The sequence below is a fragment of the Scandinavium tedordense genome, assembly GCF_024764965.1.
Lineage (GTDB): Bacteria > Pseudomonadota > Gammaproteobacteria > Enterobacterales > Enterobacteriaceae > Scandinavium > Scandinavium tedordense.
Map to the genome: position 1 here is coordinate 1 of NZ_JALIGG010000055.1, position 57,671 is coordinate 57,671.

The window sequence follows — 57,671 nt, forward strand, 5'->3', positions numbered from 1 at the left end:
TCCGACTTGACAGACCGCCTGCGTGCGCTTTACGCCCAGTAATTCCGATTAACGCTTGCACCCTCCGTATTACCGCGGCTGCTGGCACGGAGTTAGCCGGTGCTTCTTCTGCGAGTAACGTCAATCGTTGCGGTTATTAACCACAACGCCTTCCTCCTCGCTGAAAGTACTTTACAACCCGAAGGCCTTCTTCATACACGCGGCATGGCTGCATCAGGCTTGCGCCCATTGTGCAATATTCCCCACTGCTGCCTCCCGTAGGAGTCTGGACCGTGTCTCAGTTCCAGTGTGGCTGGTCATCCTCTCAGACCAGCTAGGGATCGTCGCCTAGGTGAGCCATTACCCCACCTACTAGCTAATCCCATCTGGGCACATCCGATGGCAAGAGGCCCGAAGGTCCCCCTCTTTGGTCCGAAGACGTTATGCGGTATTAGCTACCGTTTCCAGTAGTTATCCCCCTCCATCGGGCAGTTTCCCAGACATTACTCACCCGTCCGCCGCTCGTCACCCAGAGAGCAAGCTCTCCTGTGTTACCGCTCGACTTGCATGTGTTAGGCCTGCCGCCAGCGTTCAATCTGAGCCATGATCAAACTCTTCAATTTAAGTTTGATGCTCATGAATTAAACTTCGTAATGAATTACGTATGTTCACTCATAAGACTTGGTATTCTATTTAGCGTCTTTCGACGTTTAAGAATCCATGTCACTTTGAGTGCCCACACAGATTGTCTGATAAATTGTTAAAGAGCAGTGAGTTACGCGCTTTCGCTTGCTAACTCGAGGTCCCGTATAATACGTTTTCCTCATTCAGAGTCAAGCGTTTATTTTCGCTTTTCTCTGTCAGGATTTCCTGAGAAACCCTTCTGACCCGGCGGCTAGCGTGCCGTTGTTCCGTGTCAGTGGAGGCGCATTATAGGGAGTTCTGACGAGACGGCAAGAGGAAATTTGAATTAATTTATCGTTCGCGCTTTTTTTCATCAAACCACTCATAAAAGCATCATTAATTGCACTATCTGCTGTTTTTACCGCCGAATGTTATCTCTGAATGGCATACTAGAAAGGTAATTCGATATGAAGGAAAGGCATCTATGTCCTTGAGCGCGCAACAGCTAGCGGCACAAAAGAACATTTCTTGGGTTCTTGCCGAGAAACTGGCGCAGAAGATTTTAACCGGCGAATACCCGCCGGAGTGCATCCTCCCCGGAGAGATGGAGTTGGGCGAGCAGTTTGGCGTAAGCCGTACCGCCGTTCGTGAAGCGGTTAAGACGCTGACGGCAAAAGGAATGGTTTTGCCGCGTCCACGCATTGGCACCCGAGTGATGCCCCGTTGCGACTGGAACTTTCTTGATAAAGAGCTGATATCCTGGTGGCTCACGGAAAGTAACTTTGAAGAAGTCGTTGAACACTTCCTTGTTATGCGCAGCAGTCTTGAACCGCAGGCCTGCATGCTGGCGGCTACGCTCGGCAGTGCGGAACAAAAAGCCCGACTGAATACATTAATGGAAGATATGGTCCATCTGAAGCGGCACTTTGACCGCCAGCGCTGGATTGAAGTGGATATGGCCTGGCACGAACAAATCTATGCGATGAGCTCCAACCCATTTCTGACCTCCTTTGCTTCACTGTTTCATTCTGTCTATCAGACCTACTTTGCCGCCATCACGCAAAACGAAGTGGTGAAGCTCGATCTGCACCAGGCCATTGTGGATGCCATTCAGGAAAGCGATGGCCCTCGTGCCTGGCAGGCTTGCCAGGCACTGTTAACGGCCCCAAACACCCAGGCTACTAAATAGATGACCGAGAAGAAATCACGCAGTATGGCCGGTTTGCCGTGGATTGCGGCGATGGCCTTCTTTATGCAAGCGCTGGATGCCACCATCCTGAACACTGCGCTCCCCGCGATTGCCCACAGCCTGAACCGCTCTCCACTGGCGATGCAGTCGGCCATTATCAGTTACACCCTGACGGTGGCGATGCTTATCCCGGTCAGCGGCTGGCTGGCCGATCGCTTCGGTACGCGTCGCATCTTTATGATTGCCGTGAGTCTGTTTACCTTGGGCTCGCTGGCGTGCGCCCTGTCAGGTTCGTTAACGCAGCTGGTCATCTTCCGCGTTATTCAGGGGGTTGGCGGCGCAATGATGATGCCCGTCGCCCGCCTGGCGCTGCTACGAGCCTATCCGCGCAGTGAGCTTTTACCGGTTCTGAACTTCGTGACCATGCCTGGGCTGGTTGGCCCAATTCTGGGACCGGTGCTGGGTGGCGTACTGGTGACCTGGGCCAGCTGGCACTGGATTTTCCTGATTAACATCCCGATCGGCATCGCCGGCCTGCTGTATGCCCGCAAATATATGCCGAACTTCACCACTCCGCGCCGCCGATTTGATATGACCGGCTTCTTGCTGTTCGGCCTGAGTTTGGTTCTGTTTTCCAGCGGGATGGAGCTGTTCGGTGAGAAAATTGTCGCGACGTGGATAGCGCTGGCCATCATTGCGGTCAGTGTTCTTCTATTACTGGCTTATATTCGCCACGCTCGTCGTCATCCCACCCCACTCATCGCGCTGCCGATGTTTAAAACGCGCACCTTCTCCGTGGGAATTGTCGGCAACCTCGCCACCCGTCTCGGTACCGGCTGCGTTCCGTTCCTGATGCCGTTGATGTTGCAGGTTGGGTTTGGTTATCCGGCGCTGATCGCCGGCTGCATGATGGCGCCTACGGCGTTAGGGTCAATTCTGGCGAAATCTACGGTGACGCAGGTGCTACGTTGGCTGGGATATCGTAAAACGCTGGTAGGGATAACAGTGTTTATCGGCCTGATGATTGCGCAGTTCTCGCTGCAGTCACCGTCCATGCCGGTGTGGATGCTGGTCCTGCCTTTATTCGTACTGGGAATGGCGATGTCGACGCAGTTTACGTCGATGAACACTATAACGCTGGCTGACCTGACAGACGAAAACGCCAGCAGCGGCAATAGCGTGCTGGCCGTGACGCAGCAGCTGTCTATTAGTCTTGGGGTGGCGATCAGCGCCGCAGTGCTGCGCTTTTATGAAGGGTTCGACAGCAGCAACACCGTGGAACAGTTCCACTATACCTTTATTACGATGGGCGCTCTGACCGTAGTATCAGCGGTAACATTTATGCTGTTAAAACCGAAAGATGGTCGCAATCTGATTAAAGAGCGGCACAAGAAAGCTTAGGCCGAACCTCGCACCACCAGTTCGGGCGTCAGCTGCACACGCTGCTGTTTCTGCCCGGGCTGTGCCATTCGGTGAATCAATACGTCGATAGCCAGCTCGCCCAGCTCATCTTTGGGCTGATGGATTGTCGTTAGCGGCGGCGTCATATAGGCCGCCAGTTCGATATCGTCATAACCCACTACCGCCACATCACGTGGAATATTAAGCCCCACCTGATACAACGCCTGATAAACCCCGACCGCCATTGCATCATTGCCCACGAACACCGCCTGCGGTGGCTCAGGCAGCGCCAGCAATGCCTGCATCGCCGTTAATCCGCCGCCAAATTCAAAATTGCTGGTAATAATGTAGCCATCGACAATTGGCAATCCACTGCGCGCCATCGCCGCCTGATACCCTTCGAGACGCAGACGCGCGGGCGTTTTGTCCAGCGGACCGGCAATACAGGCTATACGGCGATAACCTTTGTCGATCAGATACTGTGTCGCCATGTCCCCGCCGAGCAAAGAGTTATCCTGAATAATATCGCTGTCACCGTCGAACGGCGCCCAGTCCATCATCACCGTCGGTATAGAAGGATAACGCTGGACGATTTCCGGCGACGGCTGGTGAGTTTCGGTACACAACAGCAATAAACCGTCTACGCGCTTTTGCATCAGCGTTTCGAGATTACTGTTCATCCGCTGCTCGTCGCCTTCGGTGTTGCAAAGCACCAGGCTGTAGCCGCGTTCAAAGCAGCTGCGTTCGACGCCGCGAACCAGTTCCGAGTAAAATGGATTGGTACTGGCAGTGATCAGCATGCCGATCGTATGGGTCTGGTTGAGTTTGAGGCTACGCGCCAGAGCCGAAGGCGCGTAGTTAAGGCTTTTAATGGCGGCATTCACCTTTTCGGTGATGCTTTCGCTGACAAACCGGTCTTTATTAATGACGTGAGAGACCGTCGAAGTAGAAACGCCCGCCAGGCGAGCAACATCCTTCATGGTAGTCACGTGTTACCCCTGCTGACGTAAGAAGTCATCGATCTCTTTGCGCCATGGAACAGAGGGCTGCGCGCCTTTGCGGGTCACGGCAATCGCCGCTGCCGCATGGGCAAAACGCAATGCTTCCGATAATTCAGTGCCTTCCAGCAGCGCCGTCATCAGCGCGCCGTTAAAGGTGTCGCCTGCAGCAATTGTGTCGATGGCATGCACTTTAAAGCCCGGTACGCGCTGACCGTTCCCTTTCTGACTGGCCCACACGCCGCGACTGCCGAGCGTAATAATGACCGTTTCGATGCCTTTATCATGCAGCACCTGCGCCGCGTTTGCGGCATCCTCATCATTTTCGACCCGCACGCCCGTCAGCTTTTCCGCTTCGGTTTCGTTAGGGGTGATGATATCCACCAGCGAAAGCAGTTCGTCCGGCAGTTCACGAGCCGGAGCCGGATTAAGCGCCACGGTCGTCTGGTTGTTGTGCGCTATTTTCGCCGCCGCCAGAACGCTTTCCAGTGGCGATTCCAGCTGCATTAGCAGCGCATCGGCGCTGGCAATACGGTCTTTTTGCTCCGCCACTCGCTCAGTTGTCAGCGCGGCATTTGCCCCCGCGTGAATACCGATGACATTCTCACCTTCACCATTAACAAAAATCAGCGCCACGCCGGTGGAAACGCCCGCCACAACGCTCACCGGCGCAATGTCGATATTGTCGCTCGCCAGTTGCTTACGCACTTGTTCGCCAGTGTCGTCATCGCCGGTACAAGCAATAAAAGCGATGTTCGCGCCGCTGCGTCCGGCGGCAACGGCCTGATTTGCGCCTTTTCCGCCAAACGCCACCTGATACTGGCTGCCAGTCACGGTTTCGCCCGGTCGCGGGAAAGATTCAAGGTTAAGAATGTGATCGGCATTGATACTGCCAAGGACGACGAGGTTACCTGCGGTTTTCATAATCATGAGTGTCCGATAAAGAGCGCCACCGGGATTTCCGGTGGCGCATGCCACACTTTTCTTTTTAGATTGTCCCCTCAGGCTCTTATTGGCCTGAATCGGTGATGACTTATTGCTTGATGACCAGTTTCAGGTCAACAGGATATTTGGCCTGAACCTTCTCACCTTTCAGCACCTTAGCAGCAACGTCAACGCCCTGGGCGCCGATTTGCTCTGGCAGCTGTGCAATCGTCGCAGACAGTTTGCCATCATTTACGGCTTTTTCGCCATCCGGAGTGCCATCAAAACCGACAACCATCACATCTGATTTACCGGCAGTCTGCAGCGCACGCAGTGCACCCAGCGCCATTTCATCGTTCTGCGCGAAAACAGCTTTCACATCAGGATGCGCGGTCAGCAGGTTCTGCATGACGTTCAGACCTTTTGTACGGTCGAAATCTGCTGGCTGGCTCGCCAGGACATCAAATTTGTGCGCCGCAACGGCCTGCTGGAAACCTTCGCCACGCTCACGAGCGGCAGACGTCCCTGCAATACCCTGCAGTTCAATAACCTTCGCGCCTTCACCGGCTTTCTTCGCGATGTAGTCGCCTGCAATTTTACCGCCTAGCACGTTATCAGACGCAATGTGGCTCACCACTTCGCCTTTAGACGCCTGGCGGTCTAGCGTAATCACAGGGATCTTCGCTTGGTTTGCCATTTTCACGGCGTTACCCACGGCATCGGAATCCGTTGGATTGATCAGAAGAATTTTGGTGCCACGTACGGTCAGGTCTTGAACGTTCGCCAGCTCTTTTGCCGGGTTGTTCTGAGAATCCAGTACCACCAGGTTGTAGCCCAGTTTATCCGCCTCTTTCTGCGCTCCGTCTTTCAGGGAAACGAAGAAAGGGTTGTTCAGCGTCGAGATAACCAACGCAATAGTGTCTTTCGCCATTGCGTTAGCACTTACGGTGGCGCTCAGTGCCACAGCAGAAACCAGGGTAGCCAGTTTTTTCATGTTCATATCTGAGATGTCCTGTTATGTCAGTTATTACTGCTTTTTGTTGTCTACCAGCACCGCCAGCAATATCACCACCGCTTTGACGATCATCTGGTAATAGGAGGAAACACCTAACAAATTCAAACCATTATTAAGGAAACCGAGAATCAATGCGCCGATCAGCGTCCCAACAATACGACCTTTGCCGCCTGCCAAACTGGTTCCGCCCAGCACCACCGCCGCAATCGCGTCGAGCTCATAGCCCGTACCGGCCGTCGGTTGCGCAGACGACAGACGCGCCACTTCTATAATGCCTGCCAGTGAGGCCAACATGCCGCACAGCGAATACACGATAATTTTGACTTTATTGACGCTGATCCCGGACAGACGCGTTGCCGCTTCGTTGCCGCCCAGCGCGTAGATATAACGACCCAAACGGGTGTGATGCAGCATGTACCACGCAGCAAGGAACACAATCGCCATGATCCACACCGGCGTCGGAATGCCCAGCGGACGGCCGATACCAAACCAGCCAAACACATCGGCATTATCGGTAAAGCCTGTATTCACCGGACTGCCGTTGGTGTACACCATCGTCACACCGCGCAGCAGCAGCATCATCACCAGAGTGGCGATAAATGCCTGCACGCGGCCTTTCGCCACAATCACGCCCGTCACTGCGCCAATCGCCGCGCCTAATGCCAGCGCAGCCGCGACGGCCACCAGCGCATTCACTTCGATACCGACAATCGACGCCGCAACCGCTCCGGTCAGGGCCAGCAACGAACCGACAGACAAATCGATGCCAGAGGTCAGAATAACCAGCGTCATCCCCACCGCCATAATGGCGTTGACCGACGTCTGTTGCAGGATGTTGAACAGGTTATTAACGGTAAAAAAGTTCGGACTCATGGTCGAGACAACGGCTATCAGCACCAGCAGAGCAATCAGCGACTTTTGCTCCAACAGCCACGCTTTGGTGAAATAACGGCGACCAGCAACAGCCTGGGTAGTCATCTTTCTTACTCCTGATTCACACGATTAAGCTTGCCCACAGCGGCAGCCATCAATACTTCTTGGGTGGCCTGCTCGCGTGTGAATTCACCGCCGAGATGCCCTTCGTGCATCACCATGATGCGGTCGCTCATGCCCAGCACTTCCGGCATCTCCGAAGAGACGAGAATGATGCTCAGACCATCGGCTTTAAACTGGTTAATCAGCTGATAAATTTCTTTCTTCGCCCCGACGTCCACACCTCGTGTTGGCTCATCGAGGATAAGCACTTTCGGTCGCGTCATCAGCCCGCGAGCAATCGCCACTTTTTGCTGATTACCGCCCGAGAGCAAACCAATCGCTTGCTCCATCGACGGGGTTTTAACATTGAACAGACGGATGAAATCGCTCACCGCCTGCTGTTCATCTTTATGCTTCAGGCCGCCGCCTGCATTGCTGAAATAGCGCAGCGCGGTCAGAGACATGTTCTCTTTTACCGACATGCCCAGCACCAGGCCATCACGCTTACGGTCTTCGGAGATATAAACGATGCCGTTGGCCAGACCGTCCTGCGGGGATTTGGTCACCATTTCATGGCCATCCAGCGTAACGTAACCACTGCTACGCGGCAGCGCGCCGTACAGGACTTTCATCAGTTCGGTACGCCCGGCGCCCATCAGGCCCGCCACGCCGAGGATTTCTCCTTTGCGTAGCGTGAAGCTGACATTTTCCACGCCCGGGCCGCACAGATTATCGACCTTCAGACGCACGTCACCCGGAACTTTGTCGATGCGCGGATACTGATCTTCGAGTTTGCGACCGACCATCATTTCAATCAGTGAATCTTCGGTGAGCGTCGCCACTTCGCGCTCGGCAATAAACTGGCCGTCACGGAATACGGTCACATCATCACAAATCTCGAAGATCTCTTTCATTCGGTGAGAGATATAAACGATGCCGCGGCCTTGGGATTTCAGTTCGCGAATGACGCGGAATAACGATTCGGTTTCAGTATCGGTCAGCGCGTCCGTCGGTTCATCCATGATGATGACCTTCGACTCGAAGCTCAGCACTTTAGCGATTTCCACCATCTGCTGATCACCAATCGACAGTTCGCCCACCAGCCTGTCGCTTTTAAAGCGCAGGTTGAGCTTCGCCAGCAGTTTGTCTGCTTCGGCGTACATGGTTTTCCAGTCGATTTTGCCGAAGCGGTTGACGAACTCGCGGCCTAAAAAAATGTTCTCAGCGATGGTCAACTGCGGGATCAGATTCAGTTCCTGATGAATGATGCCGATCCCGGCTTCCTGAGATGATTTCGGTCCGGTAAAGGTCGCTTCCTGGCCCAGCCAATGCAGCGAGCCGGCATCTTTACTGTAGATCCCGGTAAGCACTTTCATCATCGTCGATTTACCGGCGCCGTTTTCACCCACCAGCGCCATTACGCGGCCGGAGTAGACGTTCAGCGATGCGCCGGAAAGGGCTTTCACGCCCGGGAAAGATTTATCGATCCCTTTGAGTTGCAGTAATGCGTCCATGGCGGCCTCAGAAAGTGACGCCAGCACAGAGAATGATATTCGCATACGGGGAGCATTCCCCGCTGCGAATCACCGCCTGACTGTCTGCGGTTTGTAATTTGAACTGCTCATGTGTGGTGTAACGAATTTCAATGGTGTTTCCCTGGTGTTGCTGTAGCTGCTCGAGATGATTGAGCAACGTTTCGTGGAGCTGCGGATTATGCGTTTTGATTTCCGCGGCGAGAATTGCCGTCTCAACCTGCATTTCGGTCGTCACCACTTCCAGCACCTGCATAAATCCAGGCACACCTTGGGTTAATGCCATATCAATGCGCTGTGTACTGTGTGGGACAGGCAAGCCTGCGTCACAAACCACCAGCGTATCGGTATGCCCAAGACGGGAAATGACCGAGGAAATATCAGCGTTGAGTACCGTACCTTTCTTCATCGTTCTGCTCCGCTAGCGAAACGTTTCGCTGGAGATAAGTCTAATCCTAACAGCGTACAGAAAACCACCATCAGGTTGCAGAAGTGTGATCGGCATCGAAACGTTTCGCTGCATGAAATTAAGAGGATGTCAGGGCGTTGCCAAGTGGCGCTTCGCTTGCGCGGAACAGCTAAAAAAATACCCGGCAGGAATGCCGGGCATATTATTAATGCGGAGTTATATTTCGACTTGGGTGCCGAGCTCGATAACCCGATTTGGCGGTATTTCAAACTGGTCGGGCGCACGCAGGGCGTTGCGTTGCAGCAGCAGGTACAGCTTGCCGCGCAGACGCAGATACCACGGCCGGTCGTTACCAATAATCAGCGATTCATGTGACATAAAGAACGAGGTTTCCATCATTCGACAGCTCAGCCCTTCAAGACCGCAGCGGTGGAAGACTTCTTCCACGTTTGGCGTTTCGCGCCAGCCGTAGCTCGCCACTACACGCCAGAACGACGGCGACAACTGCTCGATAGACACGCGACGCACGTTGTGAACATACGGCGCATCTTCGGTGCGCAGCGTCAGCAGGATCACGCGCTCATGCAGCACTTTGTTGTGCTTGAGGTTATGCAGCATCGCAAACGGAATCACATTCAACGCGCGGGACATGTACACCGCTGTACCTGGCACGCGCACCGGCGGCGATTTCTCCAGCGATGCAATCATCGCTTCGAGAGAGTTGCCATGCTCGTGCATGCGGCGCAGCAGGCGGAAACGTTCACTTTTCCAGGTGGTCATCACCATAAACATCACCAGGCCCAGCGTCAGCGGCAGCCAACCGCCAGAGAGCAGTTTATCGAGGTTCGCCGAGAACAGCGGTACGTCGATACACAGGAATACCACCAGGATGACGAACACAAAGTACTTGTTCCAGTGCCAGTTTTTACGCGCCACGGTGGTCGCCAGAATCGTGGTCAGCACCATGGTGCCGGTAACCGCAATCCCGTACGCCGCAGCCAGATTGCTGGAGTGCTGGAAGCTGACAATGACCAGCACCACAGACACGTACAGCAGCCAGTTAATGAACGGGATGTAAATCTGACCGGATTCCATTTCGGAGGTATGAATAATGCGCATCGGCGACAGATATCCTAGGCGAACTGCCTGACGCGTCAGGGAGAACACGCCGGAAATTACCGCCTGGGAAGCGATGACCGTCGCAAAGGTCGCGATAATCAGCATCGGGATCAGCGCCCACTCAGGAGCCAACAGGAAAAACGGATTTTTAATCGCTTCCGGGTGTTTGAGTAGCAGCGCCCCTTGGCCGAAGTAGTTCAATACCAGCGAAGGCAGAACCAAAGTGAACCAGGCAATACGGATAGGTAACTTACCGAAGTGGCCCATGTCCGCATACAGCGCTTCCACGCCGGTGATAGACAGGACAACTGCGCCAAGCGCAACAAAGGAAACCGTTTTGTATTCAAGGAAGAAGTGCACTGCCCAGTACGGGTTCAGCGCATGTAACACGTCCGGGTTGTCGATGATACTGCGTGCACCGAGCACCGCCAGCAACAGGAACCAAATCAGCATGATAGGCGCGAATAGTTTCCCCACCAGCGCAGTACCGTGCTTTTGAATCATAAACAGCAGGGTCAGTACGGCGATAGAGATGGGGACTATCCAGCTATCAAGCTGCGGGGCGATGATTTCCAGGCCTTCAATGGCCGACATCACCGAGATGGCCGGGGTTATTACCACCTCACCATAGAAGAAGCTGCCGCCAATAAGCCCGAGGATAACCAGCACCGACGTCATTCGCGCCGATGTGTTGCGCCCGGCAAGAGACATCAACGTCAGGATCCCGCCTTCTCCGGCGTTATCCGCACGCATCACGAAGGTGATGTATTTCAAGGAAACGGTAAAAATCAGCAGCCAGAAAATCAGGGATAAAAAGCCAAAAACAGCATCCCGTTCCACGCCAAATCCAAACTGGCCTGAGAGACATTCTCTCAGTGTATAAAGAGGGCTGGTACCAATGTCACCGTATACCACGCCAATTGCAGCAAGGGTGATCGCTGGCAACGATTGCTTATTATCAGTGCTCATAGACTCGTCTTTCGTTTAATAAGACAAATGTGTACCGGGATCCCTGGCTCACAAAAGGCGCACAGTATGCACGATTAACAGAAGAATCGTACTCCAAAATGACTCCTCATTAACCTTGCTCAAAGAAATGCCGACAGCTTCTCGCACTATTACCCAGCGCCTGCAAACGGCTATAATCGCTTGATAGCTGGATAAATAGCGGAAGGACACCACTCTATTATGGCGCAATCACACTTATTAGCAGAAAGAATTTCCCGACTCAGCCAGTGCCTTGAAAAGGGGCTTTTTGAGCGCAGTCACGCTATCCGCTTGTGCCTGCTGGCCGCGCTGAGTGGCGAAAGCGTGTTTCTCCTCGGTCCACCGGGGATAGCCAAAAGCCTTATCGCTCGCCGCCTCAAATTTGCCTTCCAACACGCCCGTGCCTTTGAATACCTGATGACCCGTTTTTCCACTCCGGAAGAGGTGTTTGGGCCGCTGTCTATTCAGGCGTTAAAAGATGAAGGACGCTATGAGCGTTTAACCACAGGCTATCTTCCGGAAGCCGAAATCGTGTTTCTGGATGAAATATGGAAAGCCGGCCCGGCCATTCTTAATACCCTACTGACCGCCATCAACGAACGCAGTTTTCGCAACGGCGCGCATGAAGAGAAAATCCCGATGCGCCTGCTGGTGGCTGCGTCTAACGAACTGCCGGAAGCCGACAGCAGCCTCGAAGCCTTATATGACCGTATGTTGATTCGCCTGTGGCTCGACAAAGTGCAGGAAAAAAGCAATTTCCGCTCGTTGCTCATCAACCAGCACGATGAAAGCGTCAACCCGGTGCCAGAAAATCTACAGGTGACGGACGAAGAGTTCTGGCAGTGGCAGGTAGATATTGGCGGCGTGAAGCTGTCAGACAGCGTATTCGAGCTGATTTATCAGCTGCGCCAGCAGCTCGATATGATACCAAACGCACCGTATGTCTCCGATCGGCGCTGGAAAAAAGCGGTTCGTTTATTGCAGGCCTGCGCCTTTTTCAGCGGCCGCGACGCCATTGCGCCTATCGATCTTATCCTGCTCAAAGACTGTCTGTGGCACGACGCAGAAAGCCGCAATCTGATGCAGCAACAGCTTGATATTTTGATGACCGGGCACGCCTGGCTGCAGCAGGCAATGATCACCAAACTGGGTTCGATAGTTCAGCGTCGGCTGCAGTTGCAACAGCAACAGAGTGACAAAACCGCGCTGAAAGTGACGCGTTTGGGCGGCATGTTCAGCCGTAAGCCGCATTACGAACTGCCGGACGAGGTGCAGATCCCAACGCTGACCCTGCTCTTGCTGCAGCCGCTGAAGCTGCATGACATGAACGTCGTTCACATCACCCTGGAACGCCCGGCACTCGTGCACTGGCTGGAAAAAGGCGGCGAAATTCGCGGCAAACTCAACGGCATCGGCTTTGCTCAGGTGCTGAATATGGAAGTGGATACCAGCCTGCATTTGCTGGTTCGGGATGTCAGTCTGCAAGGCTCGCGTCTGGCACTACCGGGCAGCGCTACGCCAGAGAACATGCCTGGGGAAATTAAACAGCAGCTGGATGCGCTCGACGATGAGTGGCATCAGCAGCACACCCGCTTTAGCGAGCAGCAGAAATGCCTGTTCATTCACGGTGACTGGTTAGGAAAAATTGAAGCCAGCCTGCAGGACGTCGGGGCGCAGATCAAACAGGCGCGGCAGTAATGCTCACTCTCGACACGCTCAATGTGATGCTGGCGGTCAGCGAGGAAGGGATGATCGAAGAGATGATCCTCGCCCTATTGGCCTCTCCACAACTGGCGTTGTTTTTTGAAAAATTCCCACGGCTGAAAAATGCAATCGCGCAGGACATTCCTCGCTGGCGGGAAGCGTTAAAAGGCAGGCTGAAAGAGACGCAGATTTCACAGGATTTGAGCGACGAGGTAATGGCTTTTCAGCAGAGCCAAAGGCTATCGACCACGCAGTTTACCGTTCAGCTTCCTCAAATCCTCACCCTGTTGCAGAAACTCCATTCCCCGTTTGCTGCCCAGGCGCAGCAGCTGGTGGATAACAACGCGACCTTTACCGTCGCGCTGCACACCCTGTTTTTACAGCGCTGGCGACTGAGTCTGGTGGTGCAAGCCACCACGCTGAACCAGCAGTTGCTGGAAGATGAACGCGAGCAGCTATTGAGCGAAGTGCAGGAGCGCATGACGCTCAGCGGTCAGCTGGAACCGGTACTTGTAGAAAACGACAATTCCGCCGGACGACTCTGGGACATGAGCGAAGGCCAGCTCAAGCGCGGTGACTGGCAGCTGATTGTCAGATATGGCGATTTTCTTAGCGAACAACCGGAGCTGATGCGGTTGGCTGAGCAACTCGGGCGCTCACGCGAGGCCAAATCGGTACCGAAAAAAGATTCACCGATGGAAACCTTCCGCACGCTGGTGCGTGAACCGGCCACGGTGCCCGAACAGGTCGACGGCCTGCAACAAAGCGACGACATTCTGCGCCTGCTCCCGCCGGAGCTGGCGACGCTCGGCATTACTGAGCTTGAATACGAGTTTTACCGCCGGCTGGTGGAGAAGCAACTGCTCACTTACCGACTGCACGGCGATGCGTGGCGGGAAAAACTCAGCGAACGCCCGGTGGTGCATCAGGATTTCGATGAACAACCGCGCGGACCGTTTATCGTCTGCGTGGATACGTCAGGTTCGATGGGCGGGTTTAACGAACAGTGTGCAAAGGCGTTTTGCCTGGCACTGATGCGCGTCGCACTGGCGGACAATCGCCGCTGTTTCATTATGCTTTTTGCCAGTGAAGTGGTGCGCTACGAGCTGACTGGCCCGCAGGGCCTGGAACAGGCGATCCGCTTTTTAAGCCAACGCTTTCGCGGTGGGACCGATATCGCCAGCTGTTTCCGCGCCATTATAGAGCGGATGCAGGGCCCGGAATGGACCGATGCCGATGCGGTGGTTATTTCAGATTTCATCGCCCAGCGGCTGCCGGACGATGTGGTGAATAAGGTGGGCGAGCTTCAGCGCAAACATCTGCATCGTTTTCATGCGGTGGCGATGTCGCAGCACGGGAAACCCGGGATAATGCGCATCTTCGATCACATCTGGCGCTTTGATACCGGGCTGCGCAGCCGACTGCTGCGCCGCTGGAAACGCTAATTACAGCAGAGAGGCAACGCTATCGCGGACCTGCTGTGGCCAGACGCCACACTGCACCTGACCGATATGCGGCAGCTGTAACAGCAGCATGGTCAAACGTGACTGGCCAATGCCGCCGCCGACAGTTTGCGGCATTTCACCCTTGAGCAGCGCCTGGTGCCATTCGAGCTGCAGACGATCGTCATCCCCAGTAAGTGCTAACTGACGTGTCAGCGCTTCGGCATCCACGCGGATCCCCATTGAGGAGATCTCAAACGCATCTTCCAGGATCGGGTTCCACACCAGAATGTCGCCGTTGAGGCCAGACAGGCCCGTTTCACTCTGGGTGCTCCAGTCATCATAATCCGGCGCACGCACGTCATGGCGCGCCCCATCCGACAATTTGCCGCCAATCCCCATCAGGAACACCGCGCCGAACTCTTTGGCGATGGCACGCTCGCGGCCTTTGGCATCCAGACCCGGATAGCGGGTCAATAATTCTTCGCTGTGCACAAAGTGGATCTGTTCTGGCAGGAACGGTGCCAAACCAAACTCTTTGCTGACTGCGGCCTCAGTGGCTTTGATCCCGGCGTAAATCGCTTCAACCGTCGCTTTTAGCGTACCAGTGTGGCGCTCGCCGTCACCCATTACGCGTTCCCAGTCCCACTGGTCAACGTAAACGGAATGGATAGCTGAGAGGCGGTCTTCATCAGGGCGAAGGGCTTTCATGTGCGTGTAGAGCCCTTCGCCCGCGCTGAAGTCGTGTTGTCCCAGCGTCTGGCGCTTCCACTTCGCGAGAGAGTGAACCACCTCGAACTGGGCGTCTGGCAAGTTTTTCACTTTTACCTGTACCGCTTTTTCGCAGCCAGAAAGGTTGTCCTGAGTGCCATCGCCCACGCGGCTTAAGATCGGCGCCTGAACTTCAATGAGTCCAAGTCTGTCTTCGAGCTCACGGGAAAAATGGGACTTTACGAAACTGATCTGGCGTTGTTTTGCGATGTAAGCGGTTTTCATTATGTTTACTCCTGTCCTGTTGCCATTGATTAAGCAACAGAATGCGGGGGTAATTCAATAATCAACAAGCAAAAAGCTTCCTCAGGTTTTTATTCGTCAAAATTAATCGCTAAAATAGAGTGAATCATCAAACATCATAAGAAAATCCAATGGAAAATTATCAGATCGACAATCTCGACCGCGGCATCCTCGAAGCATTAATGGCTAATGCGCGTACCGCCTATGCCGAACTGGCCAAACAATTTGGCGTCAGCCCCGGCACAATCCATGTGCGCGTCGAGAAAATGAAGCAGGCGGGGATCATCACTGGCGCACGCATAGACGTTAACCCAAAACAGCTCGGCTACGATGTCTGCTGTTTTATCGGCATTATTCTAAAAAGCGCGAAAGATTACCCCTCCGCGCTGGCGAGACTGGAAAGCCTCGACGAAGTCACCGAGGCGTATTACACCACCGGCCACTACAGCATCTTTATTAAGGTGATGTGCCGCTCGATCGACGCCCTTCAGCAGGTACTTATCAACAAGATCCAAACAATCGATGAAATTCAGTCCACCGAGACACTGATCTCCCTGCAGAACCCGATCATGCGGACCATTCGCCCATGATCGGGCATTTTAATCCCACATTTTTCCACAGGTAGATCCCAGCTCACACACAGCGTACAATGTGCCACTCAGGAATTAAGGGGTGGACTTCATGGCAGACATTACACTGATCAGTGGTAGTACGCTTGGCGGTGCCGAGTACGTTGCGGAACATCTGGCAGAAAAGCTGGAAGACGCGGGTTATTCCACTGAAACGCTGCATGGCCCCCTGCTTGAAGATCTGAATAAAGGTGGAATCTGGCTGCTGGTCAGCTCTACACACGGTGCCGGTGACATCCCGGATAATCTTATTCCTTTATATGAAGCAATAAAGGAAGAGAAACCTGACCTCTCCGCTGTGCGTTTTGGTTCGGTCGGAATTGGCAGCCGTGAATATGACACTTTCTGCGGGGCGATCGACAAAATCGATAACGAACTTATCGCCTGCGGAGCCAAACAGATTGGTGAAACGCTCAAGGTAAACATCCTCGATCATGACATTCCTGAAGATCCGGCTGAAATTTGGCTCGGATCCTGGATAAATTTGCTCTGAGTTTTGTAAAGATCGGCGTTTTTTTTGTGTATAACTCTGGTTAAAAGCACTGATTAACCGGTAGTTATCCCAAGCATAAGGTTTGGTTAGTTTTTGAGTTGTGTATAACCCTTCATTTTGATCCCAGCTTATACGGACCAGGATCACCGATCATTCACAGGCAGTGATCCTTCTTAAGCCTATGATCTCAAAAGGCGGATCCACCTTATCCACAGAAAATGACGATCCTAATAAGAGATCATAATAAAACAGATCTCTAAATAAAAGATCTTCTATTAAATACCCAGGATCCCAGGTGCTTTCTCCGACAGCCAAAGTTGAGTAGAATCCACGGCCCGGGCTTCAATCACTTTTCAAACCGCTTTCAAGCGAGGCAGACCACCATGTTTTATCAGGATCCTTTTGACGTCATCATCATTGGCGGGGGTCATGCAGGTACTGAGGCCGCGATGGCCGCAGCACGTATGGGTCAGCAAACCCTGCTGTTGACACACAATATCGACACACTGGGACAGATGAGCTGTAACCCGGCTATTGGCGGCATTGGGAAAGGACACCTGGTAAAAGAAGTGGATGCACTCGGCGGGCTGATGGCCAACGCTATCGACCATGCGGGTATCCAGTTTAGGATACTAAACGCCAGCAAAGGCCCTGCCGTTCGGGCGACTCGTGCTCAGGCCGATCGCGTGCTGTATCGTCAGGCCGTTCGCACCGCGCTGGAGAATCAGCCAAACCTGATGATCTTTCAGCAGGCGGTGGAAGATCTGATCGTCGAAAACGATCGGGTTGTAGGCGCTGTCACTCAGATGGGCCTAAAGTTCCGTGCTAAAGCCGTGGTATTAACCGTCGGGACATTCCTCGATGGAAAAATTCACATTGGTCTGGATAACTACAGCGGTGGCCGTGCTGGCGATCCGCCATCCATCCCACTGTCTCGTCGTCTGCGTGAATTGCCGCTGCGCGTCAGCCGCCTAAAAACGGGTACGCCGCCGCGCATTGATGCCCGTACCATCGATTTCAGCGTTCTGGCTCAACAGCATGGTGACAACCCGATGCCAGTGTTCTCGTTCATGGGGAATACGGCGCAGCACCCGCGTCAGGTACCGTGTTACATCACGCATACCAACGAAAAAACCCATGACGTGATTCGCAATAATCTCGATCGTAGCCCAATGTACGCAGGCGTCATCGAAGGGATTGGCCCACGCTATTGCCCATCGATTGAAGACAAAGTGATGCGCTTTGCCGATCGCAACCAGCATCAGATTTTCCTGGAGCCGGAAGGGCTGACCTCCAACGAAATTTACCCCAATGGTATCTCCACCAGCCTGCCGTTCGATGTGCAGATTCAGATCGTCCGTTCCATGCATGGTATGGAAAATGCGAAGATCGTGCGTCCTGGCTATGCCATTGAATATGATTTCTTCGATCCACGTGACCTGAAGCCGACGCTGGAAAGCAAATACATCCAGGGTCTGTTCTTTGCTGGACAGATCAACGGCACCACCGGTTACGAAGAAGCTGCAGCACAGGGCCTGCTGGCCGGTCTCAACGCTGCACGCTGTTCTGCGGACAAAGACGGTTGGTCACCGCGTCGCGATCAGGCTTACCTCGGCGTGCTGGTGGACGACCTTTGCACCCTCGGAACCAAAGAACCGTACCGCATGTTCACCTCCCGCGCGGAATATCGCCTGATGCTGCGCGAAGACAACGCCGATCTGCGCCTGACCGAACAGGGTCGCGAGCTGGGTCTGGTAGATGATGAACGCTGGGCACGTTACAACGAGAAGCTGGAATGCATCGAACGCGAGCGTCAGCGTCTGAAAACGACGTGGGTTAACCCAACTGCGGCATCTGCCGACGAAGTAAACGCTCACCTGACGGCGCCGCTTTCGCGTGAAGCCAGCGGAGAAGATCTGCTGCGTCGCCCGGAAATGACTTATGAACAACTGGTTCAGCTGTCGCCGTTTGCGCCGGGTCTGGGCGATCATCAGGCCGCTGAGCAGGTGGAGATCCAGGTCAAATACGAAGGTTATATCGCCCGTCAGCAGGATGAGATCGAAAAGCAGCAACGCAATGAAAACACGATATTGCCTGCTACACTTGATTATCGCCAAGTCTCAGGGCTGTCTAACGAAGTGATCGCCAAACTAAACGATCACAAACCATCCTCCATAGGTCAGGCCACACGCATTTCTGGCGTCACCCCTGCCGCTATTTCCATTTTACTGGTCTGGCTGAAAAAGCAGGGCATGCTGCGCCGCAGCGCTTAACTTATCGAATAATGCCCGGTGGCGCAGCGCTTACCGGGCCTACAATGTAGGCCGGATAAGGCGAAGCCGCCATCCGGCAAATTATCGCCAACAGGTATTTACCGTGCTTAACAAACTCTCTCGTCTGCTCGAAGAAGCAGGTATTTCGTTGTCCGATCACCAGCAGCAACAGCTGGTGGCTTACGTCGAACTGCTCCACAAATGGAATAAAGCGTACAACCTGACTTCCGTACGCGATCCGAACGAGATGCTGGTGCGTCATATTCTCGACAGCATCATCGTTGCGCCTCATTTGCAGGGAACACGTTTCATTGATGTGGGAACCGGCCCGGGTTTACCGGGGATCCCGCTGGCGATTGTCCTGCCGCAAGCGCAATTCACTCTACTCGATAGTCTCGGCAAGCGCGTACGCTTCCTGAGGCAGGTGCAGCACGAGCTGAAACTCGATAATGTTACGCCTGTGCAAAGCCGCGTGGAGGAATTCCCAGCAGAACCGCCTTTTGACGGTGTTATCAGCCGCGCATTTGCGTCCCTGACCGATATGGTGAACTGGTGTCATCACCTGCCAGGCGAGCATGGACGTTTCTATGCGTTGAAGGGCCTGTTGCCTGATGATGAGATTGCTCAACTTCCTGCGGAATTTACGGTGGAAGAGATGATTGAACTTACGGTTCCGCAGCTTGAGGGTGAGCGTCATCTGGTCAAAATTAAGCACACAAAAGTTTAATCTTTATCAAATAATGTTAAGTTTCACCGACCTGCAAAGTGTTAAAACGTGATGGTAAAAGCAGTGATACGTTCAGTTACATTTAACGCAACGATCACTGTTTTTTTACATTTCACTCACGTTTGAGTAGTTGCTTGCCCGATAAAATAGTCAACCACGAAAATATCAGCCTGCTAAAAATCGGCATTGTGAACCGTATTCGAATGTTAAATGTTTATTAAAAATGTCAATGAAAGGTTTTTGTGGTGTATGGGGCTGTTTTAAAAATAATCTGTTATTTTTGTTATTAAATTCAGAAAGATGAATTCTATGAATTTTTTCTATGCGTCTTTTCGATAACCGTGAAAATGTTTTTTTTGTGATCGAATGCACGCTTTTATGTGCCGTTTTTCGCGTTGTTTGCGGTTTTGCCTGATTGTTCACACTTTCGCAAAAAGTCGAAAAACAGTGCAGTCGAAAAATATTTAAACATTTATTCACCTTTTCGCTACTTATTGTTTGAATTAACGGGGCGTCACCGTATAATTTGTCCGCTTTTTGAAGCTTGACTCAGAGCGTCAAAGAACGTTTTATACGACACGCGGCATACCTCGAAGGGAGCAGGAGTAAAACGTGATGTCTGTGTCGCTCTTGAGTAGAAACGTGGCTCGTAAGCTTCTGTTCATTCAGCTTCTGGCGGTAACGGCAAGTGGATTGCTGTTTTGCCTCAAAGACCCCTTCTGGGGCATCTCCGCAGTATGTGGAGGTTTGGCGGTTGTCGTGCCAAATGCATTGTTTATGATTTTTGCCTGGCGTCATCAGGCGCATACACCAGCCAAAGGCCGAGTGGCCTGGTCTTTCGCCTTCGGCGAAGTCTTCAAGGTGTTGCTGACCTTTGCCCTCCTGGCGGTGGCGCTGGCGGTTGTTAAAGTGGTATTTTTGCCGCTGATAGTGACGTGGGTTTTGGTGCTGGTGGTACAAGTTCTGGCGCCAGCTGTAATCAACAACAAAGGGTAAAAGGCATCATGGCTTCAGAAAATATGACGCCGCAGGAATACATAGGTCATCATCTGAATAACCTTCAGCTTGATCTGCGTACTTTCTCGCTGGTGGATCCGCATAACCCCCCGGCCACCTTCTGGACGCTCAACATTGACTCCATGTTCTTCTCGGTGGTTCTGGGTCTGTTGTTCCTTGCCATTTTCCGCGGTGTTGCGAAAAGAGCAACCAGCGGTGTACCAGGGAAATTCCAGACGGCTATTGAGTTGATCATCGGTTTTGTCCATAGCAGCGTGAAGGACATGTACCATGGCAAGAGCAAGCTGATTGCGCCGCTGGCGCTGACGGTGTTCGTTTGGGTCTTCCTGATGAACCTGATGGACTTGCTGCCAATCGACCTTATTCCTTACATCGGCGAGCATATTTTTGGCCTGCCAGCTCTGCGCGTGGTGCCGTCTGCGGACGTGAACATCACCCTCTCTATGGCGCTGGGCGTGTTTATCCTGATTATTTTCTACAGCATCAAAATGAAAGGCGTTGGCGGCTTTGTTAAAGAGCTTACCCTGCAGCCGTTCAATCACTGGGCGTTTATTCCGGTCAACTTGATCCTGGAAGGCGTCAGCCTGCTGTCTAAACCGGTTTCTCTCGGTCTGCGACTGTTCGGCAACATGTATGCGGGTGAGCTGATTTTCATTCTGATCGCGGGCCTTCTGCCGTGGTGGTCACAGTGGATTCTGAATGTGCCTTGGGCCATTTTCCACATCCTGATTATTACGCTGCAAGCCTTTATCTTCATGGTTCTGACGATCGTCTATCTGTCGATGGCGTCTGAAGAGCACTGATTCTTTACCAACACTACTACGTTTTAACTGAAACAAACTGGAGACTGTCATGGAAAACCTGAATATGGATCTGCTGTACATGGCTGCCGCTGTGATGATGGGTCTGGCGGCAATCGGTGCTGCGATCGGTATCGGCATCCTCGGAGGTAAATTCCTGGAAGGCGCAGCGCGTCAACCGGATCTGATTCCTCTGCTGCGTACTCAGTTCTTTATCGTTATGGGTCTGGTGGATGCTATCCCGATGATCGCTGTCGGTCTGGGTCTGTACGTGATGTTTGCTGTCGCGTAGTAAGTAGCCGTTAACTTTTTAAGAGGTATTGTGCTGTGAACATGAACGCAACAATCCTCGGCCAGGCCATCGCGTTTATTCTCTTTGTCTGGTTCTGCATGAAGTATGTATGGCCGCCATTAATGGCAGCCATCGAGAAGCGTCAGAAAGAAATTTCTGACGGTTTGGCTTCCGCAGAACGTGCTCAGAAAGATTTGGGCCTTGCACAGGCCAACGCGACCGACCAGCTGAAAAAAGCCAAAGCGGAAGCCCAAGTGATCATTGAACAGGCCAACAAACGCCGTTCTCAGATCATGGACGAAGCGAAGGTTGAAGCAGAACAGGAACGAAGCAAAATCGTTGCCCAGGCTCAGGCTGAAATCGATGCCGAGCGTAAACGTGCTCGCGAAGAACTTCGCAAGCAGGTCGCGATTCTGGCTGTTGCTGGTGCCGAGAAGATCATCGAACGTTCCGTGGATGAAGCTGCTAACAGCGACATCGTGGATAAACTTGTCGCTGAACTGTAAGGAGGGAGGGGCTGATGTCTGAATTTGTAACGGTAGCTCGCCCCTACGCCAAAGCAGCTTTTGACTTTGCGGTCGAAAACCAACGCGTAGATAACTGGCAGGATATGCTGTCGTTTGCCGCCGAGGTCACGAAAAACGATCACATGGCAGAGTTACTTTCTGGCGCTCTTGCGCCGGAAACGCTCGCAGACGCGTTTATCGCAATCTGCGGTGAGCAGCTGGACGCCAGCGGCCAGAACCTGATTCGGGTAATGGCTGAAAATGGTCGTCTTAAGGCGCTCCCGGATGTTCTCGAGCAGTTCGCGCATTTACGCGCACTGAGTGAAGCGACAGCAGAAGTCGAAGTGACTTCCGCAACGGCACTGAGTGACGAACAGCTCGCGAAAATCTCTGCCGCGATGGAAAAACGTCTGTCACGCAAAGTTAAGCTGAATTGCAAAATCGATAAGTCTGTAATGGCAGGCGTTATCATCCGCACGGGTGATACGGTCATTGATGGTAGCGTACGCGGCCGTCTTGAACGCCTTGCAGACGTATTGCAGTCTTAAGGGGACTGGAGCATGCAACTGAATTCCACCGAAATCAGCGAACTGATCAAGCAGCGCATTGCTCAGTTCAATGTTGTGAGCGAGGCTCATAACGAAGGTACTATTGTTTCTGTAAGCGACGGTGTTATCCGCATCCACGGCCTGGCCGATTGTATGCAGGGTGAGATGATTTCCCTGCCGGGTAACCGTTACGCTATCGCACTGAACCTGGAGCGCGACTCCGTAGGTGCTGTTGTGATGGGTCCGTATGCTGACCTCGCCGAAGGCATGAAGGTTAAGTGTACTGGCCGTATTCTTGAAGTACCGGTTGGCCGTGGCATGTTAGGCCGCGTGGTGAACACCCTGGGTGCACCGATTGACGGTAAAGGTCCAGTTGATAACGATGGCTTCTCGCCAATCGAAGTTATCGCACCGGGCGTAATCGAGCGTCAGTCTGTCGACCAGCCTGTTCAGACCGGCTATAAATCTGTTGATGCGATGATTCCAATCGGCCGTGGCCAGCGTGAGCTGATCATCGGTGACCGTCAGACCGGTAAAACCGCAATGGCGATCGATGCAATCATCAACCAGCGCGATTCCGGCATCAAATGTGTGTACGTGGCTATCGGCCAGAAAGCGTCCACCATTTCAAACGTGGTTCGTAAACTGGAAGAGCATAACGCTCTGGCCAACACCATCGTTGTTGTTGCGACCGCGTCTGAATCTGCTGCACTGCAATACCTGGCGCCATATGCCGGTTGCGCAATGGGCGAATACTTCCGTGACCGCGGTGAAGATGCACTGATCGTTTACGATGACCTGTCCAAACAGGCTGTTGCTTACCGTCAGGTTTCCCTGCTGCTCCGTCGTCCACCTGGACGTGAAGCATTCCCGGGCGACGTGTTCTATCTCCACTCCCGTCTGCTGGAACGCGCATCCCGCGTAAATGCGGAATACGTTGAGAACTTCACCAAAGGTGAAGTTAAAGGTCAAACCGGTTCCTTGACTGCTCTGCCAATCATCGAGACTCAGGCGGGTGACGTTTCTGCGTTCGTTCCGACTAACGTAATCTCGATTACCGATGGTCAGATCTTCCTGGAAACCAACCTGTTTAACTCCGGTATTCGTCCGGCAGTTAACCCAGGTATCTCCGTATCCCGTGTGGGCGGTGCTGCTCAGACCAAGATCATTAAGAAACTGTCCGGTGGTATTCGTACCGCTCTGGCACAGTATCGTGAACTGGCTGCGTTCTCTCAGTTCGCATCCGATCTGGATGAAGCAACCCGTAAACAGCTGAGCCACGGTCAGAAAGTGACCGAGCTGCTGAAACAGAAACAGTATGCCCCAATGTCTGTAGCACAGCAGGGTCTGGTTCTGTTCGCGGCTGAACGCGGTTACCTCGAAGATGTGGAACTGGCGAAAATCGGTAGCTTCGAAGCCGCTCTGCTGGCTTACGTCGACCGTGACCACGCTCCGCTGATGCAAGAAATCAACCAGACCGGTGGCTATAACGACGAAATCGAAGGCAAGCTGAAAGGCATCCTCGATTCCTTCAAAGCAACCCAGTCCTGGTAACGTCTGACGGTCTGTCCTAGGGCAGGCCGTTAGGCATTGAGGAGAAGCTCATGGCCGGCGCAAAAGAGATACGTAGTAAGATCGCAAGCGTCCAGAACACGCAGAAGATCACTAAAGCGATGGAAATGGTCGCCGCGTCCAAAATGCGTAAATCGCAGGAACGCATGGCAGCCAGCCGCCCTTATGCTGATACCATGCGCAAAGTGATTGGTCACCTTGCCACCGGTAATCTGGAATATAAGCACCCTTACCTGGAAGAACGCGAAGTCAAACGCGTGGGCTACCTGGTGGTGTCCACTGACCGTGGTCTGTGCGGCGGTTTGAACATTAACCTGTTCAAAAAAGTGCTGGCAGATATGAAAGCATGGTCCGATAAAGGCGTTCAGAGCGAACTCGCGATGATCGGCTCCAAGGGCGTGTCTTTCTTTAATTCCGTTAGCGGTAACGTGGTTGCTCAGGTGACAGGAATGGGCGATAACCCTTCCCTGTCCGAACTGATCGGCCCGGTAAAAGTGATGTTGCAGGCCTACGATGAAGGCCGTCTGGACAAGCTGTATGTTGTCAGCAACAAATTTATTAACACCATGTCTCAGGCTCCGACCATTACTCAACTGCTGCCGCTGCCGGCATCAGAAGACGAGGATCTGAAGCGTAAATCCTGGGATTACCTGTACGAACCTGATCCGAAAGCGCTGCTGGACACCCTGCTGCGTCGTTACGTCGAGTCTCAGGTTTATCAGGGCGTGGTAGAAAACCTGGCCAGCGAGCAGGCCGCACGTATGGTGGCGATGAAAGCCGCGACCGACAATGGCGGCAGCCTGATTAAAGAGCTGCAGTTGGTATACAACAAAGCTCGTCAGGCCAGCATTACTCAGGAACTCACCGAAATCGTCGGTGGTGCATCCGCGGTATAACCAGGTTAATTCGTAGAGGATTCAAGATGGCTACTGGAAAAATTGTCCAGGTAATCGGCGCCGTGGTTGACGTCGAATTCCCTCAGGATGCCGTACCGCGTGTGTACGATGCTCTTGAGGTTATGAATGGTAACGAGAGCCTGGTGCTGGAAGTTCAGCAGCAGCTCGGGGGTGGTATCGTCCGTACCATCGCCATGGGTTCTTCCGACGGTCTGCGTCGTGGTCTGGATGTTAAAGACCTCGAGCACCCAATCGAAGTCCCAGTAGGTAAAGCAACGCTCGGTCGTATCATGAACGTACTGGGCCAGCCTATCGACATGAAAGGCGATATCGGTGAAGAAGACCGTTGGGCGATTCACCGTGCAGCACCTTCCTATGAAGAGCTGTCAAGTTCCCAGGAACTGCTGGAAACCGGCATCAAAGTAATGGACCTGATTTGTCCGTTTGCGAAGGGTGGTAAAGTTGGTCTGTTCGGTGGTGCCGGTGTAGGCAAAACCGTAAACATGATGGAGCTTATCCGTAACATCGCTATCGAACACTCCGGTTACTCCGTATTTGCGGGCGTGGGTGAACGTACTCGTGAGGGTAACGACTTCTACCACGAAATGACCGATTCCAACGTACTGGATAAAGTATCCTTGGTTTACGGCCAGATGAACGAGCCACCGGGAAACCGTCTGCGCGTTGCTCTGACCGGTCTGACCATGGCTGAGAAATTCCGTGACGAAGGTCGTGACGTACTGCTGTTCGTCGATAACATCTACCGTTATACCCTGGCCGGTACAGAAGTATCTGCACTGCTGGGTCGTATGCCTTCTGCGGTAGGTTATCAGCCGACTCTGGCCGAAGAGATGGGCGTTCTTCAGGAACGTATCACTTCAACCAAAACCGGTTCTATCACCTCCGTTCAGGCGGTATATGTACCTGCGGATGACTTGACTGACCCATCTCCAGCCACCACCTTTGCTCACTTGGATGCAACCGTGGTACTGAGCCGTCAGATCGCGTCTCTGGGTATCTACCCAGCCGTTGACCCGCTGGATTCCACCAGCCGTCAGCTGGATCCACTGGTTGTTGGCCAGGAACACTACGACACCGCGCGTGGCGTTCAGTCCATCCTGCAGCGTTACCAGGAATTGAAAGATATCATCGCAATCCTGGGTATGGATGAGCTTTCCGAAGAAGATAAACTGGTTGTAGCACGTGCGCGTAAGATCCAGCGCTTCCTGTCTCAGCCATTCTTCGTAGCAGAAGTCTTCACCGGTGCTCCGGGCAAGTTCGTCTCGCTGAAAGATACCATCCGTGGCTTTAAAGGCATCATGGACGGCGAGTATGACCATCTGCCAGAGCAGGCGTTCTACATGGTTGGCACTATCGACGAAGCTGTCGAGAAAGCTAAAAAACTTTAACGCCTTAATCGGAGGGTGACATGGCAATGACTTATCACCTGGATGTCGTCAGCGCGGAGAGCCAAATGTTCTCCGGTCTGGTCGAAAAGATCCAGGTAACGGGTAGCGAAGGTGAGCTGGGTATTTACCCGGGTCACGCCCCGCTGCTCACCGCCATTAAGCCTGGTATGATTCGCATCGTGAAGCAGCATGGACATGAAGAGTTTATCTACTTGTCCGGCGGTGTGTTGGAAGTGCAGCCAGGTAACGTAACCGTACTGGCTGACACCGCCATCCGTGGCCAGGATCTCGACCAAGCGCGAGCTCTGGAAGCGAAACGTAAAGCGGAAGAGCACATTAAGAGCTCTCACGGCGACGTGGACTACGCTCAGGCGTCTGCGGAACTGGCCAAAGCGATCGCCAAACTGCGCGTTATCGAGTTGACCAAAAAAGCGATGTAACACCGGCTTGAAAGCATAAAAGCCAGTCTGGTTTCCAGGCTGGCTTTTTTATTGGGTGGTACCCTGATGTAACCCTTAAGTGTGATAAGTGTCACATAAATGTTGCATCGTTCAAAAACCCGGCGTAGACTTTGTTTTGTGAGTTAGATCACATAACAATGCATGCTATGCAGGAATCAAAATGAAACGCTTTCATAAAATCATCGCAATGTTCAGCAATCTGAGCTTCTAATCCTCTGATTTGTTGCACAAAAAGAATAAAAGAAGGTCGCCGAAAGGCGGCCTTTTTGTTTTTCAGCACAACAGCATTCTTGATTCAGGTGTCAAAAGAACAGCCAAAGCAGCAACATAGCGGCTAATCTTCGGATGTTGGGTCTTTTTTTCGAGACAAAGCGCGCTACGATAGCTGAAAATAGCGTCATAAATCCATTTTAGCTTTCACATGGCTATTTTCTCTGCACTTCATTTCATGATGAAAAATATGTAGAAATTTCAATGTGAAAGGGTTTAACTTCTCACTCAAACAACTGTCAGGATGCGTATGTCAAACAGTGCGATGAGCGTGGTTATCCTTGCCGCTGGCAAAGGAACTCGCATGTATTCCGATCTCCCGAAAGTGTTGCATACACTGGCGGGCAAGCCGATGGTTCAGCATGTTATTGATGCTGCTGATGAATTAGGCGCATCTCAGGTTCATCTGGTCTACGGACACGGTGGTGAACTGCTGAAACAAACCCTCAGCGAAAGCAACCTGAATTGGGTGCTTCAAGCCGAACAGCTTGGCACCGGGCACGCAATGCAGCAGGCTGCGCCGTTCTTCGGCGATGATGAAGACATCATGATGCTGTACGGTGACGTGCCGCTTATCTCTGTTGAAACGCTTGAGCGTCTGCGTGCGGCGAAACCGCAGGGTGGGATTGGTCTGCTGACCGTTAAGCTTGATGACCCAACCGGTTACGGGCGAATCACCCGTGAAAATGGTCAGGTGACTGGGATTGTAGAGCACAAAGATGCGACCGATGCACAGCGTGAAATTCAGGAGATCAATACCGGGATCCTGATTGCCGGTGGCGCGGACCTCAAACGCTGGCTGGGCAAGCTCGATAACAACAACGCCCAGGGCGAGTTCTACATCACCGATATCATCGCCATGGCGTACCTGGAAGGGCGTGAAATTGCTGCCGTTCATCCGGCTCGCTTAAGCGAAGTGGAAGGCGTGAACAACCGTCTGCAGCTTTCCCGTCTGGAACGTGTGTACCAAAGCGAGCAGGCTGAAAAGTTGCTGCTGGCTGGCGTCATGTTACGAGATCCACAGCGGTTTGATCTGCGCGGCAGCGTCACTCACGGGCGCGACGTTTCAATTGATACTAACGTTATCCTTGAGGGCAAGGTTACGCTCGGTCATCGCGTAAAAATTGGCGCAGGTTGCGTGATTAAAAATAGCGTAATCGGCGATGACTGCGAAATCAGCCCGTACAGCGTGGTGGAAGATGCTCAACTGCATGCCGCCTGTACCATTGGTCCGTTCGCCCGTCTACGTCCAGGCGCTGAACTGCTGGAAGGCGCGCACGTAGGCAACTTCGTAGAAATGAAAAAAGCGCGTCTGGGTAAAGGCTCCAAAGCCGGCCACCTGAGCTATCTCGGCGACGCTGAAATTGGCGATAACGTTAATATTGGCGCAGGCACCATCACCTGTAACTACGATGGTGCGAACAAATTCAAAACCATCATCGGCGATGATGTGTTTGTCGGTTCTGATTCTCAGCTGGTGGCCCCGGTCAGCATCGGTAAAGGCGTGACGATTGCCGCCGGAACCACCGTGACCCGCGACGTGGCTGATAACGAACTGGTATTAAGCCGTGTGCCGCAGGTGCATAAGCAAGGCTGGCAACGCCCGGTGAAGAAGACGTAATGAAAGCGGCGGGTGGCGCTTCGCTGACCCGCCCAACGACTTTGTAGGCCTGATAAGACGTAGCCGTCATCAGGCAGACAGGGGATGAGGGGATAACATAATCCTCCGCCCAATAGCAGTAACTAAAACAATAACCCCACTCTCTACAAGGCTCGGGGCTCCGGTAAAAACCGGAAATACAGGTCAGCGACAACGCATGGCATCGTGCCATATCAGGAAATCTAACTATGTGTGGAATTGTTGGCGCAGTCGCGCAGCGTGATATTGCTGAAATCCTTCTCGAAGGGCTTCGTCGTCTGGAATACCGCGGTTATGACTCTGCCGGACTGGCAGTGGTCGACAACGAGGGGCATCTGACCCGTCTGCGTCGTCTCGGTAAAGTAAATATACTGTCTCAGGCGGCGGAAGATCAGCCGTTGCATGGCGGCACGGGTATCGCGCACACCCGCTGGGCGACCCATGGTGAGCCGTCAGAAGGCAACGCGCATCCTCATGTATCCGATCACATCGTCGTGGTGCATAACGGTATCATCGAAAACCACGAACCGCTGCGCGAGCTGCTACAGTCTCGCGGTTATGTGTTCGTTTCAGAAACCGATACCGAAGTGATTGCTCACCTCGTTCATTGGGAACTGGAGCAGGGTGGAACGCTGCGTGAAGCCGTCCTGCGGGCCATCCCGCAACTGCGTGGCGCCTACGGTACCGTGATCATGGATACCCGCGATCCGCACACCTTGCTGGCCGCCCGTTCAGGTAGCCCACTGGTGATTGGTCTGGGCATGGGTGAAAACTTCATTGCCTCCGACCAGCTGGCACTGTTGCCGGTCACCCGTCGATTCATCTTCCTCGAAGAAGGCGATATCGCAGAAGTGACGCGTCGCAGTGTGACCGTGTTTGCTAAATCCGGCGAGCAGGTAAAACGCCCGGACATCGAATCTAATTTGCAGTACGACGCCGGTGACAAAGGCATTTATCGTCACTACATGCAAAAAGAGATCTACGAGCAGCCGAACGCGATTAAAAGCACCCTGACCGGGCGTATCAGCCACGGGCAGATCGATCTCAGCGAGCTGGGACCGAACGCCAACGAAATGCTGGCCAACGTTGAGCACATTCAGATTGTGGCCTGCGGCACGTCTTACAACTCAGGTATGGTGTCGCGCTACTGGTTTGAATCGCTGGCCGGCGTGCCATGCGATGTCGAAATCGCCTCGGAATTTCGCTATCGCAAATCTGCAGTACGCCGCAACAGCCTGATGATCACCCTTTCCCAGTCCGGTGAAACGGCGGATACCCTGGCGGCGCTGCGCCTGTCAAAAGAACTGGGTTATCTGGGCTCTCTCGCGATTTGTAATGTGGCGGGCTCATCGCTGGTGCGCGAATCCGATCTGGCGCTGATGACCAACGCGGGTACTGAAATTGGCGTGGCATCCACCAAAGCGTTCACCACACAGCTGACCGTTCTGCTGATGCTGGTGGCGAAAATGGCTAATCTGAAAGGTCAGGACGCAGCGATTGAGCAGGATATCGTGCAGGGTTTGCAGGCGCTGCCGAGCCGTATCGAACAAATGCTCTCACAGGACAAACGCATCGAAGCCCTGGCGGAGGATTTCTCCGACAAGCATCACGCGTTGTTCCTGGGGCGTGGCGATCAGTACCCTATTGCCCTCGAAGGCGCGCTGAAGCTGAAAGAGATCTCCTACATTCACGCGGAAGCGTATGCGGCAGGTGAACTCAAGCACGGTCCGCTGGCGCTGATCGATGCGGATATGCCGGTTATCGTTATTGCACCGAATAACGAACTGCTGGAAAAACTGAAATCCAACATCGAAGAAGTACGCGCCCGTGGTGGCGTGCTGTATGTCTTCGCCGATCGGGATGCCGGTTTCAACAGCAGCGATAACATGCACATCATCGAAATGCCGCATGTGGAAGAGGTCATCGCGCCAATCTTCTACACCGTGCCGTTGCAGCTGCTGGCCTATCACGTGGCGCTGATCAAAGGTACCGACGTTGACCAGCCGCGTAACCTGGCAAAATCGGTGACCGTCGAGTAATACCCGAAAGCCCTGCTCCCGCAGGGCTTTTTTCTTCTCTATTTCACCGTCATAAACATGACAACCTGTCATACTCAGCTAACGTTTGCAGTGTCATAAAAAGAAAATTTTACTGACAAGTTAATGTCACAAACAAAGCTAACCATCTGATTATCAATCAAAAAAACTGATTTTTTTAAGCTAAATTTTCCCCGTCATAAAACTGTCATATTTCGTACATTTAACTGTCACCTGTTTGTCCTATTTTGCTCAACGTAGCCACTTAAACAACGATTTACGAAATCTGCAGGAGACATTATGAAAGTTATGCGTACCACTGTCGCAACTGTTGTCGCCGCGACCTTATCGATGAGCGCTTTCTCTGCGTTTGCAGCAGCAAGCCTGACGGGTGCGGGTGCAACCTTCCCGGCGCCGGTGTATGCCAAATGGGCAGATACCTACCAGAAAGAGACCGGTAACAAGGTCAACTATCAGGGTATCGGTTCCTCCGGTGGTGTGAAGCAGATTACTGCCAACACTGTGGATTTCGGTGCTTCCGATGCGCCACTGACTGATGAAAAACTCTCTCAGGAAGGCCTGTTCCAGTTCCCGACCGTTATCGGTGGCGTTGTTCTGGCGGTTAACCTGCCAGGCTTCAAATCCGGTGAACTGGTGCTCGACGGTAAAACCCTCGGCGACATCTACCTTGGCAAAATCAAGAAGTGGGATGACGAAGCGATTACTAAGCTGAACCCAGGCAAAAAACTGCCTTCTCAGAACATCGCGGTTGTTCGTCGGGCTGACGGTTCCGGTACCTCCTACGTGTTCACCAGCTACTTGTCTAAAGTGAACGACGAGTGGAAATCGAAAATCGGTGCAGGCTCTACCGTTAACTGGCCTACCGGTCTGGGCGGTAAAGGCAATGATGGCATCGCCGCCTTCGTTCAGCGTCTGCCAGGCTCAATCGGCTACGTAGAATACGCTTACGCTAAGCAGAACAACCTCGCGTACACCAAACTGATTTCCGCTGACGGCAAGTCCGTAAGCCCGACCGAAGAAAGCTTTGCCAACGCCGCTAAAGGCGCTGACTGGAGCAAATCCTTCGCTCAGGACCTGACAAACCAGAAAGGCGATGACGTGTGGCCAATCACCTCTACTACCTTCATTGTGGTTCACAAAGAGCAGAAGAAACCAGAGCAGGGTGTTGAAGTGCTGAAGTTCTTCGACTGGGCCTACAAAAATGGCGCCAAAGAAGCTAACGCACTGGATTACGCTTCACTGCCGGATAGCGTGGTTGAGCAGGTACGTGCTGCATGGAAAACCAACGTGAAAGACAGCAGCGGTAAAGCGCTGTACTAACAGGATATATTTGACGAAGATGGCGGGTGGCACTTCGCTTACCCGCCCTACAGTTCAGGCTGTAGGCCCGGTAAGTGCTTGCGCCGCTGGGCATATTCGTAAGACGTCTTTAACTGAAGAGTAATTTATGGCTGCAACCAAGCCTGCATTTAACCCACCGGGTAAAAAGGGTGACATCATTTTCGGCGTGCTGGTAAAACTGGCAGCGCTGATTGTGCTATTGATGCTGGGCGGCATTATTGTTTCCCTGATCATTTCTTCCTGGCCGAGCATCCAGAAATTTGGTTTCTCCTTCCTGTGGACCAAAGAATGGGATGCACCGAATGATATCTACGGTGCGCTGGTGCCTATTTACGGCACGATCGTGACATCCGTTATCGCCCTACTGATTGCCGTTCCGGTGAGTTTCGGTATCGCCCTGTTCCTGACGGAGCTGGCGCCAAACTGGCTGAAACGCCCGCTGGGTATCGCGATTGAACTGTTAGCCGCTATCCCGAGTATTGTTTACGGCATGTGGGGCCTGTTTATCTTTGCCCCGCTGTTTGCGACCTACTTCCAGGAGCCGGTCGGCAACGTGCTGTCTACCATTCCATTCGTTGGCGCCCTGTTCTCTGGTCCGGCGTTTGGTATCGGCCTGCTGGCGGCAGGGGTTATCCTCGCCATCATGATTATTCCTTACATCGCCGCTGTTATGCGTGATGTGTTCGAACAAACCCCGGTGATGATGAAAGAGTCGGCCTACGGCATCGGCTGCACCACCTGGGAAGTTATCTGGCGTATCGTTCTGCCGTTCACCAAAAATGGTGTGATCGGTGGGGTAATGCTTGGCCTGGGTCGTGCGCTCGGTGAAACGATGGCGGTGACGTTCATCATCGGTAACACCTACCAGCTCGACAGCGCGTCGCTGTATATGCCGGGCAACAGCATTACCTCTGCGCTCGCCAATGAGTTCGCTGAAGCGGAATCCGGGCTGCACGTCTCGGCGTTGATGGAGCTAGGCCTGATCCTGTTTGTGATCACCTTTATCGTGCTGGCCATTTCCAAGCTGATGGTTAAACGCCTCGCGAAAAACGAAGGGGCACGCTAATGGCGACTTTAGAAATGCAAACCACTCCTGAGCTCATCGAGTCTCGCCGCAAAATGCAGGCGCGTCGTCGATTCAAAAACCGCATTGCGCTGACGCTGTCGATGGGAACCATGGTGTTTGGCCTGTTCTGGCTGGTGTGGATCCTGTTCTCGACGGTCACGCGTGGGATTGATGGGATGTCGCTGGCGCTGTTCACCGAAATGACGCCGCCGCCGAACACAGCGGGCGGTGGTCTGGCGAATGCCCTGGCCGGTAGCGGTCTGCTTATCATGTGGTCGACCGTGGTCGGGACGCCGCTGGGCATCATGGCGGGAATTTGGCTGGCGGAGTATGGCCGCAAATCCTGGCTTGCCGAAGTGATTCGCTTCATCAACGACATTCTGCTTTCCGCGCCGTCTATCGTTGTTGGCCTGTTCGTCTACACCATCGTTGTGGCGAAGATGCAGCACTTCTCCGGTTGGGCGGGCGTGATTGCGCTGGCGCTGCTGCAGGTGCCGATTGTCATTCGTACCACCGAGAACATGCTGAAACTGGTGCCGGACAGCCTGCGTGAAGCGGCGTATGCGCTGGGCACGCCGAAGTGGAAAATGATTTCTGCCATTACGCTGAAAGCGTCGATTTCCGGGATCATGACTGGCGTCCTGCTGGCTGTCGCCCGTATCGCTGGCGAAACTGCGCCGCTGCTGTTTACCTCGCTCTCGAACCAGTTCTGGAGCACCGACATGATGCAGCCGATTGCCAACCTGCCAGTGACCATATTCAAATTTGCCATGAGCCCGTTTGCCGAATGGCAACAGCTGGCCTGGGCCGGGGTGCTGATTATTACCCTGTGCGTATTGTTGCTTAACATTCTGGCGCGCGTCATTTTCGCGAAGCAGAAACACGGTTAAATTTTTGCGGTGCGGCCCCATGCGGCACCGGATGAGGAAGAGATTGAGATGAGTATGGTGAATACCGCCCCGGGAAAAATTGCTGTTCGCGATTTGAACTTTTACTACGGCAAATTCCATGCCCTGAAGAACATCAACCTGGATATTGCCAAGAACCAGGTCACCGCGTTTATCGGCCCGTCCGGGTGTGGTAAATCGACACTGCTGCGCACGTTCAACAAAATGTTTGAGCTGTATCCGGAGCAGCGTGCTGAAGGCGAAATTTTGCTGGATGGCGACAACATTCTGACGAATACCCAGGATATCGCCCTGTTGCGCGCAAAAGTCGGCATGGTTTTCCAGAAGCCGACGCCGTTCCCGATGTCGATTTATGACAACATCGCCTTCGGCGTGCGCCTGTTTGAAAAGCTGTCGCGTGCCGATATGGACGAGCGCGTGCAGTGGGCGTTGACCAAGGCCGCATTATGGAACGAAACCAAAGATAAGCTGCACCAGAGCGGATATTCTCTCTCCGGTGGTCAGCAGCAGCGTCTGTGTATCGCTCGCGGTATCGCGATTCGCCCGGAAGTCTTGCTGCTCGATGAGCCGTGTTCAGCGCTGGACCCGATTTCTACCGGGCGCATTGAAGAACTCATCACCGAACTGAAGCAGGATTACACCGTGGTTATCGTGACCCATAACATGCAGCAGGCGGCGCGTTGTTCCGACCACACAGCGTTTATGTATCTTGGCGAACTGATTGAATTCAGCAATACCGACGATCTGTTTACCAAGCCTGCGAAGAAACAAACTGAAGATTACATTACTGGCCGCTACGGTTGATTTGCCCTTTATCTTTCAGGCTGTACCCGCGTTGGCTGCCTTTACTGATCCCGATCACGTAATTATTTACGCTCCCGGGGATGCGTGCAGTTGGCGCCTTGCTACAGCCAGAATTCTTTTGGGCAATTGGAGGAACAATGGACAACCTAAACCTTAACAAACACATTTCCGGCCAGTTCAACGCAGAGCTGGAGCATATCCGCACTCAGGTGATGACCATGGGCGGGCTGGTGGAAAAGCAACTTTCTGACGCCATCACCGCGATGCACAATCAGGATCAGGAGCTGGCCAAGCGCGTCATTGACGGCGACAAACAGGTTAATATGATGGAAGTGGCCATTGATGAAGCCTGTGTGCGCATCATCGCTAAGCGCCAGCCAACCGCCAGCGATCTGCGTCTGGTGATGGCTATCATCAAGACCATCGCCGAACTGGAACGTATTGGTGATGTGGCAGACAAAATTTGCCGCACCGCGCTGGAGAAGTTTTCGCAGCAGCATCAGCCACTGTTGGTGAGCCTGGAGTCTTTGGGTCGCCATACCGTGCAAATGCTGCATGACGTGCTTGATGCGTTTGCGCGTATGGACCTGGATGAAGCGGTGCGTATCTATCGCGAAGATAAAAAAGTCGATCAGGAGTACGAAGGCATTGTACGTCAGTTGATGACCTACATGATGGAAGACTCCCGCACCATTCCAAGCGTGCTGACCGCGCTGTTCTGCGCCCGTTCAATCGAGCGTATCGGCGATCGTTGTCAGAACATTTGCGAATACATATTCTATTTCGTGAAAGGGCAGGATTTCCGTCACGTTGGTGGCGACGAGTTGGATAAATTGCTGGCGGGTCACGATCCGAAAGAGTGAGTTTTAAACCCCTCAGCCTAACCCTCTCCCCATAGTGGAGAGGGTTTTTATCTCTCGCCCCTTTGGGGAGAGGGCCGGGGTGAGGGAGGGGAACTTAACGCGTAATCTCCCAACCCCGCGCTTTCCACAATCCCGGTAATTCATCCAGCGACGTAAAGGTCGTCACTTTAGGATGGTCGATCGGCTGATTATGTGGATCGGCGCAGAAGTAAAAGACCTCCATCCCCGCCGCCACACCGGACATTGCGCCCGCGCTCGAATCATCCACCAGCACACAGTTCACCTGATCCACATTCATCGCTTTCGCCGCGTGGTACATCAACGCCGGATCGGGCTTCCAGGCCTGGATGTCATACCCGCTGAACAGTTTGTCCGGGAAATGATGCAGCAAACCCGTGTTCCCCAGAGAATGTTGCATTTTGCTCACCGGACCGTTGGAGACGATGCACATCGGCACTGTCATCGCGTCCAGCAAATCATTCGCTCCAGCTATGACTTCCAGCTCGCTGTCGAACAGCCGTGCAACTTCGGCGCGATAAACCGGTTCCAGCGTCTCTTTCACCAGATTCACACCGTGTTCGGTGTTGATGGTATCGATAATCTCGTACAGCTTCACGCCTTTAAAGCGCTTAAAAATCGTTTCAAGCTCAAGAGTTATACCGAATTCCCGGAACATATGGACATATGCCCGGGAGCAAATCACTTCACTGTCGACGAGCGTGCCATCGCAGTCGAAAAATACCGCCTCAATACTGGACATGCCGTTTCCTGTTGTCACAAGTTTAACGTTTACGTAATACAATTTGCCCGACGCAATCGTTGCCGTATAAGCAAAATCAATGAAAAAAATTGTGTCGCGTACCTCCCTATTGTCGCATTTTGGTATAGGATAGCGACGAATTTTCCCCTCCTTAGTTTGGAACCAGAAGATGAGCCAACAACAAAACACCCAGACGTCGGGTCTGGGTCTGCTTCAGCGCGTGTTTAAACTGCGCGAGCATGGGACGACGGCACGCACAGAAGTGATTGCCGGTTGTACAACGTTCCTGACGATGGTGTACATCGTTTTTGTGAACCCGCAAATTCTGGGTGCCGCGGGCATGGATACCAGTGCGGTCTTCGTTACCACCTGTCTTATCGCCGCACTTGGCAGCATCCTGATGGGGCTGTTTGCTAACTTGCCAGTTGCGCTGGCACCCGCGATGGGTCTGAATGCCTTCTTCGCGTTTGTCGTGGTCGGAGCGATGGGCCTGACGTGGCAAGTGGGCATGGGCGCGATTTTCTGGGGTGCGATTGGTTTGCTGTTGCTGACCATTTTCCGCGTACGCTACTGGATGATTGCCAATATCCCAATGAGCCTGCGAGTGGGGATCACCAGCGGTATCGGCCTGTTCATCGGCATGATGGGCCTGAAAAATGCGGGCGTGATTATCGCCAACAAAGACACTCTGGTGTCTATCGGCCACTTGACCTCTCACAGCGTGCTGCTGGGCATTCTCGGCTTCTTCATCATTGCGATCCTGGCTTCTCGTAACATCCATGCTGCGGTTCTGGTTTCCATCGTGGTGACCACCTTGTTGGGTTGGGCGCTGGGCGATGTTCACTATTCAGGTATCGTTTCGGCGCCACCGGATGTGACGTCTGTTATCGGTCATGTCGATCTGGCGGGGTCCTTTAACATCGGCCTTGCAGGTGTCATTTTCTCCTTCATGCTGGTTAACCTGTTTGACTCCTCCGGCACCCTGATTGGCGTGACCGATAAAGCGGGCCTGACTGATGAAAACGGTACATTCCCGCGCATGAAGCAGGCGCTGTTCGTCGACAGTATTTCTTCTGTTGCCGGCGCGTTTATCGGTACGTCTTCCGTTACGGCATACATTGAATCTTCATCAGGAGTGTCCGTTGGTGGCCGTACCGGTCTGACGGCAGTCGTTGTAGGTCTGCTGTTCCTATTGGTTATTTTCCTGTCGCCGCTGGCTGGCATGGTACCGCCGTACGCTGCTGCAGGCGCGCTGATTTATGTCGGCGTGCTGATGACGTCCAGCCTCGCCCGCGTTAAATGGGATGATCTGACCGAAGCCGTTCCCGCATTTATTACTGCGGTGATGATGCCGTTCAGCTTCTCGATTACCGAAGGGATAGCGCTGGGCTTTATCTCTTACTGCGTGATGAAAATCGGTACAGGTCGTTTCCGCGACCTCAGCCCGTGCGTCATCGCTGTTGCGGTGCTGTTCGTTCTGAAGATTGTGTTTATCGACTGATAAACCGCTAACAGGTATATGTAAAACGGCAACCTAAGGGTTGCCGTTTTTAGTTTTTGCGTCTGCCCCTGTGGGAGAGGGTCGGGGTGAGGGCATCAGGCCGCACCCTTCCTACTTTTTCACCCGCTGAATATAATCCCCGAATGCGGTCAACTGACCGGTCAGGTGGTCGAGCGTGCTCTGGTCAATCACTTCACCCGTTTGCGGGTCGACCTTGTTCTGAATCACCCCGCCCATAAACTCCGGTTTGTTCATCACCATCGCATCAAGGAATACCAGAATCTGACGCAGGTGATACTGGCAACGTGCACCGCCAATCGCGCCCATTGAGCTGGTCTGGATCAGCACCGGTTTCCCGGCCAGCGGTTGTTCAGGCAGACGTGACAGCCAATCTATGGCATTTTTCAGGCCGCCAGGCACGGAGTAGTTATACTCGGGCGTCACAATCACCACGCCGTCAGCCTCACGAATCTGCGCCGCCAGTGCTTCTACGCTCTGCGGAAAACCTTCCTCTTGCTGAATGTCGGCATCGTACAGCGGAATATCACCAATCGACGGTAGTGCGGAAATCGCCATGCCCGCCGGGGCGATGTTTGGCAGGGTGCGCGCCACCATACCGTTAAATGAGTTTTTGCGCAGGCTTCCCAGTAATGTCACCACTTTCAATGCATCAGACATGATTACTCCTTTATTTTTCATCATGATAAGTCAGTTCAGTATAAGCGCTTTTTCCGCAGGCAGGCTGGTAAAACGCATCAGGCGGGCCGCGGGTTCGCTGGCACGGATTTGCATATCCGGCAGGCCGCGCCAACCGGATTTACTATCGAACTCCCAGAGCTTCAGCCGTTCAATCGCAGGCGTAGCGGCAATGGACCACACCAGCACGTCTTCTGCATCGCAAATGGCTTCTATTTGTAGCATGTTGGCGGCACGCAGGCGGCCAGAACCCGGCAGGAGCTGAAGCAACTGCTGCGAATCGTGTTGGGTCTCACCGATCAGTTTGAGAACGCTCTGGCGCAAGGCCATCAGCTGCGCTCGCGCTTCGTTGGGATCGTTTTGGTTTTTGACCCACAGAGATTCGTTATTGCTGAAAGGGTAATTTTCGGGTGCGCTAGGGCGGTTAAAACTGCGGGTCGTACGCTGCAGCTCCATGTCCAGGCCGCATTCGCCTTCGGTGGTCAGCGCGACACCGACGATATTTCCGGCATAGGCGATGGAGAAATGCGGTTGTTTACTGTCGCGAAACATCGGTTTGCCATCGGGGCGCAAAACCATTTCAGGAAGTTCGCTGATACCATAAAGCATAAACAGCAGCTCTGCGAGCAGCGCCCGGGAGGCCAAATAACGAGCCAGGCGATGCTGAGGCAGTTGTCGTGCCGCGTTGTGACAGGACGAAGAAAGCCGCACTGAGTGCAGATGCCCGTCGGTAAGGATCCCTCTTGCGAAATGCGTTGCCATTATGTCGCTCCGTGATTAATGGTCTGTGAGGCTGATTATCCGGCGCTATTATCACCCACGATGATAAAGTTTTAATGTGGAATATCGTCGATGAAAAGCCGCCCATCAGAATATTTACATTTCCTTTGACGTAATAGTCTGCCAGTTCACAAAATTAGGGCCTAAGCGCTGAGAAAACCGGATTGAAACGCATCACCGTAGAGCTGCTTAATCATCGGTTTTAGCCAGATTATCTTGGGATTATGACCGTTGCGCTTATGCCACATCAGCGTAAATGGCACCGCCACTTTTTGCAGTTGCGCGTCATCAAAGGGGATCGGGCGCATCACCAGTTTTAAACCGTGCTGCGGGTTATAGTGCTGGCAGTAATAAGGCGTGGTGGCGACCGGCTGGCGTCCAGCCTTATCCGCAACACGCCCGGCCAGCAGCATGGCTGCGGCCATTCCTGCTAAATAGACTGAAAACGCGATGTGCAGTTGGGTTTCCGTAGCGGACAGATCCGCCGCAATGCGGGGCTTTGAGGAGGGACACGAGTTGCCATTTGGACAACGGTGTTTTCCTGAATGGAAAAACCCACCAGATGCGGTGGGTTTTGAATCAGTCGTTCTTCACCAGACGGCGCTTATTTACCGATGCAGAAGCTCGAGAAGATGCGACCGAGCAAATCGTCGGAGGTAAATTCTCCGGTGATTTCGCTCAATGCCTGCTGTGACAGTCGCAGTTCTTCGGCCAACAGTTCACCTGCCCAGGCACCCAACAACTGGGCCTTGCCCTGTTGCAGGTGCTCTGCTGCTGCTTCGAGTGCTTGCAAATGGCGTCGACGGGCAAGGAATCCACCTTCCATATTGGTGTTAAAACCCATGCTCTGCTTGAGATGATTACGCAGAAGATCCACGCCTTCACCCTGACGGGCTGAAAGACGAATCAGCGAATGACTGTTCACCTCGCTCAGACCTATCTCTTCGCCGGTGATATCCGCTTTGTTACGCACCACGGTGATCGGCAGGTTCGCAGGCAAACGGGCGATAAAGTCAGGCCAGATTTCTGCCGGATCGACGGCGCTGGTGGTGGTGCTGTCGACCATAAACAGCACCCGATCGGCCTGCTCGATTTCCTGCCAGGCACGCTCAATACCAATGCGCTCAACTTCATCGCTGGCATCGCGCAGCCCGGCTGTGTCGATAATGTGCAGCGGCATCCCATCGATATGAATGTGTTCGCGTAATACGTCGCGAGTGGTGCCCGCGATATCAGTAACAATCGCGGCTTCACGGCCGGCCAGTGCGTTCAGCAGGCTCGATTTACCGGCGTTTGGACGCCCGGCGATGACCACTTTCATCCCTTCGCGCAGCAGGCTGCCCTGACGGGCTTCGGCACGTACGGCGTCGAGATCGCCGATAACGGTGTTGAGTTGCGCTTCGATTTTGCCATCGGAGAGGAAATCAATTTCTTCATCCGGGAAATCGATCGCCGCTTCGACGTAGATGCGCAGATGGGTCAACGCTTCTACCAGATGATTCACACGTGCCGAGAACGCCCCTTGCAGCGAGTTCATCGCGGAACGTGCCGCTTGTTCGGAGCTCGCGTCGATCAGGTCGGCAATTGCTTCGGCCTGAGCCAGGTCGAGCTTATCGTTGAGGAATGCGCGTTCGGAGAATTCACCCGGATTGGCAATACGCACACCGGGCAGCGTCAGAATACGTTTGAGCAGCAGGTCGAGGATAACCGGGCCGCCGTGTCCCTGAAGCTCCAGAACGTCTTCCCCGGTAAAGGAGTTCGGCCCTGGGAACCATAAGGCGATACCCTGATCCAGCGTCGCGCCTTCGACATCGCGAAAAGGCAAGTAATCGGCGTAGCGCGGCTTCGGCAGCTTGCCCAATACCGCCAGTGCAACGTCGCGTGCCTTCAGGCCAGATATACGCAGAATACCCACGCCGCCGCGTCCTGGCGGTGTGGCCTGGGCAACAATCGTGTCGTTATGGTTCATGGTTAGTCTCTTTCTATACCTAATAAAAAAGGCGGTCATCAGACCGCCTTCCATTTTAGCGAACGCCTACCGAATCAGGATTTTTTCTTTTCGCGGCTATGCAGGCCACGTTTTTCCAGACCACGGTAAATCAGCTGCTGCTGGATGATAGTCACCAGGTTGCTGACGATATAGTACAGCACCAGACCTGACGGGAACCACAGGAAGAACACGGTGAAGATGACCGGCATAAAGGTCATGATCTTCTGCTGCATCGGGTCGGTCACGGTGGTTGGAGACATCTTCTGGATGAAGAACATCGTCACGCCCATCAGGATCGGCAGGATGTAGTACGGGTCCTGTGCGGACAAGTCATGGATCCACAGAGCAAACGGCGCATGACGCAGTTCAACGGAGCCCATCAGCATGTAGTACAGCGCAAGGAAGATTGGCATCTGGATAACCAGAGGGAAGCAGCCACCGAGCGGGTTTACTTTCTCTGCTTTATACAGGGCCATCATTTCCTGGCTCTGACGCTGTTTGTCATCGCCCAGACGCTCACGCATCGCCGCAATCTTCGGCTGCAGCATACGCATCTTCGCCATGGAGGTGTACTGCGCTTTGGTCAGCGGGTACATGATGCCACGAACGATGAAGGTGATAACGATGATGGAGAAGCCCCAGTTACCGAGGAAGCTGTGGATAAATTTCAGCAACTTGAACAGCGGCTGAGAAATGAACCACAACCAACCATAGTCAACGCTCAAGTCCAGGTGTGGCGCAACGGCTGCCATTTTGTCCTGAATTTCCGGGCCAACCCACAGGGTGCTGGCAAGGTTTGCCGCCTGACCTGGCTGAACCAGTACTGGCTGAGACTTATACCCAATAGCCGCAATGCCGTTACCGAGGTTAGTCGTGTAGAAGTTGTTCGAACCGTCGTTGTTCGGTACCCATGCGGTAGCAAAGTACTGCTGCAGCATCGCAACCCAACCGCCTTTAGAACTGATGTTCAGGTTCTCGTTATCGGCGATTTTGTCGAACTTATACTTTTCATACTTCTCGTCTGGCGTAGAGTAAGCCGCGCCACGGAATGTATGCATGGTGGACAGACCGCCGCCTTTGGTATCGAGTGCCGGTGGCAGATTGATGGACTGCTTCAGCTGGCCGAAGGTGGAGACTTCCAGTGGTTTCTCACCGGTGTTCTTCACGTTGTAGCCCACGTTCACCGCATATCCACCGCGTTTCAGGGTGAAGGTTTTGGTGAAGGTGTTGCCGGCTTTATCGGTATAAGTCAGCGGAATAGTCAGTTCATTCTGTCCATCAGCCAGAACAAACGCATCTTTATCAATGTTGTACAGTGGACGTGCACCATTAGCAGGGTTATCCGGGCCATCACGACCGGTCAGACCGCTCTGTGCCTGATAGATAAAGTCCGATGAGGTGTCCAGTAACTTAAACGGCTCGTTAGAATTCTGCGTTTTCGGATAAGTTAACAGCAGTGCCTGCTCAACATCACCACCACGGGTGTTGATAACGAGTTCAAGCACGTCGGTTTTCACCGTAATCAGTTTTCCCTGGCCACTGGCCGGAACGCCCTGGTCGGCGGCGCTGCCCGCAGCGGTGGTCGTAGTCTGCGTAATCTGCTGCTGAGGCTGAGGATTTTTATCCTGCTCCCATGCCTGCCAGATCATGAAAGACACGAACAACAAAGCGATGACAAGAAGATTGCGTTGCGAATCCATCGTTAGTGTTCTCTGGTATTTGTTGGTCCTGGTGGGACGGGATCGTCACCACCCGGGTGTAAAGGGTGGCATTTTAATACGCGTTTCACCGTCAACCAACTGCCTTTTAACACTCCAAACCTGCGCAATGCCTCAATTCCGTATTGTGAACAGGTGGGAGTGAAACGGCAGTGTGGCCCGAGTAGCGGACTAATCAGGCGTTGATAGACCCGGATAAGGGCTATCAGGACCCGTGAGCCAGGCGACAGTGACGGCGCCATAATTTTTCCAACGCTTCCGTGATTGCCCGGTTGTCGAGGTCTGCAACCCCTTTCTTAACTAACACCACGAAATCCATAGCGGGAAGTTCATGCTGACGTAAACGGAAGCTCTCACGCGTCAGACGTTTAATCCGATTGCGTTCATGGGCGCGTTTAACGTTTTTCTTGGCGACAGTAAGACCGATGCGGGGATGCCCCAGCGAATTTAGGCGGCCGAGGATGGTGATTTGCGGCGTGCCAGCCCGTTGCGGCTGCTGGAAGACGAATGTGAAATGATTGGGAGTTAACAAGCGTAACTCCCTGGGAAAAGCTAGCTTAACCACTCAGGGGTTAGCTTTATTACTTGGAAACGGTCAAACGAGAACGGCATTTAGCACGACGACGTGCCAGAACCTGACGACCATTTTTAGTAGCCATACGAGCACGGAAGCCGTGTGAACGGTTGCGCTTCAGTACAGACGGTTGAAAAGTGCGTTTCATGGCGATTTCTACCTAAACTTGAATAAATTCACTGACTTTTGCGTGTACCCGAACGAGTTTCGAACGACTTCCGCTTCAGTGTGGGTGATTAAAGAGGCCGGATTGTAATAATTGTACACTCCGGAGTCAATTCTCTTTACCTTATTTCCCGCGTATTTCCGCACGATTTCGCGTGCAAAATGACCGGCAACGGTCCGCGTTAGCGAGTAACACGCACCGGGTGGAGGATTATAAAGCCTGCCAATTAAAGCGCAAGGATCGCCCGGGATCTTTATTAGATCGATTATGCAAAAAATTGTCGCGGCGCATTAATTTTTCCAATATGCGGGCGAAATCGCCCCTCACTCTAGCCAGGATCGATTACACTTAGCCGGTCTCGATCTTCCCTGTGGATAAATCGGGAAGAAACTGTGAGAAACAGGAGATCTCTGGCGCAGTTTAGGCTATGATCCGCGGTCCCGATCGTGATCCTGGATCCTGACCGGAGTAACAACCGCTGATAGCGGTTCGCACGTCACCCCCACCGACCTGTGGGCTGTCCGATGTGTGTCAACAATCATTAATTCTGTTTCACCCTTATTTGTTCGACTGGAGTCCGCCGTGTCACTTTCGCTTTGGCAGCAGTGTCTTGCCCGATTGCAGGATGAGTTACCAGCCACAGAATTCAGCATGTGGATCCGCCCATTGCAGGCGGAGCTGAGCGATAACACGCTGGCATTGTATGCACCAAATCGTTTTGTGCTTGATTGGGTAAGGGATAAATACCTCAATAATATCAACGGACTGTTGAATGATTTCTGCGGTACCGACGCCCCGCAACTGCGGTTTGAAGTGGGTGCCAGACCTGCCACGCAGGTTGCGAGAGAAACCGCGCAGGTTGCCGTGCAGGCACATGCTCAGCAGGTATATGCACCGCGTGCCATTCCTCAGGCACGCCAGGGCTGGGATAACGTCCCCGCTCCGGCAGAACCGTCCTATCGCTCCAACGTAAACGTAAAGCACACGTTCGATAACTTCGTTGAAGGTAAATCGAACCAGTTAGCACGCGCTGCAGCGCGTCAGGTGGCTGATAACCCTGGCGGCGCATACAACCCATTGTTCCTTTATGGCGGTACGGGTCTCGGTAAAACGCACCTGTTACACGCTGTTGGCAACGGCATTATTGCCCGTAAACCGAACGCCAAAGTGGTGTACATGCACTCCGAGCGTTTTGTTCAGGACATGGTCAAAGCCCTGCAGAACAATGCCATCGAAGAGTTCAAACGTTACTACCGTTCCGTTGATGCCCTGCTAATAGATGACATTCAGTTCTTTGCTAATAAAGAACGATCCCAGGAAGAGTTCTTCCACACCTTCAATGCCCTGCTGGAAGGGAATCAACAGATCATCCTTACGTCCGATCGCTATCCTAAAGAGATCAACGGCGTTGAAGATCGTCTGAAGTCCCGTTTTGGCTGGGGATTAACCGTTGCGATCGAACCGCCGGAGCTTGAAACGCGCGTGGCGATCCTGATGAAAAAGGCTGACGAGAACGATATTCGTCTGCCGGGCGAAGTGGCGTTCTTTATTGCCAAGCGCCTGCGTTCCAACGTGCGTGAGCTTGAAGGCGCACTGAACCGCGTTATCGCCAACGCCAATTTTACCGGTCGTGCCATTACCATTGATTTCGTGCGTGAAGCGTTGCGCGATCTGCTGGCGCTGCAGGAAAAACTGGTCACCATCGACAATATTCAAAAGACGGTGGCGGAGTACTATAAGATCAAAGTGGCAGATTTGCTGTCCAAGCGTCGTTCCCGCTCTGTGGCGCGTCCGCGCCAGATGGCGATGGCGCTGGCCAAGGAACTCACCAACCACAGCCTGCCGGAAATTGGCGATGCGTTTGGTGGCCGCGACCACACGACCGTGCTGCATGCGTGCCGCAAGATCGAGCAGTTGCGTGAAGAAAGCCATGACATCAAAGAAGATTTCTCCAACTTAATCAGAACATTATCTTCGTGACGCTATGAAATTTACCGTTGAACGTGAACATTTATTAAAACCGCTGCAGCAAGTAAGTGGCCCATTAGGTGGTCGCCCAACGTTGCCGATTTTGGGTAATTTACTGCTGCAGGTTGCAGACGGTTCCTTGTCATTGACCGGAACTGACCTTGAGATGGAAATGGTCGCACGCGTCGCGCTGCTTCAGCCGCACGAACCGGGCGCCACCACTGTGCCAGCGCGCAAGTTCTTCGATATTTGCCGTGGCTTGCCGGAAGGGGCTGAAATTGCCGTACAGCTTGAGGGTGACCGCATGTTGGTGCGCTCTGGTCGTAGCCGTTTCTCTCTTTCTACGCTGCCTGCTGCCGATTTCCCGAACCTCGACGACTGGCAAAGCGAAGTGGAATTCACCGTTGTTCAGGCGACGATGAAACGCCTGATTGAAGCGACCCAGTTTTCCATGGCGCATCAGGACGTTCGCTACTACTTAAACGGCATGCTGTTCGAAACCGAAGGTGAAGAACTGCGTACCGTAGCGACCGATGGCCACCGACTGGCGGTCTGTTCGATGCCTATCGGCGAGACGTTACCGAACCATTCGGTGATCGTACCGCGTAAAGGCGTAATCGAGCTGATGCGTATGCTCGACGGCGGCGACAACCCAATGCGTGTGCAGATTGGCAGTAACAACATCCGCGCCCACGTGGGTGATTTCATCTTCACCTCTAAACTGGTGGATGGTCGTTTTCCGGACTACCGTCGCGTGTTGCCGAAAAACCCGGACAAACATCTCGATGCGGGCTGCGACATTCTCAAGCAGGCGTTTGCCCGTGCGGCGATCCTCTCGAACGAGAAATTCCGCGGCGTACGTTTGTATGTCAGCGAAAATCAGCTGAAAATCACCGCCAATAACCCGGAGCAGGAAGAAGCAGAAGAAATTCTGGACGTCACCTACGCTGGGACCGAGATGGAAATCGGCTTCAACGTCAGCTACGTACTGGATGTGCTCAATGCACTGAAATGCGAAAACGTCCGAATTCTGCTGACCGACTCTGTATCCAGCGTTCAGATTGAAGATGCAGCCAGCCAAAGCGCGGCTTACGTTGTTATGCCAATGAGATTGTAATGGCGCTAACCCGCTTGTTGATCCGCGACTTTCGCAACATTGAAAGCGTGGATCTCGCTTTATCCCCTGGTTTTAATTTCCTGGTAGGTGCCAACGGCAGCGGAAAAACCAGCGTACTGGAAGCCATCTACACGCTCGGCCACGGTCGGGCGTTTCGCAGTTTACAAATAGGCCGCGTTATTCGCCACGAGCAGGAATCGTTTGTCTTACATGGACGCCTGCAGGGTCAGGGGCGCGAGATCTCGATTGGCCTCACCAAAGACAAACAGGGCGACAGCAAAGTTCGCATCGACGGCACCGACGGTCACAAGGTGGCCGAATTGGCGCTGCTGATGCCGATGCAGCTCATCACCCCCGAAGGGTTTACTTTACTCAACGGCGGCCCCAAATACAGAAGAGCATTCCTTGATTGGGGATGCTTTCACAACGAAGCCGGTTTCTTTACCGCCTGGAGCAATCTCAAGCGTTTGCTGAAACAGCGTAATGCTGCATTGCGTCAGGTAACCCGCTACGCGCAGCTGCGTCCGTGGGATATGGAACTTATCCCGCTAGCCGAGCAAATCAGTCAATGGCGAGCGGAATACAGTGCGGGTATCGCCGAGGATATGGCGGATACCTGCAAACAGTTTCTTCCTGAATTCAGTCTCACCTTTTCTTTCCAGCGCGGCTGGGAAAAAGAGACCGACTATTCAGAGGTGCTTGAACGGAATTTCGAGCGCGACCGAATGCTGACCTACACTGCCCACGGCCCGCACAAAGCGGATTTCCGCATACGTGCCGATGGCGCACCGGTGGAGGACACGCTGTCGCGCGGGCAGCTCAAACTGCTGATGTGCGCCTTACGTTTGGCGCAAGGTGAGTTTCTGACCCGTGAAAGCGGGCGGCGCTGCCTGTACCTCATAGATGATTTTGCCTCGGAACTTGATGACGAGCGTCGCGGTCTGCTGGCAAGCAGGCTCAAAGCGACTGAGTCGCAGGTTTTTGTCAGCGCCATTAGCGCTGAACACGTAATGGACATGTCGGACAAAAATTCGAAGATGTTCAGCGTGGAAAAAGGTAAAATAACGGATTAACCCAAGTTTAAATGAGCGAGAAACGTTGATGTCGAATTCTTATGACTCCTCCAGTATCAAAGTCCTGAAAGGGCTGGATGCGGTGCGTAAGCGCCCGGGTATGTATATCGGTGACACGGATGACGGCACCGGTCTGCACCACATGGTATTCGAGGTTGTGGATAACGCTATCGACGAAGCGCTCGCGGGTCACTGTAAAGACATCGTTGTCACTATCCACGCCGATAATTCCGTTTCCGTAACGGATGATGGTCGTGGTATTCCGACTGGTATTCACCCGGAAGAGGGTGTTTCTGCAGCGGAAGTCATCATGACCGTTCTGCACGCTGGCGGTAAATTCGATGACAACTCTTATAAAGTGTCCGGTGGTCTGCACGGCGTAGGCGTTTCAGTGGTAAACGCCCTGTCGCAGAAGCTGGAACTGGTGATTCGCCGCGAAGGCAAAGTTCACCATCAAATCTATGTTCACGGTGTGCCTCAGGCTCCGTTAGCCGTAACTGGCGATACTGACGTCACCGGGACTCAAGTCCGTTTCTGGCCAAGCTATGAAACGTTCACTAACGTCATTGAGTTTGAATACGAAATTCTGGCTAAACGTCTGCGTGAGCTGTCGTTCCTGAACTCCGGTGTTTCTATTCGCTTGCGCGACAAGCGTGATGGTAAAGAAGATCATTTCCACTACGAAGGCGGTATCAAAGCGTTCGTTGAGTATCTGAACAAGAACAAAACGCCAATTCACCCGCATATCTTCTATTTCTCCACCGAAAAAGACGGTATCGGCGTTGAAGTGGCACTGCAGTGGAACGATGGTTTCCAGGAAAACATCTACTGCTTTACCAACAACATCCCACAGCGCGATGGCGGTACTCACCTTGTCGGTTTCCGTACGGCGATGACCCGTACGCTGAACGCTTACATGGACAAAGAAGGCTACAGCAAAAAAGCCAAAGTCAGCGCCACCGGTGATGATGCCCGTGAAGGCCTGATTGCCGTTGTTTCCGTGAAAGTGCCCGATCCGAAATTCTCTTCGCAGACCAAAGACAAACTGGTTTCTTCAGAAGTGAAGACTGCGGTTGAGCAGCAGATGAACGAATTGCTGGCAGAATACCTGCTGGAAAATCCGTCCGATGCAAAAATCGTTGTTGGCAAAATTATCGATGCGGCTCGTGCCCGAGAAGCGGCACGTAGAGCCCGTGAAATGACCCGTCGTAAAGGTGCGCTGGACTTAGCTGGCCTGCCGGGCAAACTGGCGGATTGCCAGGAACGCGACCCGGCGCTGTCCGAACTGTACCTCGTGGAAGGGGACTCCGCGGGTGGCTCTGCGAAGCAGGGTCGTAACCGTAAGAACCAGGCGATTCTGCCGCTGAAGGGTAAAATCCTCAACGTTGAGAAAGCCCGCTTCGACAAAATGCTCTCCTCGCAGGAAGTGGCAACGCTTATCACTGCGTTGGGCTGCGGCATTGGTCGTGACGAATACAACCCGGACAAACTGCGCTATCACAGCATCATCATCATGACCGATGCTGACGTCGATGGCTCGCACATCCGTACGCTGCTGTTGACCTTCTTCTATCGTCAAATGCCTGAAATCGTAGAGCGTGGCCATGTGTATATCGCCCAGCCGCCGCTGTACAAAGTGAAAAAAGGCAAGCAGGAACAGTACATTAAAGACGACGAAGCGATGGATCAGTATCAGATTTCTATCGCGCTTGATGGTGCAACGCTGCATGCAAACGCCAGCGCACCGGCGCTGGCTGGCGAAGCGCTGGAAAAACTGGTGGCTGAATTCAACGCTGCACAGAAAATGATTGTCCGTATGGAACGTCGTTTCCCACGTTCGCTGCTGAAAGAGCTGGTTTATCAGCCAACACTGGTTGAAGCCGATCTCAGCGACGAGCAGAAAGTGACGCGTTGGGTAAATCAGCTGGTCACTCAGCTGAACGAAGATGAGCAGCACGGCAGCATGTGGAAGTTCGATGTTCGTGAAAACACTGAGCAGCATCTGTTTGAGCCAATCATTCGCGTGCGTACTCACGGTGTGGACACTGATTACCCGCTGGATCAGGAGTTTGTAACCGGTGGTGAATACCGTCGTCTGTACACGCTCGGCGAGAAGCTGCGCGGTCTGATTGAAGAAGACGCGTTCATCGAACGTGGCGAACGCCGTCAGCCGATTACCAGCTTCGAACAGGCGCTGGAATGGCTGGTGAAAGAGTCCCGTCGCGGTCTGTCTATTCAGCGTTATAAAGGCTTGGGTGAAATGAACCCGGATCAGCTGTGGGAAACCACCATGGATCCAGAAAGCCGCCGTATGCTGCGCGTGACCGTCAAAGATGCAATCGCTGCCGACCAGCTGTTCACTACCCTGATGGGTGATGCTGTTGAGCCGCGTCGTGCATTTATCGAAGAGAACGCCCTGAAAGCGGCGAACATCGATATCTAAGTAACGTGTTCTCCGGTGGCGCTAACGCTTGCCGGGGCGACAAATTATATAAGCCCGGTGAGCGCTAGCGCCACTGGGCTTTTTATTGCCGCAAAAGAGGAATTCGCGCCTCGATCTCTATCCCCCTTTTACCCCGACTCTTTTGCTGTTTTTTGAGCTAAATCGCGTTAGCATGAGTGAGAACTCACTTATATCGGGGATCCTATGGCTATCAAACTCATTGCAATCGACATGGACGGAACATTGCTGCTGCCCGACCATACTATTTCTCCGGCGGTTAAACAGGCCATTGCGGCTGCGCGTGAGCGCGGCGTGAAGGTGGTGCTGTGTACCGGTCGCCCGTATGCAGGTGTTCATAACTACCTGAAAGAGCTGCACATGGAGCAGGAAGGCGATTACTGCATCACCTATAACGGTGCGCTGGTTCAGAAAGCCAGTGATGGCAGCACGGTGGCACAAACGGCGCTGAGTTATGATGATTATCGCTACCTGGAACAGCTTTCCCGCGATGTGGGTTCTCACTTCCACGCGCTCGACCGCAACACGCTGTACACTGCGAACCGTGACGTCAGCTACTACACCGTGCATGAATCCTATGTCGCCACCATCCCACTGGTATTCTGCGAAGCGGAAAACATGGCGCGTGATATTCAGCTGCTGAAAGTGATGATGATCGATGAGCCTGTCATTCTTGATAAAGCCATCGCCCGCATTCCGGCGGAAGTGAAAGAGAAGTACACCGTGCTGAAAAGTGCGCCGTACTTCCTCGAAATCCTCGATAAGCGCGTCAATAAAGGCACTGGCGTGAAATCGCTGGCCGATACGTTAGGTATCCTGCCGGAAGAGATAATGACTCTTGGTGATCAGGAAAATGATATCGCGATGATTGAATATGCCGGGATGGGTGTGGCAATGGATAACGCCATTCCATCGGTGAAAGAAGTGGCCAACTTCGTGACTAAATCTAACCTGGAAGACGGTGTTGCCTACGCGATTGAGAAGTTTGTCCTCAACTGATCCCATCATTTTCTGAAAGAAGCCCGTTGCCCAGTGCGCGGGCTTTTTTATTGCCTGACGTTTTCCCACCGGTTTTTCGATCTGGATTGTCGTTTTTGTGATCTAAATTGTAGTACTACGTAATTATGTTGTACTACATTAGGTTCCATGGAACGACGAACAGCATCACATTCGTACTGCAAGAGTGAGAGTTATTCCAGCGCGCGCGGTAAAGTAGGCGGATACATTCGGGCATCAAAAGGACACTCCATGAACCTGACTAAAACCGACCGCATCATCGTGACACTGGGCCGCCAGATTGTGAGCGGTAAATACGTACCCGGCGCGGCGCTGCCCGCAGAAGCTGATCTCTGCGAAGAGTTTGAGACGTCACGCAACATCATTCGCGAGGTATTCCGCTCGCTGATGGCGAAACGGCTGATTGAAATGAAGCGTTATCGCGGGGCGTTTGTCGCTCAGCGCAATCAGTGGAATTACCTCGATACCGACATCCTGCAGTGGGTGCTGGAAAACGATTACGACCCACGCCTGATTGTGGCAATGAGTGAAGTGCGAAATCTGGTGGAGCCCGCCATCGCACGCTGGGCGGCGGAACGCGCCACCTCCAGCGATCTGGCACAAATTGAGGCAGCGCTCAACGATATGATCGCCAACAACCAGGACCGTGATGCGTTTAACGAAGCGGATATTCGCTATCACGAAGCGGTGCTGGCGTCCGTACACAATCCGGTATTACAGCAGCTCAGCGTGGCGATCAGTTCGCTACAGCGAGCCGTTTTCGAACGCACCTGGATGGGTGATGAGGCCAACATGCCGAAAACCCTCCAGGAGCACAAAGCGCTGTTCGATGCCATCCGGCATCAGGACAGCAATGCGGCAGAGCAGGCGGCGCTCACCATGATCGCCAGCTCAACACAAAGGCTAAAGGAAAGCACATGACATCACGCTACATCGCAATCGACTGGGGATCGACCAACCTGCGCGCCTGGTTTTATCAGGGCGACGAATGCCAGGATAATCGGCAGTCAGAAGCAGGCGTCACGCGTCTGAATGGACGTTCCCCTGAAGCGGTGTTAGCGGAGGTCACCGCCGGCTGGCGCGATGACGCGACCCCGGTGGTCATGGCGGGTATGGTCGGCAGTAACGCCGGCTGGAAAATTGCCCCTTACTTACCTGTTCCTGTCCATTTCTCTGAAATTGGCCAACAGTTAACGTCCGTTACCGACAATGTCTGGATTATTCCGGGGCTGTCTGTCTCACGTGACGATAACCACAACGTGATGCGTGGCGAGGAAACCCAACTGCTGGGTGCTCGCCACTTAGCGCCCGCGCCTTTGTACGTCATGCCCGGCACTCACTGCAAATGGGTGCTGGCGGACAACCAGCAAGTTTTTGATTTCCGGACCGTCATGACCGGCGAACTGCACCATCTTCTGCTGAACCATTCGCTGGTGGGCGCTGGCCTGCCGAAGCAGGAAGATTCGGCAGAGGCTTTCGCCGCCGGGCTGGAAAAAGGGCTGTCTGACTCAGCTCTGCTGCCGCAGCTATTTGAAGTTCGCGCCTCCCATGTACTGGGCAATTTACCGCGCGAACAGGTGAATGAATTTTTATCCGGCCTGCTCATCGGCGCGGAAGTGAACAGCATGTGCGAGCGCTTCCCTGGAGAGCAGGACATCACCATCGTCGCAGGAAAATCCCTCGCCGACCGCTACCAGCAGGCGTTTAGCGCCGTGGGTCGCCGTTCGACGTACGTTTCCGGCGACGCGGCATTCCAGGCAGGCATAAGGAGCATCGTCCATGCAGTGGCAAACTAAACTTCCGCTGATCGCAATATTGCGTGGCATCAGGCCAGAAGAAGCGCGCGAGCACGTCGCGGCTATTCTTGAGGCCGGATTTGACGCGGTAGAAATCCCTCTTAATTCCCCAGCGTGGGAAACCAGTATTGCGGCGATGGTCGCCGAATTTGGTGATAAAGCGTTGATTGGCGCAGGCACCGTGCTGAAGCCAGAGCAGGTCGACACGCTGGCGGCCATGGGCAGTAAGCTGGTGGTCACGCCGAACACCAACCCTGAGGTGATTCGTCGCGCGGTGAGGCACGGTATGACGGTCTGCGCTGGTTGTGCCACGGCCTCAGAAGCTTTCACAGCGCTTGATGCGGGTGCGCAGATCCTGAAAATTTTCCCGTCGTCGACCTTCGGCCCGGATTACATCAAAGCACTGAAAGCCGTATTGCCAAAAGACGTGCCGGTCTTCGCTGTGGGTGGCGTCACGCCTGAAAATCTTAATGTGTGGCTGGATGCAGGCTGCACAGGTGCGGGTTTGGGCAGTGATTTATATCGCGCCGGACAACGCGTGGAACGTTCATCCCAGCAGGCTGCGGCCTTCGTGAAAGCCTATCAGGAGGCCACTCGATGAAAATTACCAAACTGACGACTTACCGTTTACCGCCGCGCTGGATGTTCCTGAAAATCGAAACCGATGAAGGCGTTATCGGCTGGGGCGAACCGGTAATCGAAGGCAAAGCTCGGACCGTAGAAGCCGCAGTCCATGAGCTCGGTGAATACCTGATTGGCCAAGATCCGGCCCGCATTAACGACCTGTGGCAGGTGATGTACCGCGGTGGTTTCTATCGCGGCGGCCCAATCATGATGAGCGCCATCGCCGGTATCGACCAGGCGTTATGGGATATCAAAGGCAAAGTGCTTGGCGCACCGGTCTGGCAGCTGATGGGCGGCCTGGTTCGCGACAAAATTAAAGCGTACAGCTGGGTCGGAGGCGACCGTCCGGCGGATGTTATCGACGGCATTAAAACCCTGCGCAAAATCGGTTTCGACACCTTCAAGCTTAACGGCTGCGAAGAGATGGGCATCATTGATGATTCCCGCAGTGTGGACGCGGCGGTGAACACCGTGGCGCAAATCCGGGAAACGTTCGGCAATGACATTGAATTTGGTCTCGATTTCCACGGCCGCGTCAGCGCGCCAATGGCGAAAGTGCTGATCAAAGAGCTTGAGCCCTATCGCCCGCTGTTTATCGAAGAGCCGGTGCTGGCAGAGCAGGCGGAATATTATCCGAAGCTCGCGGAGCAAACGCATATTCCGCTGGCTGCCGGAGAACGTATGTTCTCACGCTTTGAATTTAAGCGCGTCCTGCAGGCTGGCGGCCTGGCGATTCTGCAGCCCGATCTCTCTCACGCGGGCGGTATCACCGAATGCTTCAAAATCGCCGCGATGGCGGAAGCCTACGACGTTTCACTGGCCCCGCATTGCCCGCTTGGGCCGATTGCGCTGGCAGCCTGTCTGCACCTTGACTTCGTTTCCCGCAATGCCGTATTGCAGGAACAGAGTATGGGCATTCATTACAATAAAGGCGCGGAACTGCTTGATTTCGTGACCAATAAAGAAGACTTCAACATGGAAGGTGGTTTCTTCAAACCGTTGATGAAGCCGGGTCTGGGCGTGGAGATCGACGAAGCTAAAGTCATCGAAATGAGCAAGCAGGCCCCGGACTGGCGCAACCCGCTTTGGCGGTATGCGGATGGTAGCGTTGCCGAGTGGTAACGCGCTTCATATTTCACGTATTAGCAGATAGAAAGATAAAAAAGCGTTTTTAACACACCCTCTGTAATTTACAGGGCATGGTGGCAGGTAGCGCTATGCCCAAAATCTGGAGACAGATGAATGGATATTTCTGTAACGACAGTAAAAACCGGGCGTCGCCGTTATCTGACGCTGCTGATGATTTTTATTACCGTAGTGATTTGCTATGTGGACCGCGCCAATTTGGCCGTGGCTTCCGCGCATATTCAGGAAGAGTTCGGCATTTCAAAAACACAAATGGGCTATATTTTCTCGGCATTCGCCTGGATGTATACGCTTTGCCAAATCCCTGGCGGCTGGTTCCTGGACCGTATGGGGTCGCGCATGACCTATTTCATCGCTATTTTTGGCTGGTCCGTGGCGACGCTATTTCAGGGATTTGCGACCGGATTACTGTCGCTGATTGGTCTGCGTGCCATCACCGGGATTTTCGAAGCCCCGGCTTTCCCGACCAATAACCGCATGGTCACTAGCTGGTTCCCGGAGCATGAACGCGCCTCGGCGGTGGGTTTTTACACCTCCGGACAGTTTGTCGGGCTCGCTTTCCTGACGCCGTTGCTCATCTGGATCCAAGAAATGCTGAGCTGGCACTGGGTGTTTATCATCACCGGTGGGATCGGGATTGTCTGGTCGCTTATCTGGTTCAAAGTTTACCGTGCACCGAGCCAGACGAAAAGCTTGGGCAAGGCCGAGCTGGACTACATTTCTGCGGGTGGTGGTCAGGTTGATAGCGATATTGTGGTCACGAACAAAGAACGTCGTCCATTGACCCGCGCGGACTGGAAACTGGTGTTCCATCGCAAGCTGGTGGGCGTCTATATTGGCCAGTTTGCCGTCGCCTCGACGCTGTGGTTCTTCCTGACCTGGTTCCCGAACTATCTGACCCAGGAAAAAGGTATTACTGCTCTACAGGCGGGCTTTATGACCACCGTGCCTTTCCTGGCGGCGTTTGTTGGCGTGCTGCTTTCCGGCTGGCTGGCGGATAAAATGGTGAAAAAAGGGGTTTCGCTTGGCGTGGCGCGTAAAACGCCGATTATCTGCGGGCTACTGATTTCCACCTGCATCATGGGCGCGAACTATACCAACGATCCAGTATGGATTATGACCCTGATGGCCATCGCGTTCTTTGGTAATGGCTTTGCGTCGATTACCTGGTCGCTGGTGTCGTCTCTGGCGCCAATGCGTCTGATTGGCCTGACCGGCGGCGTGTTCAACTTTGCCGGTGGATTGGGTGGTATCACCGTGCCGCTGGTGATTGGTTACCTGGCACAGACGCACGGCTTTGCTCCCGCATTGACCTATATATCGGTCATCACGATGATTGGCGCACTCTCTTATATCCTGCTGGTCGGCGAGGTGAAACGAGTAGGCTAAATTCCTGCCTTACGCTACCCTGATGCTACCAACGCGCATCAGGGTATCTTCATGAAACAAATCACCTTCACCTCCCGCCATCATCAGCTCACCAACACCCAAACCTGGACTGCGGACAGCGAATGGCTGGTATTTGACGTACGTCCATCCGGCGCGTCGTTTACCGGAAAAACCATTGAGCGCGTCAATATCCACAGCGGCGAAACCGACGTGATTTATACCGCCCCCGATGGCGCGCATGTTGGCGTGGTAACGGTGCATCCGCAGGATGAACGTTATGTGTTTATTCATGGCCCTGAAAACCCTGATGATTCATGGCAGTACGATTTCCATCACCGCCGTGGCGTAGTGACGTTACAGGGGAAAACCCACAATCTTGATGCGATGGATATTACCCCGCCATTTACGCCAGGTGCGCTGCGCGGCGGAAGCCACGTCCATGTTTACAGCCCGAACGGCGAGTTGGTCAGCTTCACCTACAACGACCACGTCATGCATGAGCGCGATCCGGCTCTGGATTTGCGTAATGTCGGGGTTGCCGCGCCGTATGGGCCGGTCACGCCGCAGGGCCATCATCCGCGTGAATATGCCGGCAGTCATTGGTCGGTCCTGATTAGCCAGACCACGCTGACGCGGCAGCCCGGCAGCGATGAGATTAATCGCGCCTATGAAGAGGGGTGGGTAGGCAATACGCAGCTAGCCTTTATTGGCGATACGCTGTCGCTGAGCGGTGAAAAGGTGCCAGAGCTATTTATCGTCACGTTGCCCACGGACGAAGCGGGCTGGAAACAAACGGGCGATGCGCCGCTGTGTGGTACGGAAAAGAGCCTGCCCGCGGCGCCTGCCGCAGTGATTCAGCGTCGTCTGACGTTTACTCACGATCACGCATATCCCGGCCTGGTCAACGTGCCGCGTCACTGGGTGCGCTGTAATCCGCAGGGCGATAGCATTGCGTTTCTGATGCGAGATGATGCAGGTGTAGTGCAACTGTGGCTGATTGCGCCAGAAGGCA

52 protein-coding genes, 1 rRNA gene and 3 pseudogenes (1 of these 56 running past the window's edge) are annotated in these 57,671 nt (G+C 53.5%); 36 read left to right on the forward strand and 20 right to left on the reverse strand.

Annotated elements, in window-relative coordinates:
* A 16S ribosomal RNA gene (locus MUU46_RS10970) occupies positions 1-602 on the reverse strand; the annotation flags it as partial.
* 485 nt (positions 603-1,087) lie between these two features.
* Here MUU46_RS10970 and MUU46_RS10975 point away from each other — a divergent pair.
* Together MUU46_RS10975 and mdtD are read left to right on the forward strand one after the other, a co-directional pair.
* The gene (locus MUU46_RS10975) at positions 1,088-1,792 is read left to right on the forward strand and encodes a FadR/GntR family transcriptional regulator (protein ID WP_159756761.1); all 705 of its coding nucleotides are present in this window, start codon (positions 1,088-1,090) and stop codon (positions 1,790-1,792) included.
* On the forward strand, positions 1,793-3,193 hold the full coding sequence (gene mdtD, locus MUU46_RS10980) for a multidrug transporter subunit MdtD (RefSeq protein ID WP_258965548.1): 1,401 nt from the start codon (positions 1,793-1,795) through the stop codon (positions 3,191-3,193). It begins immediately after the preceding gene.
* Here mdtD and rbsR read toward each other — a convergent pair.
* The 7 genes from rbsR to kup form a co-directional block, all read right to left on the reverse strand.
* Positions 3,190-4,182, reverse strand: a complete 993-nt coding sequence (gene rbsR, locus MUU46_RS10985) for a ribose operon transcriptional repressor RbsR (RefSeq protein WP_258965549.1) — start codon at positions 4,180-4,182, stop codon at positions 3,190-3,192. The genes mdtD and rbsR overlap by 4 nt on opposite strands.
* 3 nt (positions 4,183-4,185) lie before the next feature.
* Entirely contained in the window at positions 4,186-5,115 is a 930-nt protein-coding gene (gene rbsK / locus MUU46_RS10990) for a ribokinase (protein ID WP_258965727.1), read from the reverse strand.
* A 109-nt stretch (positions 5,116-5,224) separates the two neighbouring features.
* Positions 5,225-6,115 carry a ribose ABC transporter substrate-binding protein RbsB gene (rbsB, locus tag MUU46_RS10995; RefSeq protein WP_159756770.1) on the reverse strand — a complete coding sequence of 297 codons (891 nt, stop codon included), beginning with the start codon at positions 6,113-6,115 and terminating at the stop codon, positions 5,225-5,227.
* A gap of 27 nt (positions 6,116-6,142) precedes the next feature.
* Positions 6,143-7,108, reverse strand: coding sequence for a ribose ABC transporter permease (gene rbsC, locus MUU46_RS11000; RefSeq protein ID WP_110512413.1), 966 nt, complete (start codon positions 7,106-7,108; stop codon positions 6,143-6,145).
* Between the two features lie 5 nt (positions 7,109-7,113).
* A complete protein-coding gene (rbsA, locus tag MUU46_RS11005; protein ID WP_258965728.1) occupies positions 7,114-8,619 on the reverse strand; it encodes a ribose ABC transporter ATP-binding protein RbsA in 1,506 nt (501 codons plus the stop codon).
* Between the two features lie 7 nt (positions 8,620-8,626).
* Entirely contained in the window at positions 8,627-9,046 is a 420-nt protein-coding gene (gene rbsD, locus MUU46_RS11010; RefSeq protein ID WP_159756773.1) for a D-ribose pyranase, read from the reverse strand.
* Positions 9,047-9,262: 216 nt separating this feature from the next.
* Positions 9,263-11,134, reverse strand: a complete 1,872-nt coding sequence (gene kup, locus MUU46_RS11015; protein ID WP_159756776.1) for a low affinity potassium transporter Kup — start codon at positions 11,132-11,134, stop codon at positions 9,263-9,265.
* A 219-nt stretch (positions 11,135-11,353) separates the two neighbouring features.
* Between kup and ravA the strand changes: the two genes are divergently transcribed.
* A complete protein-coding gene (ravA, locus tag MUU46_RS11020) occupies positions 11,354-12,850 on the forward strand; it encodes an ATPase RavA (protein ID WP_258965550.1) in 1,497 nt (498 codons plus the stop codon).
* Entirely contained in the window at positions 12,850-14,301 is a 1,452-nt protein-coding gene (gene viaA, locus MUU46_RS11025; RefSeq protein WP_159756782.1) for an ATPase RavA stimulator ViaA, read from the forward strand. The genes ravA and viaA overlap by 1 nt, the downstream gene beginning before the upstream one ends.
* Here viaA and asnA read toward each other — a convergent pair whose 3' ends face one another.
* On the reverse strand, positions 14,302-15,294 hold the full coding sequence (asnA, locus tag MUU46_RS11030) for an aspartate--ammonia ligase (RefSeq protein ID WP_258965551.1): 993 nt from the start codon (positions 15,292-15,294) through the stop codon (positions 14,302-14,304). It lies immediately after the preceding gene.
* Between the two features lie 149 nt (positions 15,295-15,443).
* Between asnA and asnC the strand changes: the two genes are divergently transcribed.
* The 20 genes from asnC to phoU all read left to right on the forward strand — a co-directional run bounded on the left by asnC (position 15,444) and on the right by phoU (position 35,883).
* On the forward strand, positions 15,444-15,902 hold the full coding sequence (gene asnC / locus MUU46_RS11035) for a transcriptional regulator AsnC (RefSeq protein ID WP_045853727.1): 459 nt from the start codon (positions 15,444-15,446) through the stop codon (positions 15,900-15,902).
* Between the two features lie 91 nt (positions 15,903-15,993).
* On the forward strand, positions 15,994-16,434 hold the full coding sequence (gene mioC / locus MUU46_RS11040) for an FMN-binding protein MioC (protein WP_159756788.1): 441 nt from the start codon (positions 15,994-15,996) through the stop codon (positions 16,432-16,434).
* 383 nt (positions 16,435-16,817) lie between these two features.
* Entirely contained in the window at positions 16,818-18,707 is a 1,890-nt protein-coding gene (gene mnmG / locus MUU46_RS11045; protein ID WP_258965552.1) for a tRNA uridine-5-carboxymethylaminomethyl(34) synthesis enzyme MnmG, read from the forward strand.
* Between the two features lie 103 nt (positions 18,708-18,810).
* On the forward strand, positions 18,811-19,434 hold the full coding sequence (gene rsmG / locus MUU46_RS11050; protein WP_159756794.1) for a 16S rRNA (guanine(527)-N(7))-methyltransferase RsmG: 624 nt from the start codon (positions 18,811-18,813) through the stop codon (positions 19,432-19,434).
* 615 nt (positions 19,435-20,049) lie between these two features.
* Entirely contained in the window at positions 20,050-20,430 is a 381-nt protein-coding gene (atpI, locus tag MUU46_RS11055; protein WP_159757733.1) for a F0F1 ATP synthase subunit I, read from the forward strand.
* Between the two features lie 8 nt (positions 20,431-20,438).
* Positions 20,439-21,254, forward strand: a complete 816-nt coding sequence (atpB, locus tag MUU46_RS11060) for a F0F1 ATP synthase subunit A (RefSeq protein ID WP_159756797.1) — start codon at positions 20,439-20,441, stop codon at positions 21,252-21,254.
* A 49-nt stretch (positions 21,255-21,303) separates the two neighbouring features.
* On the forward strand, positions 21,304-21,543 hold the full coding sequence (atpE, locus tag MUU46_RS11065; protein ID WP_000429386.1) for a F0F1 ATP synthase subunit C: 240 nt from the start codon (positions 21,304-21,306) through the stop codon (positions 21,541-21,543).
* Between the two features lie 35 nt (positions 21,544-21,578).
* Positions 21,579-22,049, forward strand: a complete 471-nt coding sequence (gene atpF, locus MUU46_RS11070; protein ID WP_159756800.1) for a F0F1 ATP synthase subunit B — start codon at positions 21,579-21,581, stop codon at positions 22,047-22,049.
* 14 nt (positions 22,050-22,063) lie between these two features.
* On the forward strand, positions 22,064-22,597 hold the full coding sequence (gene atpH / locus MUU46_RS11075) for a F0F1 ATP synthase subunit delta (RefSeq protein WP_159756803.1): 534 nt from the start codon (positions 22,064-22,066) through the stop codon (positions 22,595-22,597).
* A gap of 12 nt (positions 22,598-22,609) precedes the next feature.
* Positions 22,610-24,151 (forward strand): F0F1 ATP synthase subunit alpha, encoded by a 1,542-nt coding sequence (atpA, locus tag MUU46_RS11080; protein ID WP_159756806.1) that lies wholly within the window; start codon positions 22,610-22,612, stop codon positions 24,149-24,151.
* Between the two features lie 50 nt (positions 24,152-24,201).
* Positions 24,202-25,065 (forward strand): F0F1 ATP synthase subunit gamma, encoded by an 864-nt coding sequence (atpG, locus tag MUU46_RS11085; RefSeq protein WP_159756809.1) that lies wholly within the window; start codon positions 24,202-24,204, stop codon positions 25,063-25,065.
* A gap of 26 nt (positions 25,066-25,091) precedes the next feature.
* The gene (atpD, locus tag MUU46_RS11090; RefSeq protein ID WP_159756812.1) at positions 25,092-26,474 is read left to right on the forward strand and encodes a F0F1 ATP synthase subunit beta; all 1,383 of its coding nucleotides are present in this window, start codon (positions 25,092-25,094) and stop codon (positions 26,472-26,474) included.
* Positions 26,475-26,494: 20 nt separating this feature from the next.
* Positions 26,495-26,914 (forward strand): F0F1 ATP synthase subunit epsilon, encoded by a 420-nt coding sequence (locus MUU46_RS11095; RefSeq protein ID WP_159756815.1) that lies wholly within the window; start codon positions 26,495-26,497, stop codon positions 26,912-26,914.
* A gap of 541 nt (positions 26,915-27,455) precedes the next feature.
* Entirely contained in the window at positions 27,456-28,826 is a 1,371-nt protein-coding gene (gene glmU / locus MUU46_RS11100) for a bifunctional UDP-N-acetylglucosamine diphosphorylase/glucosamine-1-phosphate N-acetyltransferase GlmU (RefSeq protein WP_258965553.1), read from the forward strand.
* Between the two features lie 227 nt (positions 28,827-29,053).
* On the forward strand, positions 29,054-30,883 hold the full coding sequence (gene glmS, locus MUU46_RS11105) for a glutamine--fructose-6-phosphate transaminase (isomerizing) (RefSeq protein WP_159756821.1): 1,830 nt from the start codon (positions 29,054-29,056) through the stop codon (positions 30,881-30,883).
* Between the two features lie 297 nt (positions 30,884-31,180).
* The gene (gene pstS, locus MUU46_RS11110; protein ID WP_159756826.1) at positions 31,181-32,221 is read left to right on the forward strand and encodes a phosphate ABC transporter substrate-binding protein PstS; all 1,041 of its coding nucleotides are present in this window, start codon (positions 31,181-31,183) and stop codon (positions 32,219-32,221) included.
* A gap of 127 nt (positions 32,222-32,348) precedes the next feature.
* Positions 32,349-33,308, forward strand: a complete 960-nt coding sequence (pstC, locus tag MUU46_RS11115; RefSeq protein ID WP_110512433.1) for a phosphate ABC transporter permease PstC — start codon at positions 32,349-32,351, stop codon at positions 33,306-33,308.
* Positions 33,308-34,198, forward strand: a complete 891-nt coding sequence (gene pstA, locus MUU46_RS11120) for a phosphate ABC transporter permease PstA (protein WP_159756829.1) — start codon at positions 33,308-33,310, stop codon at positions 34,196-34,198. Before pstC ends, pstA begins: the two co-directional genes overlap by 1 nt.
* A 48-nt stretch (positions 34,199-34,246) precedes the next feature.
* Positions 34,247-35,020, forward strand: coding sequence for a phosphate ABC transporter ATP-binding protein PstB (gene pstB / locus MUU46_RS11125; protein ID WP_110512435.1), 774 nt, complete (start codon positions 34,247-34,249; stop codon positions 35,018-35,020).
* Positions 35,021-35,157: 137 nt separating this feature from the next.
* Entirely contained in the window at positions 35,158-35,883 is a 726-nt protein-coding gene (phoU, locus tag MUU46_RS11130; RefSeq protein WP_159756832.1) for a phosphate signaling complex protein PhoU, read from the forward strand.
* A gap of 94 nt (positions 35,884-35,977) precedes the next feature.
* Here phoU and yieH read toward each other — a convergent pair whose 3' ends face one another.
* Positions 35,978-36,643 carry a 6-phosphogluconate phosphatase gene (gene yieH / locus MUU46_RS11135; protein ID WP_258965554.1) on the reverse strand — a complete coding sequence of 222 codons (666 nt, stop codon included), beginning with the start codon at positions 36,641-36,643 and terminating at the stop codon, positions 35,978-35,980.
* Positions 36,644-36,812: 169 nt separating this feature from the next.
* Here yieH and MUU46_RS11140 point away from each other — a divergent pair, with 169 nt between their 5' ends.
* On the forward strand, positions 36,813-38,144 hold the full coding sequence (locus MUU46_RS11140) for an NCS2 family permease (protein ID WP_159756838.1): 1,332 nt from the start codon (positions 36,813-36,815) through the stop codon (positions 38,142-38,144).
* 111 nt (positions 38,145-38,255) lie between these two features.
* On the opposite strand, the gene MUU46_RS11145 is transcribed toward MUU46_RS11140, so the two are convergent.
* From MUU46_RS11145 to MUU46_RS23045, 10 genes and pseudogenes are all read right to left on the reverse strand, one after another.
* Complete coding sequence (locus tag MUU46_RS11145) at positions 38,256-38,822, reverse strand: NADPH-dependent FMN reductase (RefSeq protein WP_159756841.1); 567 nt, start codon at positions 38,820-38,822, stop codon at positions 38,256-38,258.
* Between the two features lie 30 nt (positions 38,823-38,852).
* Positions 38,853-39,602, reverse strand: a complete 750-nt coding sequence (locus tag MUU46_RS11150) for a 4'-phosphopantetheinyl transferase family protein (RefSeq protein WP_159756844.1) — start codon at positions 39,600-39,602, stop codon at positions 38,853-38,855.
* A 161-nt stretch (positions 39,603-39,763) separates the two neighbouring features.
* Positions 39,764-39,985: pseudogene (locus tag MUU46_RS11155) on the reverse strand (HTH-type transcriptional regulator YidZ); the annotation flags it as partial.
* A pseudogene (locus MUU46_RS11160) lies at positions 39,983-40,117 on the reverse strand (multidrug transporter subunit MdtL); the annotation flags it as partial. The pseudogenes MUU46_RS11160 and MUU46_RS11155, both read right to left, overlap by 3 nt.
* 107 nt (positions 40,118-40,224) lie before the next feature.
* Positions 40,225-41,589 carry a tRNA uridine-5-carboxymethylaminomethyl(34) synthesis GTPase MnmE gene (mnmE, locus tag MUU46_RS11165; RefSeq protein ID WP_258965555.1) on the reverse strand — a complete coding sequence of 455 codons (1,365 nt, stop codon included), beginning with the start codon at positions 41,587-41,589 and terminating at the stop codon, positions 40,225-40,227.
* 74 nt (positions 41,590-41,663) lie between these two features.
* Complete coding sequence (yidC, locus tag MUU46_RS11170) at positions 41,664-43,310, reverse strand: membrane protein insertase YidC (RefSeq protein WP_258965556.1); 1,647 nt, start codon at positions 43,308-43,310, stop codon at positions 41,664-41,666.
* A gap of 2 nt (positions 43,311-43,312) precedes the next feature.
* The gene (yidD, locus tag MUU46_RS11175; RefSeq protein ID WP_110510394.1) at positions 43,313-43,570 is read right to left on the reverse strand and encodes a membrane protein insertion efficiency factor YidD; all 258 of its coding nucleotides are present in this window, start codon (positions 43,568-43,570) and stop codon (positions 43,313-43,315) included.
* Entirely contained in the window at positions 43,534-43,893 is a 360-nt protein-coding gene (gene rnpA, locus MUU46_RS11180; protein ID WP_110510393.1) for a ribonuclease P protein component, read from the reverse strand. The genes yidD and rnpA overlap by 37 nt, the downstream gene beginning before the upstream one ends.
* A gap of 16 nt (positions 43,894-43,909) precedes the next feature.
* A complete protein-coding gene (gene rpmH, locus MUU46_RS11185) occupies positions 43,910-44,050 on the reverse strand; it encodes a 50S ribosomal protein L34 (protein WP_110510392.1) in 141 nt (46 codons plus the stop codon).
* Positions 44,051-44,278: 228 nt separating this feature from the next.
* Entirely contained in the window at positions 44,279-44,359 is an 81-nt protein-coding gene (locus MUU46_RS23045; RefSeq protein WP_445326599.1) for a hypothetical protein, read from the reverse strand.
* 291 nt (positions 44,360-44,650) lie between these two features.
* On the opposite strand from MUU46_RS23045, the gene dnaA reads away from it, so the two are divergent.
* The 11 genes and pseudogenes from dnaA to MUU46_RS11240 all read left to right on the forward strand — a co-directional run.
* Positions 44,651-46,048, forward strand: a complete 1,398-nt coding sequence (gene dnaA, locus MUU46_RS11190) for a chromosomal replication initiator protein DnaA (protein WP_159756856.1) — start codon at positions 44,651-44,653, stop codon at positions 46,046-46,048.
* A 4-nt stretch (positions 46,049-46,052) separates the two neighbouring features.
* Positions 46,053-47,153 carry a DNA polymerase III subunit beta gene (gene dnaN, locus MUU46_RS11195; RefSeq protein ID WP_159756859.1) on the forward strand — a complete coding sequence of 367 codons (1,101 nt, stop codon included), beginning with the start codon at positions 46,053-46,055 and terminating at the stop codon, positions 47,151-47,153.
* Entirely contained in the window at positions 47,153-48,226 is a 1,074-nt protein-coding gene (gene recF, locus MUU46_RS11200; protein ID WP_159756862.1) for a DNA replication/repair protein RecF, read from the forward strand. Before dnaN ends, recF begins: the two co-directional genes overlap by 1 nt.
* Positions 48,227-48,254: 28 nt before the next feature.
* A complete protein-coding gene (gene gyrB / locus MUU46_RS11205; protein ID WP_159756865.1) occupies positions 48,255-50,669 on the forward strand; it encodes a DNA topoisomerase (ATP-hydrolyzing) subunit B in 2,415 nt (804 codons plus the stop codon).
* Between the two features lie 204 nt (positions 50,670-50,873).
* Positions 50,874-51,686 (forward strand): sugar-phosphatase, encoded by an 813-nt coding sequence (gene yidA, locus MUU46_RS11210; protein WP_159756868.1) that lies wholly within the window; start codon positions 50,874-50,876, stop codon positions 51,684-51,686.
* A gap of 249 nt (positions 51,687-51,935) precedes the next feature.
* The gene (gene dgoR, locus MUU46_RS11215) at positions 51,936-52,625 is read left to right on the forward strand and encodes a D-galactonate utilization transcriptional regulator DgoR (protein ID WP_159756871.1); all 690 of its coding nucleotides are present in this window, start codon (positions 51,936-51,938) and stop codon (positions 52,623-52,625) included.
* On the forward strand, positions 52,622-53,500 hold the full coding sequence (locus MUU46_RS11220; protein ID WP_258965557.1) for a 2-dehydro-3-deoxygalactonokinase: 879 nt from the start codon (positions 52,622-52,624) through the stop codon (positions 53,498-53,500). The genes dgoR and MUU46_RS11220 overlap by 4 nt, the downstream gene beginning before the upstream one ends.
* Positions 53,484-54,101 carry a 2-dehydro-3-deoxy-6-phosphogalactonate aldolase gene (locus MUU46_RS11225; protein ID WP_159756877.1) on the forward strand — a complete coding sequence of 206 codons (618 nt, stop codon included), beginning with the start codon at positions 53,484-53,486 and terminating at the stop codon, positions 54,099-54,101. Before MUU46_RS11220 ends, MUU46_RS11225 begins: the two co-directional genes overlap by 17 nt.
* Entirely contained in the window at positions 54,098-55,246 is a 1,149-nt protein-coding gene (gene dgoD / locus MUU46_RS11230; RefSeq protein WP_159756880.1) for a galactonate dehydratase, read from the forward strand. Before MUU46_RS11225 ends, dgoD begins: the two co-directional genes overlap by 4 nt.
* Positions 55,247-55,323: 77 nt before the next feature.
* Positions 55,324-56,659: pseudogene (locus MUU46_RS11235) on the forward strand (MFS transporter).
* Positions 56,660-56,710: 51 nt separating this feature from the next.
* Positions 56,711-57,671 carry the 5' portion of a YidR family protein gene (locus tag MUU46_RS11240; protein WP_258965558.1) on the forward strand. 263 nt of this gene lie beyond the right edge of the window, so the window shows 961 of its 1,224 coding nt (coding positions 1-961); it begins with the start codon at positions 56,711-56,713; its stop codon lies beyond the right edge, outside the window.

Coding starts and splice junctions, on each gene's coding strand:
- pstA (WP_159756829.1), top strand. CDS start 33,308: ATGGCGACTTTAGAAATGCAAACCACTCCTGAGCTCATCGAGTCTCGC.
- mnmG (WP_258965552.1), top strand. CDS start 16,818: ATGTTTTATCAGGATCCTTTTGACGTCATCATCATTGGCGGGGGTCAT.
- pstS (WP_159756826.1), top strand. CDS start 31,181: ATGAAAGTTATGCGTACCACTGTCGCAACTGTTGTCGCCGCGACCTTA.
- atpI (WP_159757733.1), top strand. CDS start 20,050: ATGTCTGTGTCGCTCTTGAGTAGAAACGTGGCTCGTAAGCTTCTGTTC.
- gyrB (WP_159756865.1), top strand. CDS start 48,255: ATGTCGAATTCTTATGACTCCTCCAGTATCAAAGTCCTGAAAGGGCTG.
- ravA (WP_258965550.1), top strand. CDS start 11,354: ATGGCGCAATCACACTTATTAGCAGAAAGAATTTCCCGACTCAGCCAG.
- atpD (WP_159756812.1), top strand. CDS start 25,092: ATGGCTACTGGAAAAATTGTCCAGGTAATCGGCGCCGTGGTTGACGTC.
- rbsB (WP_159756770.1), bottom strand. CDS start 6,115: ATGAACATGAAAAAACTGGCTACCCTGGTTTCTGCTGTGGCACTGAGC.
- MUU46_RS11220 (WP_258965557.1), top strand. CDS start 52,622: ATGACATCACGCTACATCGCAATCGACTGGGGATCGACCAACCTGCGC.
- rbsD (WP_159756773.1), bottom strand. CDS start 9,046: ATGAAGAAAGGTACGGTACTCAACGCTGATATTTCCTCGGTCATTTCC.
- yieH (WP_258965554.1), bottom strand. CDS start 36,643: ATGTCCAGTATTGAGGCGGTATTTTTCGACTGCGATGGCACGCTCGTC.
- MUU46_RS11150 (WP_159756844.1), bottom strand. CDS start 39,602: ATGGCAACGCATTTCGCAAGAGGGATCCTTACCGACGGGCATCTGCAC.
- MUU46_RS11225 (WP_159756877.1), top strand. CDS start 53,484: ATGCAGTGGCAAACTAAACTTCCGCTGATCGCAATATTGCGTGGCATC.
- mnmE (WP_258965555.1), bottom strand. CDS start 41,589: ATGAACCATAACGACACGATTGTTGCCCAGGCCACACCGCCAGGACGC.
- atpA (WP_159756806.1), top strand. CDS start 22,610: ATGCAACTGAATTCCACCGAAATCAGCGAACTGATCAAGCAGCGCATT.
- atpH (WP_159756803.1), top strand. CDS start 22,064: ATGTCTGAATTTGTAACGGTAGCTCGCCCCTACGCCAAAGCAGCTTTT.
- glmU (WP_258965553.1), top strand. CDS start 27,456: ATGTCAAACAGTGCGATGAGCGTGGTTATCCTTGCCGCTGGCAAAGGA.
- asnC (WP_045853727.1), top strand. CDS start 15,444: ATGGAAAATTATCAGATCGACAATCTCGACCGCGGCATCCTCGAAGCA.
- MUU46_RS11095 (WP_159756815.1), top strand. CDS start 26,495: ATGGCAATGACTTATCACCTGGATGTCGTCAGCGCGGAGAGCCAAATG.
- pstB (WP_110512435.1), top strand. CDS start 34,247: ATGAGTATGGTGAATACCGCCCCGGGAAAAATTGCTGTTCGCGATTTG.
- dgoR (WP_159756871.1), top strand. CDS start 51,936: ATGAACCTGACTAAAACCGACCGCATCATCGTGACACTGGGCCGCCAG.
- atpE (WP_000429386.1), top strand. CDS start 21,304: ATGGAAAACCTGAATATGGATCTGCTGTACATGGCTGCCGCTGTGATG.
- dgoD (WP_159756880.1), top strand. CDS start 54,098: ATGAAAATTACCAAACTGACGACTTACCGTTTACCGCCGCGCTGGATG.
- rbsC (WP_110512413.1), bottom strand. CDS start 7,108: ATGACTACCCAGGCTGTTGCTGGTCGCCGTTATTTCACCAAAGCGTGG.
- MUU46_RS23045 (WP_445326599.1), bottom strand. CDS start 44,359: ATGCGCCGCGACAATTTTTTGCATAATCGATCTAATAAAGATCCCGGG.
- phoU (WP_159756832.1), top strand. CDS start 35,158: ATGGACAACCTAAACCTTAACAAACACATTTCCGGCCAGTTCAACGCA.
- viaA (WP_159756782.1), top strand. CDS start 12,850: ATGCTCACTCTCGACACGCTCAATGTGATGCTGGCGGTCAGCGAGGAA.
- glmS (WP_159756821.1), top strand. CDS start 29,054: ATGTGTGGAATTGTTGGCGCAGTCGCGCAGCGTGATATTGCTGAAATC.
- MUU46_RS11145 (WP_159756841.1), bottom strand. CDS start 38,822: ATGTCTGATGCATTGAAAGTGGTGACATTACTGGGAAGCCTGCGCAAA.
- rbsA (WP_258965728.1), bottom strand. CDS start 8,619: ATGGACGCATTACTGCAACTCAAAGGGATCGATAAATCTTTCCCGGGC.
- rpmH (WP_110510392.1), bottom strand. CDS start 44,050: ATGAAACGCACTTTTCAACCGTCTGTACTGAAGCGCAACCGTTCACAC.
- yidC (WP_258965556.1), bottom strand. CDS start 43,310: ATGGATTCGCAACGCAATCTTCTTGTCATCGCTTTGTTGTTCGTGTCT.
- yidA (WP_159756868.1), top strand. CDS start 50,874: ATGGCTATCAAACTCATTGCAATCGACATGGACGGAACATTGCTGCTG.
- recF (WP_159756862.1), top strand. CDS start 47,153: ATGGCGCTAACCCGCTTGTTGATCCGCGACTTTCGCAACATTGAAAGC.
- asnA (WP_258965551.1), bottom strand. CDS start 15,294: ATGAAAACCGCTTACATCGCAAAACAACGCCAGATCAGTTTCGTAAAG.
- kup (WP_159756776.1), bottom strand. CDS start 11,134: ATGAGCACTGATAATAAGCAATCGTTGCCAGCGATCACCCTTGCTGCA.
- atpB (WP_159756797.1), top strand. CDS start 20,439: ATGGCTTCAGAAAATATGACGCCGCAGGAATACATAGGTCATCATCTG.
- dnaN (WP_159756859.1), top strand. CDS start 46,053: ATGAAATTTACCGTTGAACGTGAACATTTATTAAAACCGCTGCAGCAA.
- atpG (WP_159756809.1), top strand. CDS start 24,202: ATGGCCGGCGCAAAAGAGATACGTAGTAAGATCGCAAGCGTCCAGAAC.
- yidD (WP_110510394.1), bottom strand. CDS start 43,570: ATGGCGCCGTCACTGTCGCCTGGCTCACGGGTCCTGATAGCCCTTATC.
- MUU46_RS11140 (WP_159756838.1), top strand. CDS start 36,813: ATGAGCCAACAACAAAACACCCAGACGTCGGGTCTGGGTCTGCTTCAG.
- mdtD (WP_258965548.1), top strand. CDS start 1,793: ATGACCGAGAAGAAATCACGCAGTATGGCCGGTTTGCCGTGGATTGCG.
- MUU46_RS10975 (WP_159756761.1), top strand. CDS start 1,088: ATGTCCTTGAGCGCGCAACAGCTAGCGGCACAAAAGAACATTTCTTGG.
- pstC (WP_110512433.1), top strand. CDS start 32,349: ATGGCTGCAACCAAGCCTGCATTTAACCCACCGGGTAAAAAGGGTGAC.
- rbsK (WP_258965727.1), bottom strand. CDS start 5,115: ATGAAAACCGCAGGTAACCTCGTCGTCCTTGGCAGTATCAATGCCGAT.
- mioC (WP_159756788.1), top strand. CDS start 15,994: ATGGCAGACATTACACTGATCAGTGGTAGTACGCTTGGCGGTGCCGAG.